Origin of the sequence: Poseidonibacter antarcticus (assembly GCF_003667345.1) — a bacterium.
GTDB lineage: Bacteria > Campylobacterota > Campylobacteria > Campylobacterales > Arcobacteraceae > Poseidonibacter > Poseidonibacter antarcticus.
In genome coordinates, this window is the sequence record NZ_RCWF01000002.1 from 346,029 (window position 1) to 403,699 (window position 57,671).

60 protein-coding genes, 1 tRNA gene and 1 riboswitch (2 of these 62 cut by a window edge) are annotated in these 57,671 nt (G+C 25.6%); of the genes, 25 read left to right on the top strand and 36 right to left on the bottom strand.

The genetic code is table 11. The features are described 5' to 3' along the window. The 3 genes in view from D9T19_RS04415 to D9T19_RS04425 are tightly spaced (each overlapping or abutting the next) and all read right to left on the bottom strand, a layout consistent with a single transcriptional unit that may run on beyond the window. A protein-coding gene (locus D9T19_RS04415; protein ID WP_121626994.1) for an MlaD family protein crosses the window boundary here: on the bottom strand, nt 1-232 show its beginning. Its footprint begins 2,426 nt before the window's first position; the window shows 232 of its 2,658 coding nt (coding positions 1-232); its start codon is at nt 230-232; its stop codon lies off the left edge, out of view. After that, nucleotides 225-806, bottom strand: a complete 582-nt coding sequence (locus D9T19_RS04420; protein ID WP_121626995.1) for a paraquat-inducible protein A — start codon at nt 804-806, stop codon at nt 225-227. The genes D9T19_RS04415 and D9T19_RS04420 overlap by 8 nt, the downstream gene beginning before the upstream one ends. Next, the gene (locus D9T19_RS04425) at nt 807-1,406 is read right to left on the bottom strand and encodes a paraquat-inducible protein A (RefSeq protein WP_121626996.1); all 600 of its coding nucleotides are present in this window, start codon (nt 1,404-1,406) and stop codon (nt 807-809) included. 145 nt (nt 1,407-1,551) lie between these two features. Here D9T19_RS04425 and D9T19_RS04430 point away from each other — a divergent pair, with 145 nt between their 5' ends. Beyond that, nucleotides 1,552-1,989, top strand: a complete 438-nt coding sequence (locus D9T19_RS04430) for a globin domain-containing protein (RefSeq protein ID WP_121626997.1) — start codon at nt 1,552-1,554, stop codon at nt 1,987-1,989. A gap of 9 nt (nt 1,990-1,998) precedes the next feature. On the opposite strand, the gene D9T19_RS04435 is transcribed toward D9T19_RS04430, so the two are convergent. From D9T19_RS04435 to D9T19_RS04510, 16 genes are all read right to left on the bottom strand, one after another. Next, a complete protein-coding gene (locus tag D9T19_RS04435) occupies nt 1,999-2,904 on the bottom strand; it encodes a GGDEF domain-containing protein (RefSeq protein ID WP_121626998.1) in 906 nt (301 codons plus the stop codon). A gap of 76 nt (nt 2,905-2,980) precedes the next feature. After that, nucleotides 2,981-3,190: a hypothetical protein gene (locus D9T19_RS04440; protein WP_121626999.1), complete on the bottom strand. Its 210-nt coding sequence runs from the start codon at nt 3,188-3,190 to the stop codon at nt 2,981-2,983. A 63-nt stretch (nt 3,191-3,253) separates the two neighbouring features. Further along, nucleotides 3,254-6,439 carry an NAD-glutamate dehydrogenase domain-containing protein gene (locus D9T19_RS04445; RefSeq protein WP_121627000.1) on the bottom strand — a complete coding sequence of 1,062 codons (3,186 nt, stop codon included), beginning with the start codon at nt 6,437-6,439 and terminating at the stop codon, nt 3,254-3,256. A 54-nt stretch (nt 6,440-6,493) separates the two neighbouring features. Then, a complete protein-coding gene (gene ybaK, locus D9T19_RS04450) occupies nt 6,494-6,964 on the bottom strand; it encodes a Cys-tRNA(Pro) deacylase (RefSeq protein WP_121627001.1) in 471 nt (156 codons plus the stop codon). Then, nucleotides 6,948-8,033: a DNA alkylation repair protein gene (locus D9T19_RS04455; protein ID WP_121627002.1), complete on the bottom strand. Its 1,086-nt coding sequence runs from the start codon at nt 8,031-8,033 to the stop codon at nt 6,948-6,950. The genes ybaK and D9T19_RS04455 overlap by 17 nt, the downstream gene beginning before the upstream one ends. Before the next feature lie 197 nt (nt 8,034-8,230). Continuing rightward, on the bottom strand, nt 8,231-8,806 hold the full coding sequence (locus tag D9T19_RS04460) for a superoxide dismutase (protein WP_121627003.1): 576 nt from the start codon (nt 8,804-8,806) through the stop codon (nt 8,231-8,233). A gap of 57 nt (nt 8,807-8,863) precedes the next feature. Beyond that, nucleotides 8,864-9,169: a DUF2149 domain-containing protein gene (locus tag D9T19_RS04465; RefSeq protein ID WP_121627004.1), complete on the bottom strand. Its 306-nt coding sequence runs from the start codon at nt 9,167-9,169 to the stop codon at nt 8,864-8,866. Further along, on the bottom strand, nt 9,159-9,620 hold the full coding sequence (locus D9T19_RS04470) for a MotA/TolQ/ExbB proton channel family protein (RefSeq protein ID WP_121627005.1): 462 nt from the start codon (nt 9,618-9,620) through the stop codon (nt 9,159-9,161). The genes D9T19_RS04465 and D9T19_RS04470 overlap by 11 nt, the downstream gene beginning before the upstream one ends. A gap of 2 nt (nt 9,621-9,622) precedes the next feature. Beyond that, entirely contained in the window at nt 9,623-14,020 is a 4,398-nt protein-coding gene (locus tag D9T19_RS04475) for a cobaltochelatase subunit CobN (RefSeq protein ID WP_121627006.1), read from the bottom strand. Between the two features lie 102 nt (nt 14,021-14,122). After that, nucleotides 14,123-14,258: riboswitch (cobalamin riboswitch) on the bottom strand. A 151-nt stretch (nt 14,259-14,409) separates the two neighbouring features. Further along, nucleotides 14,410-15,330, bottom strand: coding sequence for a manganese-dependent inorganic pyrophosphatase (locus D9T19_RS04480; RefSeq protein ID WP_121627007.1), 921 nt, complete (start codon nt 15,328-15,330; stop codon nt 14,410-14,412). Nucleotides 15,331-15,401: 71 nt separating this feature from the next. Next, nucleotides 15,402-15,896 carry an asparaginase domain-containing protein gene (locus D9T19_RS04485; RefSeq protein ID WP_121627008.1) on the bottom strand — a complete coding sequence of 165 codons (495 nt, stop codon included), beginning with the start codon at nt 15,894-15,896 and terminating at the stop codon, nt 15,402-15,404. Further along, nucleotides 15,893-17,302 carry an aspartate ammonia-lyase gene (gene aspA, locus D9T19_RS04490; protein ID WP_121627009.1) on the bottom strand — a complete coding sequence of 470 codons (1,410 nt, stop codon included), beginning with the start codon at nt 17,300-17,302 and terminating at the stop codon, nt 15,893-15,895. The genes D9T19_RS04485 and aspA overlap by 4 nt, the downstream gene beginning before the upstream one ends. 61 nt (nt 17,303-17,363) lie before the next feature. After that, the gene (locus D9T19_RS04495; RefSeq protein WP_121627010.1) at nt 17,364-18,050 is read right to left on the bottom strand and encodes a response regulator transcription factor; all 687 of its coding nucleotides are present in this window, start codon (nt 18,048-18,050) and stop codon (nt 17,364-17,366) included. Nucleotides 18,051-18,054: 4 nt separating this feature from the next. Beyond that, nucleotides 18,055-19,176 carry a sensor histidine kinase gene (locus tag D9T19_RS04500; RefSeq protein WP_121627011.1) on the bottom strand — a complete coding sequence of 374 codons (1,122 nt, stop codon included), beginning with the start codon at nt 19,174-19,176 and terminating at the stop codon, nt 18,055-18,057. Nucleotides 19,177-19,284: 108 nt separating this feature from the next. After that, on the bottom strand, nt 19,285-20,727 hold the full coding sequence (locus D9T19_RS04505) for an alanine/glycine:cation symporter family protein (protein ID WP_121627012.1): 1,443 nt from the start codon (nt 20,725-20,727) through the stop codon (nt 19,285-19,287). Between the two features lie 80 nt (nt 20,728-20,807). Then, nucleotides 20,808-22,739, bottom strand: a complete 1,932-nt coding sequence (locus tag D9T19_RS04510; RefSeq protein WP_121627013.1) for a sensor histidine kinase — start codon at nt 22,737-22,739, stop codon at nt 20,808-20,810. A gap of 128 nt (nt 22,740-22,867) precedes the next feature. Here D9T19_RS04510 and D9T19_RS14720 point away from each other — a divergent pair, with 128 nt between their 5' ends. Together D9T19_RS14720 and D9T19_RS04520 are read left to right on the top strand one after the other, a co-directional pair. Beyond that, a complete protein-coding gene (locus D9T19_RS14720; protein ID WP_265936260.1) occupies nt 22,868-22,996 on the top strand; it encodes a hypothetical protein in 129 nt (42 codons plus the stop codon). A gap of 74 nt (nt 22,997-23,070) precedes the next feature. Next, nucleotides 23,071-23,985 carry an AEC family transporter gene (locus D9T19_RS04520; protein WP_121627015.1) on the top strand — a complete coding sequence of 305 codons (915 nt, stop codon included), beginning with the start codon at nt 23,071-23,073 and terminating at the stop codon, nt 23,983-23,985. Nucleotides 23,986-23,987: 2 nt separating this feature from the next. Here D9T19_RS04520 and D9T19_RS04525 read toward each other — a convergent pair whose 3' ends face one another. Continuing rightward, on the bottom strand, nt 23,988-25,181 hold the full coding sequence (locus D9T19_RS04525; RefSeq protein ID WP_205588682.1) for an MFS transporter: 1,194 nt from the start codon (nt 25,179-25,181) through the stop codon (nt 23,988-23,990). Further along, nucleotides 25,178-25,891, bottom strand: coding sequence for a sulfite exporter TauE/SafE family protein (locus D9T19_RS04530; RefSeq protein WP_121627016.1), 714 nt, complete (start codon nt 25,889-25,891; stop codon nt 25,178-25,180). The genes D9T19_RS04525 and D9T19_RS04530 overlap by 4 nt, the downstream gene beginning before the upstream one ends. Before the next feature lie 93 nt (nt 25,892-25,984). On the opposite strand from D9T19_RS04530, the gene D9T19_RS04535 reads away from it, so the two are divergent. From D9T19_RS04535 to D9T19_RS04570, 8 genes are all read left to right on the top strand, one after another. Continuing rightward, nucleotides 25,985-26,236 carry a CBU_0592 family membrane protein gene (locus tag D9T19_RS04535; RefSeq protein WP_121627017.1) on the top strand — a complete coding sequence of 84 codons (252 nt, stop codon included), beginning with the start codon at nt 25,985-25,987 and terminating at the stop codon, nt 26,234-26,236. 21 nt (nt 26,237-26,257) lie between these two features. Further along, the gene (locus D9T19_RS04540) at nt 26,258-27,547 is read left to right on the top strand and encodes an APC family permease (RefSeq protein ID WP_121627018.1); all 1,290 of its coding nucleotides are present in this window, start codon (nt 26,258-26,260) and stop codon (nt 27,545-27,547) included. Beyond that, nucleotides 27,547-28,152, top strand: coding sequence for a hypothetical protein (locus tag D9T19_RS04545; RefSeq protein ID WP_121627019.1), 606 nt, complete (start codon nt 27,547-27,549; stop codon nt 28,150-28,152). The genes D9T19_RS04540 and D9T19_RS04545 overlap by 1 nt, the downstream gene beginning before the upstream one ends. A 29-nt stretch (nt 28,153-28,181) precedes the next feature. Then, nucleotides 28,182-28,451, top strand: coding sequence for a hypothetical protein (locus D9T19_RS04550; RefSeq protein WP_121627020.1), 270 nt, complete (start codon nt 28,182-28,184; stop codon nt 28,449-28,451). A gap of 135 nt (nt 28,452-28,586) precedes the next feature. Beyond that, entirely contained in the window at nt 28,587-29,240 is a 654-nt protein-coding gene (locus D9T19_RS04555) for a peroxiredoxin-like family protein (protein WP_121627021.1), read from the top strand. A 24-nt stretch (nt 29,241-29,264) separates the two neighbouring features. After that, nucleotides 29,265-29,936: a haloacid dehalogenase type II gene (locus tag D9T19_RS04560; RefSeq protein WP_121627022.1), complete on the top strand. Its 672-nt coding sequence runs from the start codon at nt 29,265-29,267 to the stop codon at nt 29,934-29,936. Nucleotides 29,937-29,981: 45 nt separating this feature from the next. Then, nucleotides 29,982-30,551 carry a TetR/AcrR family transcriptional regulator gene (locus tag D9T19_RS04565; protein ID WP_121627023.1) on the top strand — a complete coding sequence of 190 codons (570 nt, stop codon included), beginning with the start codon at nt 29,982-29,984 and terminating at the stop codon, nt 30,549-30,551. A gap of 73 nt (nt 30,552-30,624) precedes the next feature. Continuing rightward, nucleotides 30,625-32,385: a sensor domain-containing diguanylate cyclase gene (locus D9T19_RS04570; RefSeq protein WP_121627024.1), complete on the top strand. Its 1,761-nt coding sequence runs from the start codon at nt 30,625-30,627 to the stop codon at nt 32,383-32,385. Here D9T19_RS04570 and D9T19_RS04575 read toward each other — a convergent pair. Then, entirely contained in the window at nt 32,382-33,263 is an 882-nt protein-coding gene (locus tag D9T19_RS04575; protein WP_121627025.1) for a helix-turn-helix domain-containing protein, read from the bottom strand. The genes D9T19_RS04570 and D9T19_RS04575 overlap by 4 nt on opposite strands. Before the next feature lie 139 nt (nt 33,264-33,402). On the opposite strand from D9T19_RS04575, the gene D9T19_RS04580 reads away from it, so the two are divergent. After that, nucleotides 33,403-34,275, top strand: a complete 873-nt coding sequence (locus tag D9T19_RS04580) for an EamA family transporter (protein WP_121627026.1) — start codon at nt 33,403-33,405, stop codon at nt 34,273-34,275. Nucleotides 34,276-34,278: 3 nt separating this feature from the next. Here the strand turns inward: D9T19_RS04580 and D9T19_RS04585 are convergent, their stop codons facing one another. Both D9T19_RS04585 and D9T19_RS04590 read right to left on the bottom strand, forming a co-directional pair. Then, complete coding sequence (locus D9T19_RS04585) at nt 34,279-34,899, bottom strand: Crp/Fnr family transcriptional regulator (protein WP_121627027.1); 621 nt, start codon at nt 34,897-34,899, stop codon at nt 34,279-34,281. Between the two features lie 29 nt (nt 34,900-34,928). Next, nucleotides 34,929-35,351, bottom strand: a complete 423-nt coding sequence (locus D9T19_RS04590) for a globin domain-containing protein (RefSeq protein WP_121627028.1) — start codon at nt 35,349-35,351, stop codon at nt 34,929-34,931. A 152-nt stretch (nt 35,352-35,503) separates the two neighbouring features. On the opposite strand from D9T19_RS04590, the gene D9T19_RS04595 reads away from it, so the two are divergent. Both D9T19_RS04595 and D9T19_RS04600 read left to right on the top strand, forming a co-directional pair. Then, nucleotides 35,504-36,289 carry an exodeoxyribonuclease III gene (locus D9T19_RS04595; RefSeq protein ID WP_121627029.1) on the top strand — a complete coding sequence of 262 codons (786 nt, stop codon included), beginning with the start codon at nt 35,504-35,506 and terminating at the stop codon, nt 36,287-36,289. A 504-nt stretch (nt 36,290-36,793) separates the two neighbouring features. After that, the gene (locus D9T19_RS04600; protein ID WP_121627030.1) at nt 36,794-37,930 is read left to right on the top strand and encodes an MFS transporter; all 1,137 of its coding nucleotides are present in this window, start codon (nt 36,794-36,796) and stop codon (nt 37,928-37,930) included. Between the two features lie 40 nt (nt 37,931-37,970). On the opposite strand, the gene D9T19_RS04605 is transcribed toward D9T19_RS04600, so the two are convergent. Further along, a complete protein-coding gene (locus D9T19_RS04605; protein ID WP_121627031.1) occupies nt 37,971-39,065 on the bottom strand; it encodes a glycoside hydrolase family 3 protein in 1,095 nt (364 codons plus the stop codon). Between the two features lie 165 nt (nt 39,066-39,230). Between D9T19_RS04605 and D9T19_RS04610 the strand changes: the two genes are divergently transcribed. Further along, nucleotides 39,231-39,380: a histone H1 gene (locus tag D9T19_RS04610; protein WP_121627032.1), complete on the top strand. Its 150-nt coding sequence runs from the start codon at nt 39,231-39,233 to the stop codon at nt 39,378-39,380. Between the two features lie 147 nt (nt 39,381-39,527). After that, nucleotides 39,528-39,782, top strand: coding sequence for a hypothetical protein (locus D9T19_RS04615; protein WP_121627033.1), 255 nt, complete (start codon nt 39,528-39,530; stop codon nt 39,780-39,782). Nucleotides 39,783-39,847: 65 nt separating this feature from the next. On the opposite strand, the gene D9T19_RS04620 is transcribed toward D9T19_RS04615, so the two are convergent. From D9T19_RS04620 to D9T19_RS04635, 4 genes are read right to left on the bottom strand one after another with little or no spacing between them, the layout of a single operon-like run. Beyond that, entirely contained in the window at nt 39,848-40,276 is a 429-nt protein-coding gene (locus D9T19_RS04620) for a phosphate-starvation-inducible PsiE family protein (protein WP_121627034.1), read from the bottom strand. A gap of 13 nt (nt 40,277-40,289) precedes the next feature. After that, nucleotides 40,290-41,147: an ADP-ribosylglycohydrolase family protein gene (locus tag D9T19_RS04625; protein WP_121627035.1), complete on the bottom strand. Its 858-nt coding sequence runs from the start codon at nt 41,145-41,147 to the stop codon at nt 40,290-40,292. Nucleotides 41,148-41,160: 13 nt separating this feature from the next. Continuing rightward, nucleotides 41,161-42,624 (bottom strand): DUF4139 domain-containing protein, encoded by a 1,464-nt coding sequence (locus tag D9T19_RS04630; protein ID WP_121627036.1) that lies wholly within the window; start codon nt 42,622-42,624, stop codon nt 41,161-41,163. Nucleotides 42,625-42,629: 5 nt separating this feature from the next. Next, nucleotides 42,630-42,896 (bottom strand): DnaJ domain-containing protein, encoded by a 267-nt coding sequence (locus tag D9T19_RS04635; protein WP_121627037.1) that lies wholly within the window; start codon nt 42,894-42,896, stop codon nt 42,630-42,632. A gap of 122 nt (nt 42,897-43,018) precedes the next feature. On the opposite strand from D9T19_RS04635, the gene D9T19_RS04640 reads away from it, so the two are divergent. The 3 genes from D9T19_RS04640 (at nt 43,019) to D9T19_RS04650 (ending at nt 44,741) form a co-directional block, all read left to right on the top strand. Further along, nucleotides 43,019-43,642, top strand: coding sequence for a DsbA family protein (locus D9T19_RS04640; protein ID WP_121627038.1), 624 nt, complete (start codon nt 43,019-43,021; stop codon nt 43,640-43,642). A gap of 134 nt (nt 43,643-43,776) precedes the next feature. Continuing rightward, complete coding sequence (locus D9T19_RS04645) at nt 43,777-44,232, top strand: DnaJ domain-containing protein (RefSeq protein WP_121627039.1); 456 nt, start codon at nt 43,777-43,779, stop codon at nt 44,230-44,232. A gap of 8 nt (nt 44,233-44,240) precedes the next feature. Then, nucleotides 44,241-44,741, top strand: a complete 501-nt coding sequence (locus D9T19_RS04650; RefSeq protein ID WP_121627040.1) for a SprT-like domain-containing protein — start codon at nt 44,241-44,243, stop codon at nt 44,739-44,741. A gap of 35 nt (nt 44,742-44,776) precedes the next feature. On the opposite strand, the gene D9T19_RS04655 is transcribed toward D9T19_RS04650, so the two are convergent. Beyond that, complete coding sequence (locus D9T19_RS04655) at nt 44,777-46,789, bottom strand: TonB-dependent receptor domain-containing protein (RefSeq protein ID WP_121627041.1); 2,013 nt, start codon at nt 46,787-46,789, stop codon at nt 44,777-44,779. 265 nt (nt 46,790-47,054) lie between these two features. On the opposite strand from D9T19_RS04655, the gene D9T19_RS04660 reads away from it, so the two are divergent. From D9T19_RS04660 to D9T19_RS04675, 4 genes are all read left to right on the top strand, one after another. Further along, nucleotides 47,055-47,525: a hypothetical protein gene (locus tag D9T19_RS04660; RefSeq protein ID WP_121627042.1), complete on the top strand. Its 471-nt coding sequence runs from the start codon at nt 47,055-47,057 to the stop codon at nt 47,523-47,525. 70 nt (nt 47,526-47,595) lie between these two features. Beyond that, nucleotides 47,596-47,672: transfer RNA gene (locus tag D9T19_RS04665), tRNA-Pro, on the top strand. 181 nt (nt 47,673-47,853) lie between these two features. Next, a complete protein-coding gene (locus tag D9T19_RS04670; RefSeq protein ID WP_121627123.1) occupies nt 47,854-48,330 on the top strand; it encodes a glutathione peroxidase in 477 nt (158 codons plus the stop codon). 15 nt (nt 48,331-48,345) lie between these two features. Next, on the top strand, nt 48,346-49,107 hold the full coding sequence (locus D9T19_RS04675) for a phosphotransferase (protein ID WP_121627043.1): 762 nt from the start codon (nt 48,346-48,348) through the stop codon (nt 49,105-49,107). Here the strand turns inward: D9T19_RS04675 and D9T19_RS04680 are convergent. The 3 genes from D9T19_RS04680 to D9T19_RS04690 are packed head-to-tail and all read right to left on the bottom strand — an operon-like array spanning nt 49,104 to nt 50,365. After that, entirely contained in the window at nt 49,104-49,814 is a 711-nt protein-coding gene (locus D9T19_RS04680; protein WP_121627044.1) for an SOS response-associated peptidase, read from the bottom strand. The two genes, D9T19_RS04675 and D9T19_RS04680, sit on opposite strands and share 4 nt — an antisense overlap. 3 nt (nt 49,815-49,817) lie before the next feature. After that, nucleotides 49,818-50,123 (bottom strand): CcdB family protein, encoded by a 306-nt coding sequence (locus D9T19_RS04685; protein ID WP_121627045.1) that lies wholly within the window; start codon nt 50,121-50,123, stop codon nt 49,818-49,820. Beyond that, nucleotides 50,123-50,365, bottom strand: coding sequence for a type II toxin-antitoxin system CcdA family antitoxin (locus tag D9T19_RS04690; protein WP_162984542.1), 243 nt, complete (start codon nt 50,363-50,365; stop codon nt 50,123-50,125). The genes D9T19_RS04685 and D9T19_RS04690 overlap by 1 nt, the downstream gene beginning before the upstream one ends. Before the next feature lie 100 nt (nt 50,366-50,465). Here D9T19_RS04690 and uvrC point away from each other — a divergent pair, with 100 nt between their 5' ends. Together uvrC and D9T19_RS04700 are read left to right on the top strand one after the other, a co-directional pair. Further along, a complete protein-coding gene (gene uvrC, locus D9T19_RS04695; protein ID WP_121627047.1) occupies nt 50,466-52,316 on the top strand; it encodes an excinuclease ABC subunit UvrC in 1,851 nt (616 codons plus the stop codon). Nucleotides 52,317-52,746: 430 nt separating this feature from the next. Then, complete coding sequence (locus D9T19_RS04700; protein ID WP_121627048.1) at nt 52,747-53,256, top strand: tetratricopeptide repeat protein; 510 nt, start codon at nt 52,747-52,749, stop codon at nt 53,254-53,256. Between the two features lie 6 nt (nt 53,257-53,262). Here D9T19_RS04700 and D9T19_RS04705 read toward each other — a convergent pair whose 3' ends face one another. The 3 genes from D9T19_RS04705 to D9T19_RS04715 all read right to left on the bottom strand — a co-directional run. Further along, nucleotides 53,263-56,226, bottom strand: coding sequence for a methyl-accepting chemotaxis protein (locus D9T19_RS04705; RefSeq protein WP_121627049.1), 2,964 nt, complete (start codon nt 56,224-56,226; stop codon nt 53,263-53,265). Between the two features lie 122 nt (nt 56,227-56,348). After that, a complete protein-coding gene (locus D9T19_RS04710) occupies nt 56,349-57,110 on the bottom strand; it encodes a competence/damage-inducible protein A (protein ID WP_121627050.1) in 762 nt (253 codons plus the stop codon). Nucleotides 57,111-57,140: 30 nt separating this feature from the next. Then, nucleotides 57,141-57,671, bottom strand: the 3' portion of a protein-coding gene (locus D9T19_RS04715) for an adenylate kinase (RefSeq protein ID WP_121627051.1). Its footprint extends 54 nt past the window's final position; the window shows 531 of its 585 coding nt (coding positions 55-585); its start codon lies beyond the right edge, outside the window; its stop codon occupies nt 57,141-57,143.

Here is a 57,671-nt window from a genome sequence, read left to right on the forward strand (position 1 = left end):
CTAATTGAAGACCTTTATATTCAAGTGGAGTGATACCCTCTTTTAAACCTTCTGCACTTTTAAATACAACTGTAATATTTGTACCTTTTTTCATATAAGATTCGTATGCAATCCAAGACAAGATACCTAATATTATAATTGGTAAAACCCATATAAATGAAACCGATTTCTTATCTTCTATTTTTGGTTTATAAACTACATCTTCAATAGCTTCTAAATTTTCACTACTCATCCCAAATAATCCTTGTATCAAATCTATGTGCTGCTATCATTGTTAATATTACCATTAAAGCAAAAGATGTGGCAGCTATTCCACCTTTTATATTAAATATTTCATTAAGTTGTACAATAGAAGATAAAAGTGCTACGACATATATGTCTATCATAGACCATTTTCCAATAGCTTCTATAAATTTAAAAATAATCACTCTTATGCTATTACTCATTTTTACATTTACTTTTATTGAAACAAAAATAAATATCAATCCAGCTAATTTGATTATAGGTATAGCAATACTTGCTGTAAATATTACAAAAGCAATAAAATAGTTTTCATATTCTAAAAAACTAATTACTCCTTCAAAAATTGTACTCTCAGTTGTAATACCAAACTTTGTAACTTCCATAATAGGATAAAGCATTGCAGGAATATATAGTAATATTGCACAAATAGTAAGAGCTAGTGATACTTGAAGAGAATCTTTGATTCTATGTCTTACTTTATGATTACATCTAGTACATGTAAAATCACTATAATCTTCTCTTTCAAATACCTTATGACAATTTCTACAAGATACTAAAACCATTTATTCTCCAAAAACACTTTTCCCCTCAAATTTAATATTTGACATATAAAAACAAAATAAATATGCTAATAAACAATAAAAACCAATATCAAACTTTGTTGAACTTACCATTCCTATTAGTTTTATATATGTAACAATTATACTTATAATAAAGACTTCTATAAAGCCCCAATGCTTAAAAAAATGAAATCCATCATGAAGTAAGGTATCTGTAAAAAACCTAATTTTTGTATGGGCTTGAATAAATGCAAAAATTATAATTAATGAGTTTAAAATAGGTGCTAAAACAATTGTAAAAAAAACGATTAATCCAACTACAAAAAAGTTTTGTTTTAATAAAATCAAAACTGTATCAATCAAAGTTGCTTCTAATTCTATACCACCAATGGATAATGATATTAAAGGATAAATACTAAGAACTACAAAAAGTAAGAGTGAAGAAATAGCATAATAAAGAGAATCAAAGCTCTGCTCTTTTTCAATATGTAACTTGCTATTACATCTAGGGCATCTATGTTTTAAAGAACCTTTTAAATTTTCTTTCTTTAAAAATAATCCACAGCTATAACATTCTATAATTTCATTTGTATCAACTGCCATTTATATCCAAGTTATTAATATATATTATTCTAACATAATTTTAATAAATAAGATTTTTATTAGAATTTAGAATATATATAGTATTATTACTTTGCAATTTTTTTGCGCTTAGAATACAAATAATTTATATAAAAAGGTTAATAATATGGAATTTAATATAACTCAAGGTCAAGTAGGAACAAGACCACCTGTGGTAAAACCAGATCCAAAAGTATTAGAATACTTAGGAGAAGAAGGAATGAGAAAACTAATTTCAGATCACTATGATTTATTAAAAGAAAGTAATATTAGAGGATTATTCCCACCATCAGAAGAAGGATTTGCATTAGCAAAAAAACATTCAGCTGATTTCTTTATACAAATTTGTGGAGGGCATCCTTATTTTAATGAAAATAGAGGTAAACCTATGATGGCAGGACGTCATGCTCCTTTTGCTATTACACAAGAAGCTAGAAGAGTTTGGTTGGAATCTTATATTATGATTTTAAAACCCTTAGATATGCCAGAAGATTTAAAAAAATCATTCTGGAACTATTTAGATATATTCTCAATTTGGATGATGAATACTACTTCTGAATCTTAATAAGTACTTTTATGTAGGAGATGTTTCTCCTACTTTAGTAGAAGAAACTTCTATCATATCTTTACCTTTTGATTTTGCTAAATATAACAATCTGCTAGCTTCATTTATTATTTCTTCAACATTTTTTTCTAATGTTGCAATAGAAATACCAAAAGAACAAGTTAAATTTATTTGATTTGACTCGTAAATAAAATTTTTTTGATTTATAATATCTTTTATCTTGTTTATTATTTCTATAGATTCACTCAAAGAAGCATCAGGAAGTAAAATTATAAATTCTGCCCCTGCCCATCGAGATATTGAATCATATTCTCTTAAACAGTTTTTTATTAATTTGATTAAATCTTTTAAAATAAAATCACCTACATCATGATTATACTCTTCATTAATATTTTCAAATTGATCAATACCAAAATAAGCTAAACAAAAAGATTCTTTACCTCTTTTCATTTCTAAGTACTCACGATCAATAAATTTTATAAATATATTTCTATTCCAAGTATCTGTTAATTTATCCATTTGATTTTTTGTAGAATCAAACTTTTCAATTATCTCATATAATAAATTTAGTAATGTAACATGAGAGAAATATAAATTATTAAATAATGTTTCACTAATAGGCTTAGACATTAAATATCTAGATAATAATTCAGAAATAAGTTTATGAAAATCATCATGAACTGATATTAACTCAATATATTCATGCTTTTTATCAAGTTTTGATATTAATGCAATATATTCATTAAATGTACAATTTTTCAAATTCCGAAAATTATCAATAGTTTCTTTTTTAATAGTACTTTTACATATAATTCTTTTGATTGCTTTATTATAGTTTAAAGTATGTTCATTAATAAAATGATTAGTTTTAACAATAATATATTCTATTTCTTCTTCACTATAAATATGTTCCATATAATAATCCTTACGGCTAATTATAAGTACATATAACTTAAGAAATAATAATTTTTATATTATTGTAAATAGTATATTATTTTATTTTTGTAGTATTAATTCCTGGATTACTTTCTGTACCAATATAATCATCTACAGTTGAATTATATTTTAAATATGCAAAAATTGCTCCCACTATTAAACAACCTATTACCACTAATCTAACAATATTTCTTTTTTCTTTTGACTCATTTCCATTATAATCTTCAATGTCTTCATTTTCTGGTTCTTTATTTAAATTATTCATTTTTAATCCTTTCTTTTTATAAGTATATATAACATATACTTAAGTTATTATTATAATTACATCTTATATGAATGATACCATTAGTTGATTGACTGTAACAGTAATTTCTTTAATATCTTTCTGTTCTTTTGTCATAAATGTATCTAGATTCTCTCGTATTTTATAAAACTTTTCTTTTTCATTTGATATAAAATTATTAAATGCAATTTCTGGTTCTTCATTTAATCTTTGGAACTCTAAAACCTTTTTCGTATAATGAACTATAATAAACTCAATAAACTGTAGAACTTGATTTCTAAGAATCATATCACTTGCACTTGTAATTTTTACTTTATTTAATTCTAGAATTATTTCTAAAATATTAAATTCATGTATAAAAGAATAAAATAGCACTATTACATCTTTAAATGAATGATGAGTATCTTCTTTAATTACTATTGCAGGGACTGCAAATCTCAGATAATCAATTACTGTAAAGAATTGATTAAATTGTTCATCACCTTTTATTAAAATATTAGTATTTTGCTTATGTATTTGAGATAAAAGAGTAAATAATTCATCTTTGTGATCTAGAATATGAGATGAATCTAATTTATTTTTTTTAAGATATTTAACCATCCATCTAGTACTTGAATACAATGTAAATTCTAATTCATTTACAAGATTATACTGTTTTTCAATATTCATAATAGAGTCTTGTGAGTATATTTTCTTTCTTATATCTTCAGCACCAAACAATTGTTTTGCAACCAAATAAGATTCTATTTTTAATAAATATCTTTGTCTTCCTAATTTTTCATAATCAGAAATAAAAGTAACACCTTGATGATTGATTAAAATATCAGCAATCATTGTTGCAATTATTTCTCTTTTTAATGGATGATTCAATATCTCATGTTCATAAACTCCTACAAAAGATTTAGGGAAATATCTATATAAATATTGTAAAGAACAAGTTTCATCTACAAAATTTGATTCTAAAAGTATTTTTTTTACAAAAATCTTACTATAAGAGAGTAATGAACCTAATACTGGTCGAACTATTGAGCCATTTATATCTATGATTTCATTTATATTTTCATTTTTTGGAATATAAAAATCTCTTCTATTAAAAGCTTCAACATTATTTTCTAATACTTCAATAGAATTAATATAATCATCTAAATACTTTCTTGAGAATCTTTCATCAATAGAAATTACAAAAGCTTGATCATAATTATTTTGTAAGACCATTTGAACAACTTGTTCTTTTAATAAGTTTAGTGTTTCATTAGATTGTTTTTCTGTTAAATTTCCCTGTGCTTGTATACTTTTAAGTAGTATTTTTAAGTTTACTTCATGGTCTGATGTATTAACTCCAGCAGAATTATCAATTGCATCTAAATGAATTCTTCCTCCATTTAAAGCATATTCGATTCTAGATTTTTGAGTAAAACCTAGGTTTCCACCTTCACAAACTATTTTTGCTTTTAATTCATTTCCATCAACTCTTACTGCTTCATTTTGTTTATCACCAATTTCAAGATTATTTTCATCACTTGCTTTTACATATGTTCCAACGCCACCATTAAATAACATATCAACTTTTAATGTAAGTAATTTTTTACATAACTCTTCACCTGATATTATATTTATATCTGTATCTAAAAGTTTTTTGATTTCTGGGCTTAAAACTATTTCTTTATCACTTCTAGCAAATATTCCTCCACCTTTAGAGATAATACTTTTATCATAATTTATCCATCCACCATTTTTAGATTCAAATAATCTTTTTCTCTCAATAAATGATTTTTTGATATCTGGATTTGGGTCAATAAATATATCTTTATGTGAAATTGCTCCTAAAAGTTTGAATGTTTTTGATTCTATCATTCCATTACCAAATACATCTCCACTCATTGAACCAATTCCAATTACTGATATTTCATCTTTATAAATATCAATTCCCTCTTCTATAAAGAATCTTTTTGAAGACATAATTGCACCACGTGCAGTAATTCCTAAATCTTTATGACCAAAACCATTAGAACCTCCACTTGCAAATGCGTCACCTAACCAATACTTACGTTTTATTGCAATTGAGTTTGCAACATCACTCATAGCAGCAGTTCCCTTATCAGCAGCAACTACAAAGTAAGCATCATCTTCATCATAACAAACAATTTTATCATTTTTGACAATTTTCCCATCAATCATATTATCTACTAAATCTAAATTAGCATTAATAAATAATGAATAAACCTTTTTGAAATACTCTTTTGTTATTTCAGAAGTATTTTTGTTAATTACAAAACCACCTTTTGAACCATCGGGAATAATAATAGAGTTTTTACCCTCTTGAGTAATCATTAAAGATTTAATTTCTTGTCTATAATCATCATGTCTATCAGACCATCTAAGACCTCCACGTGAGACTTTTGACATTCTTAAATGCACTCCATAAAAATCTCTATGATAGATAAAGTTTTCAATATTTGGTTGTAAACCTTTTAAGTCTTTTCCAAATTTTCTAGTATCAATCTTAAATGATATTGTTTCTTCATTTAAAAAGTAGTTTGTTCTTAAAAGTGATTTAACAAGTAATAATGAGATATTCAATATTTTATCATCAATAATTTGAGGGATTTTTTTGATTTCATCTTTTATTTTATTTTCTATTGATTCTAATTTACTATGTCTATTTTCAATATTAGGTTCAAATTTTATTGTAAAATACTTTACAAACATACATGTTAAGCTATGATTTATAATAAGCGTATTTAATATTGTTGCTGAATTAATAGTTAAAACAGCTTGTGAAATATACTCAATAAAAGCGCTAATCAACATAATTTTACGTAAATTGAGATTTTCTTTATATACCAAACTATATGCTTGTGAATACTTTACGGTAGTATCTTTTAAAGAATAATTTATTATAAATTCTAAGTTATCTTTTGCTTGTTCAATTTTATTAAAATCATTAATATTTAAATTAAACCTTGAAATATAGACAAGTTCTTTATTGTTAGTTACATTATATGTAACTTCATCAATTATTTCAAAACCAATATCATGTAATAATGGTGTGATATGAGATAAAAAAAGTTGTTCTGTTGAGAATATCTTTATATATTTTGATTTTTTATTATCTATAATTTTAGTAACAATCTTTTCTTTTACAACTTCTTGAAAAAGTTTATCATCAATTGCTAAATCATCAGGTGTTAAAAGTTGTGAGCATATTGCTTGAATATCTGATGTTGACATAGTAAATCCTTCTATTTTATACCTAAATCTTACTCTTTATATCTTAAGGATTTGTTAAATAACTATCAGTTTATAATATTTTGCATTCAATAATTTACTTATATCTTCTGGTTTAACTTCAATATCAAGTCCTCTTTTTCCACCACTTAAATAAATTGTTTTAAACTCTTTTGCACTAGAATCAATAATAGTTTTTAGTCTTTTTTTCTGTCCTAAAGGAGAAATTCCTCCTAATAAATATCCTGTAACTTTTTGGGCTTCATCTTTATTTGCCATTATTGCTTTTTTAACACCAAAAGCTGATGCTACTTCTTTTAAACTAAGTTGATTTGCAACAGGTAAAACACAAACTGCTAACTCTTTTGGTGTTAATTCTACTAATAGCGTTTTATAAACTTGTTTTGCATTTAAACCTAACTTTTCTACTGCTTCATTTCCAAAATCTGTACAGTTTGCATCATGCTCATATTTGTGTATTTTAAAATCACATTTGTTTTTTTTAAGTAAATTAATTGCTGGTGTCATCTAATAAAAACTCCTTTTTTATAATCTCATCACCATTTATTAAAATTGATATAAAATGTTTTCCTAAATAGTGTTTTCTTGTTGACATATCTCTAAAACTTTGTTTTTTAACAAACTTTTTGGAAAAAGATTTTATCTCATTTTGACTTATCATAAAGACTTTTTTATTGTGTGTTTTATTTGATTTTAGATAATCAATAGCGTACTCAACTCGTACATTTCCAATATTTTCTTTAGAAATCAACTCAAAAGAAAAATTCAAACTTTCATTTACTTTTACAATAGAATTATATTGGAAGTCTTTTAGTTTTATATGAGAAGATTTATTAAAATTAAACAATTCTAGTATTTGTTTATCACCTTTTTTAAGTAATGTTCTACTTGCGTGTTTACATATCCAATCAAGTTCTTTTGTCTTTCCTAAATTATTTTTTACAAACTGTTTAACAATATATGGATTATCTTTTGAAATATCATTTAAGTTATTTGCTACAGATTTTCTTACATAAAAACTTTCATCATTTTTAAGACTTTCTATTATTCCTAAAACTTTAATAGGATTTTCTTTAAAACGAGGTAGTGAAATAGCCCAAGGGAGTCTTGGACGACAGCCTTCTGATGAAAGTCGTCTTAAGTCTTCACTTTCACTTTTTGTCCAATCTTGCATTTGATCCATAGTCTTATTTTCATATTTTAAAATAAACTGCCTAATAGCAAATTCGCTACTAGAATCAATAGTAAATATTTTCAAAGCCTTCATAGAGTTTTCAAAATCATCAAGACCAAAAACTTCAACAAAATCTTGAAAAAACATCGCGTCAAATGATGAAAAATCTCTTGATACAGGTTCTAAAATTTCAAGTTGCTTTTCATATGAAAAGGGAAGATATTTATTTAAATTTATTGCAATGTGTCTCATTCTTTGTTTTAATTCTAACTCTTCCCACGAATTATCAAAAATAGAATTTATGAAAGATTTTTTATTAAATTTTTTATAATATTTTTTTATCTTTAATGCAAGTTTATTTATATAACTTTTTGTATATACATTTTTTAGTTGTTTAGCCATTTGTTTCTTCCAAAATTTTTATTGTATTTTATAGTAAGTTATCGATTAATTAGATAAATATATAGCTTTTATATTATATATTTATTGTTAATTTTAGTTAAAAGTTCGTATTTAAATTTTTAGTTTTAATAATATAAAAAAATTTTGTATAAAACTAAAAAAAGAGTATAAGAATTTTATACTCTTTTTTCTTTTATTTAAGATAAATTTTCTTCTACAAAATCCCAATTTACAAGTTTCCAGAAATTTTCTAAATATGCAGGTCTTGCATTTCTAACATCAATATAATACGCGTGTTCCCAAACATCACAAACTAAAAGTGGTTTTAAATTATCACCAAGTGGTGTTTGTGCATTTACTGTTGTTATGATTTTTAGTTCTTTATTTTCATCTTGAACTAACCAAGCCCAACCTGAACCAAAGTGTCCAACTGCTTTTGCTGTAAACTCTTTTTTAAACTCTTCAATTGAACCAAAAGTTTTACTAAGAGCACCTTCAAGTGTACTTGGAAGTTCTTTTTGATTTGGTGTTAAACCATTCCAGAAAAAGTTATGATTATAAACTTGAGCAGCATTATTAAAAATACCACCTTCTGCACTGGCAATAATTTCAAGTAATGATAAATCTTGATATTTAGTATTTTCGATTAGTTCATTTAATTTATTAACATAAGTTTGATGATGTTTTCCATAGTGAAATTGTAAAGTTTCCTCAGACATCATTGGTTCAAGTGCATTTAAAGCATAAGGTAAAGTCATTAATACGTGTTTCATTTTTTATCCTTTTTTATTAAATTAAATTTTATTTATTTTACTACAATAAAGTAAATATTACTCACTAATTAAAATTAATTTTCCAGTTTTTGGGTCTTTATATACTTGTCCCAAAGATTTAAACCCTTCTTTTGAATCTAAACTATCTTTTATATTTTTTGGTACATTTGTTAACTCTTTACCTTGAGTGATTTTTAAAGAATCTTCTACATTAAAATGCTCTTGTAAATTTGGACTAATTGCTACAAGTGCAGCTATTAATCCACAAGCAAAAACTAAAATAATATCAACAAGATTTGCCAAAGGTCCTAATGGCTCATCATCTTCTTTTATAAAATGATCACTTGAAAATCTATTTTTCATTTTTCTTTTCCACTTGCTCTTCCATAATTGTTAAAGCCTTGTCATACCATCTTTTTCTTAGCCTTGAAATTATAAAACCAGTCATTCCAGCTAATAAACCTAAAACAGTTGTATCAAATGCAACAGACATTGCAGTACTTAAGATTTTAACATCACCATCACCAAGAGCTGCTAGTCCAGGACCTAAAGGAATTAATGTTCCCATAAGTCCAAGCATTGGAGCTAATCTTGTAATAAAATCTGCTCGCTCGATTCTTTTTTTTGCAATTGATAAAACATAAGGGACATCATTTGTTTTGATAAGTTTATTTATCTCAACAGTTCGCTCACCTATACTTATACCAACTTCATATAAACCCCAAACAACAAAAAATATTAAAGCCCATGAAACAGGCTCTAATAAAATTGCTGTTATTTGATGCATTAATCCTACAGATATTGATGAAAACATAATTATCCTTTTACTCTTGAAAAGAAGATTGATTTAATTAATCCTGCTAATAAAATTAAAATAGTAGCAAAAATAAAATACATCATAAATGATTCATTTTGCTTATCTTCTGTTTCTTCTTTTGATTCTTTATTTTTTTGTTCAGTTTTTTCGTCTTTTTTGTTTTGTTCTTGTGTTATTTTTTGTGTTTTTTCTTCTATTTTAATCTCTTGAATAGTATTAGGTGTAGTTTTTTTAGCTACTTTATCAAGTCTAGATTGGCTTAAAACTTTTTCTAGTTTTGAAGCTGTTTCTTTATCAATCTTAGTTTTTACAAAATCATAAATAGGATGATTTGCATGAGTGTGTCCACTTCCTGGAATTCCATATTTTATAATATTTTGTGCAAATGCTTTTGCTAATTGCTCTTGTGTTTGTTCATCTGCTTTCCAAAAATCTTTTTGTATTGCAACAAGCATTACAGCTAAAATATTTGTTTGCACTTGAACTTGATGATTTGAAGATAAAAACTCATCTAAACCTAAATCTAATTTATCATCAATATAAACAGCTTTTACATCTTCCCAAACCCAATTAGTTATAATTTCAGGACTAGTAACTTGCCATCCCCAAAGATACTCTATAAATTCACTTCCCATAGTCCTAGCACCACTATAACCTTCATTCATCAAAGGTTTAATCCATTGAGGATTTAAAAATCTTCCTCTTAACTCACCTAAAAGTGCAGTTTGTAGTGATTGGATTTTTACATCTTTTGCATTTGAATTATCTATTACAAAAGAGTTTGGTTGTTTTCCTGTAACTGTTTCAATGGCTAAATTTAAACCGCCTAAATAGTCAAAAGTATCATTGTTATCAATTAAACCATATAAATTACTAGCTCGTCCTAAATATGTATTTTCAACATTTTTTAATTGTCTTTTATAACTATCTGTTGCAATATGACCTTCTAAATCTTGTGTATAAGCATATCCAACTCTTTTGATAAATACATCACCTAACTCTTTTCTATCATTCCAAGAAGAAGAGCGTTCAACTAATCTATTTATTCCAGCACCGTAAGAGCCAGGAGCAGTCGCAAAAACTCTATAAGATGCTCTTTTACCCAACTCTTCTAAGTTTATATGTGGATTGTTTTTTAATATTTCTCTTGCTTCTTTAACCCAGTTTGATGCAACTGCATTAACTTCTAAACTCTCACTTCCCCCAACTTTTAACTCTCCTAAACTTGATAAAGCACTTTCAATTGATAAAGTTAAGGCAGGATATTTATTGATTATCACATTGTATGAAGAATCAATTGCCATTAATACAGCTTTGTTTAATAGTGCCAATTGAGCGCCATATAAATCTCTAAATAATCCAGAAGATGTAAAAACTACATCAATTCTTCTTGTTCTTTTTTCATCTAAAGGAAGTTTTTCTAAACCTTTTAAAATTCCTCTACTATTCCAAATGGGTTTTACTCCTAATAAATCAAGACCAAAAGCAACCATAGCACCTTCATCTCTTACAGTATCAGAAGCCCAAAGGATTACAGCTTCTTTTTTATGTGAGTTTTTTTCTTTCTTTTCTCTAATATTCTGAGCTAATTTTACACCCATTTCATAACCAATTGTAGAAGGAATTAAACTACCATCTAAAGCATAAAAATTTCGTCCAGTTGGAAGTGCTGAAGCTGTTCTAATTGGGTCATTTCCTTTTCCTGCATTTACATATCCGCCATTTAAAGCATTTACTAGCGATTCTAATTCTTTTTTAGGTGAAATAATTAAGTTTTGTTTTGTTTCTTGCGAAACTACAGAATCTTTGCTCATTGATTCAATCATCGTATCAACAGCTTCACTAGTCCAGTTTTGTCCAAAAGTATGAAGTCCTAAAGGCATAAACTCTTCTTGTAAATGTGTTAAATAATGCCCTACTTCATGAAGTAAAAACTCATCATCAACCTCATCAAAACCAATACCACGTACTTTTAATTCTTCATCCATACTTGCAATTAATTCATCTCTTAAGTTCATTTCATCAATTGAGATTTTGATTTTATTAATTGCATTTTTTCTAATATTATCATCGCTTGCTGCTTCTGCACTTTCGATTAATTGTCTTAATTCTAATAAGTTATCATAAAGTTTAGTTGTAGCCAAAGGTGGCGTTAAATGGTCAATTATGATAGCCTGACCTCTTCTTTTTGCTTGAATTCCCTCACCTACTCCATCTACAATATATGGATAAATACTAGGTATTCCTTCAATAATAATTGATGGATAATCACTAGCACTTAAACCAACACTTTTTCTAGGTAAAAATTCATAAGTTGAGTGTCTTCCTACATGAATAATACCATCAGCTTTAAACTTATCTTTCATATAATAATAAAATGCCAAGTATTGATGTGTTGGTGGAAAAGATAAGTTTGCATGAAGAAGTTCTTCATTTAATTCCCAACCTCGTGGTGGTTGTGGTGCTAAAATCACATTTCCAAAAGTTACTGAAGGAATAAGAAGTTCATTATCCCAAACCATAACAACACCAGGAGCTTCACCCCAACCTCTTAAACCTTCTATTTCCATTTTGATTATTGCATTTTTTAATGCACTTGAATTTTTATAATTAAACTCTTTTTCATCTTGACTTAATTTTAAAATTTTTTCATATTCATCTTCTAGTTGTTTTAATAAATTAATTGATCTTTGTCTACTTTTACTTCTAACACCATCTAAAGCGTGATGTAAATTTGCAATAGTTTTATGCATATAATCTTTTATAGCTTTGTATGATGAAACTTTGTTTGAAGCTTTAACGCCTTTTATCTCTTCATCTAAAAAATTAACAATTTTAGAATCTAATGCTGCTAATGGTCCAAATTTCATTTCAGCTTGAATATCTAAAGGAAGTGTTTTTAAATATGCTTCATAATCTTCAAGTTTTACTGTTGGAACTTTTTTGCTTAACTGCTTTAAAGCTTTTTTATCATTTGGTAAATTTACACCTTTTTCTTGCAAAAGGTCTAATAACTCTTCACTAGAATTTGGTAGTTCACCTACGTTATAACCTTTTGAACTTAATTCATTTAAAATTTTAAATAAAGATGCAGGTACGTTTAAATTATCGGCACCAATATTATGTCTTCCTGGAGGGTGATTATAATAAATTATTGCAATTTTTTTATCTTTGTTTTCTTTTGTTTTTAAATTCATCCACGCTTTTGACTTCTTGATAATATTTTTGATTTCATCTTTCATTAATTTTGTATCAATGATTAATGCACCTGTTTTTAAATCATGTGAAGAATCATTATTCATAGCCAAAATATAAACTTGCCCAATACCTTGAAGTTCAGGCATTGAAATACGATAATGAACAGAATTTACAGGTAATCCTTGCGATGATAAAGAATAAGCTAAAGCATTTGTATCAAGAACTCTTAAGGCTTTTAAAACTGGAACATTTAAGTTCTCTAAACTCTTAGTAACATCTTGTCTTGACTCTCCACCACCTATTACAAAATCTTGCAAAGAAATAATTGAAAAAGCTTGTTTTGAAGAAAAACTTTTTGTTAATACTTCTAAACTATGAACTGCTTGAAAACTAGGCTTTCCCCATGAACTTAATATTGATACTACTTGTAATTTTGATTGTTTATAAATTTCTTCATGAATTTTCCAATCACTTGAATTATCTGCTCTATCATTATCTAAAATAAATATTACATTTGTATCATCTTTTAAATCTTTTTTTAGCTCATCAATACTTTCATAAGTCTTAGAAGCATTTGCATTTAAGAAATATCGTACAGGTTTTAGTTCTAATACTTTTGACCATTTACTTTTATCCAGCGTACTATTTGATAGAAAAGAAAAAAGATTTGAAATATTTTGACTACCTCTGTTATCCCAATAAGCTCTTGCTTGTAAATAGTATGAATAGTTTTTAAACTCTTTTTGTTTTAAGTTTAATAACTCTTGGTAAGAAGATATTTCTTTATCTTTTTCTAATAGTTTTGAAGGAAGTGAAGTATAGTTTGCTTTTGATATATCTTTGTTTAAAGCTATTAATCTTCTATCACCTTGAATAGAAACTACAGTTTTAACATCATCATAATTTTTTGATAATAATTTTTCAACCACATCTCCAAAAACCGCTGTATATAAAACAATATCCGCTTTATTAATCTCTTCTTGAATTTCACTATTACTCATATTTAAAATCTGAGAAACAGAACGAATAGAGATTTTATCCTTTGAATCTTTCAAATAATAATTTGCACCAGCATTTAAACTAGCAGCTGACCTATTGGAAACAACACTAAAAATAGATTTGCTATTTTCTTGGGCGAATATATTTATTGTAAAAATAAACATAATATAAAACATCAAAAAATGCTTGAGCGATAACATAAAACTTCCTATTAATGAAAATTAATACAAAAGTCAATTAGGGTAAAATAATGTAAGTAAAGAATAAACCATCTCTTACTTTCAGAACACCCCGCCTGATTTGTATCGAAAATTAAAAAGGTCGGTCTCCGGACTTATTGTGTTTTACACAAATTACCGTTGCGGGGGCAGTATTGGATTTTCACCTATTTCCCATGAATTTACTAAAAAGTTATTCACCTATTTAATTATATTAATTGGATTTTATCTATTTTGGGCTTATTTGTAGATTTTAGAGCTTAGATTAAATAAATATTTAGTCTTTATAAAGATTTTAATATTTATTAAGATAAAAATGAGGTTTTCATAAGTACAAAGCCTAAAATAGGCTTTGCATTATTTATAAGTATTTATGCGAATGCAGGTTCTAAGAAAGGTATAATTTGTTTTTTTCTTGAAAGACATCCGTCTAACCAAACTTTTCCATCTACTAATTTAATATCAAAAGCTTTTTCAAAAACTGTTGCATCTTGAGAAGATACTAAAATTTCTGAACCTTCTTTCATAATATCTGTTAAAATTAAGCATGCAGTATGAAGATTTTTTTCTACTCTTAATTTTTCTAAATCTGCTTGTAATTCATCTTTGATACTATCAAAAATACTTAAATCAATTACTTCTAATTGTCCAATTCCAACTGCATTTCCGTGCATATCAAATGGTTTATAATCTCTTAAAATTAAATCTCTAACAGGTACACCAACTACTGCTGATTTAACTTTGAACATTTCCATTCCTAATGCTCCAAAATCTTCAACACCACAAATTTGTGATAATTCTCTAACTGCTTTAATATCAATTTCAGTACAAGTTGGTGATTTGAAAATAACTGTATCAGATAAAATTGCACACATCATAATTCCTGCAATATTAGCTGGAATTTCAACACCGTGATGATCATACATCTCTTTTACAATTGTATTTGTACAACCAACTGGTCTAATCCAACATTCTAATGGTGTTGAAGTTGTAAGGTCACCTAATTTATGATGATCAACAATTCCAACAATAGTTGCTTTATCAACATCAGCAGGAGCTAAATCTTTATCTGAATAATCAGTTATGAATAATTCTTCACCTGCAAATTCAGTTTTTAATAATGGTGCTTCAAATCCAAATCTATCTAAAATAAATTGTGTTTCTGGAGAAACAGGACCTTGTCTCGCAGGAATTGCTTCACGTCCTATTTTATTTAATAAATATCCTAATGAAATCGCTGAACAGATAGAATCTGAATCAGGAGTTGTATGTCCACATGTATAAATTGCCATTTTATATTTCCTATTTATATTTTTTCGCCATTTTATCTAAACTTTTGTTAGGAGTATTTTAAAGAAGAATATTAATCTTTAATTACAAACTTACCTTCTTTTCTATTTTTCACTAATTTTGAAGCATCAACAACAACACCGTGCATTGCAAGATATATTCCGTTTTTAATATCTGCACTTAAAAATCCTAAAGCTTGTGAAAAATTCATTGTAGCTTCTGCTTCATCAATACTCATAGGAACCATTGCACCTGTAAATACTATCTTTTTATTTGTAACTTCTTTTCTTAAAAATGCTGATGTTAAATCAACAGTATCTGTTCCATGAATTATAATAATTTTATCATTCGATGTTTGATTTACTACATCTGTAATAATTTGTCTATCATTATCATCCATATCCAAGCTATCTTTTGAAACTATATTTTTTATTTCAAAATCTACATTATGACAAGATGCAATTATCTTGTCTAATGCGATATTATCGATAGGAACTTCTAGTTGTCCTTTTATTGGATTATATCTTTTGTTAAATGTTCCACCTGTATTGATAATTGTTACATTCATAGTGTTCCTTTGTAATTATGTACCATATTTTTTGGAAGAAGAAGCTGATCTAGTTCATCTTTTGGAATTAATTCTTGCTCTAAAACTATGTCATATACTCTTCTATTTGTTGCTAATGCTTCTTTTGCAATTGCTGAACATTTTTCATATCCTAAGATTGGATTTAATGAAGTTACAATAGTAACAGAGTTTAAAATATTTTCCATACAAACATCTTCATTTGCAGTGATTCCTTTTATACATTTTTCACCAAGTGTATAAAATGATCTTCTCATCATATTAATTGATGTAAATAGTTTATAAGCAACTAAAGGTTCAAATACATTTAATTGTAATTGCCCTCCTTCACAAGCCATAGAAATAGTAACATCAGCACCAATTACTTCAAAAGCTACTTGATTTACAACTTCTGGAATAACTGGGTTTACTTTTCCTGGCATTATTGAAGAACCTGGTTGCATTTTTGGTAAATTTATTTCATTAAATCCTGCACGTGGTCCAGAACTTAAAAGTCTTAAATCATTACAAATTTTTGATATTTTAATTGCAACTCTTTTTAAAATTCCTGAAATATGTACAAAAGCCCCTGTATCTTGTGTAGCTTCTATTAAATCTCCTGAACTTATATAATCAACTCCTGTTACAGCTCTTAGATTACTAATTACTTTTCTTTGATAAGTATCTTTTGTATTGATTCCCGTTCCAATTGCTGTTGCACCTAGGTTTACTTCTTTTAAAAGTGCTTGAGTATCTCTTAATCTAAAAATATCTTCATCAATCATAACTGCGTAAGTTTTAAACTCTTGACCCAAAGTCATAGGAACAGCATCTTGAAGTTGTGTTCTTCCCATTTTTAAAACATCTTTAAACTCAATTGCTTTATCATCAAAGGTATCTCTTAAACATCTAAGAGAATCTTTTAGTTTATAGATTAATTCATGAAGAGTTAGTTTAATAGCAGTTGGATAAACATCATTTGTAGATTGGCTCATATTTATATGATTATTTGGATGGATAATATCGTATGAGCTTCTGCTTTCACCTAGAATTTCTAAAGCACGGTTTGCTATTACTTCATTTGCATTCATATTTGTAGAAGTTCCAGCTCCACCTTGAATAGGATCAATTATAAATTGGTCATGAAATTTTCCATCAATTATTTCATTACAAGCTTGAATAATTGCATCTCTTTGTTTATCTGTTAAATCACCTAGTTCATAGTTTGTTAAAGCACAAGCTTTTTTGACTTTTGCTAATGATTTAATAAAATTAGGAAAAAGACATATACTCGTATGAGTAATATCAAAGTTCTCTAATGCTCTTAATGTTTGAATTCCATAATACGCGTCTTTTTGTATTTTTTTTTCACCTAAAAAATCTTTTTCTATTCTGTATTCTTCTTCCATTATTTAGCCTTTATTTTTTGTACTAAAATCTTATTAAATCAAAGTATATAAAAAGTGTGCTTTAATCTTTTGATAATAGAGTATATCCTTCTTGTGGAACATTTTTTATGATATTTATTGGCAATTTATATCGTAAATCTTTTATAAATGATTTTAAAGCGTGAGAAGTCATCTCTTTATCAATCCAAAGTTCTTCTTCTATTTGAGAATAAGTTAGTATTCCACTTTTTCGCTCAAATAAAAGTTCTAAAAAATCTTTCTCTCTTTTTCTTAAAAATATTACCTCATCATTTTTATAAATAAGTTCTCTTTTTTCTAAATCTAATAGTAAATCTTCATATAAAACAATTGTTTTTATTGGCTTATCTAGATATTTTAGTAAAGCTTCATTTAGTTTTTTTAAGTTTAATGGTTTTAGAATAAAATGATTAATATTTAGATTTATCAATTCCATTAAATACTCTTCATTTGAATATGCTGTAATCATAATAATTGTAGTTTTATTATCATTTTCTCTAATTTTTTTAACAAATGAAATACCATCACAATTTTTCATTTGTATATCTGAAAGAATAATCTTAGGTTTATATTCCAAATACATTTCATAAGCTTCATTTCCATCTTTTGCTTCATAAACATTATCAAAATAGTATTTTAAAGTTTCAACTATAACTTCTCTTATTCCATCTTCATCTTCTACACAAAGAATAGGTATTTGTTTTAATTCTTCCATTTGGTTTTTTGTCATTATGTCATCCTAATATCACAATTTGAAATACTGCACCGTCTTTATCATTATAAACGCTTAATTCTCCGCCCATATTTCGCTCAATTATTAGTTTTGAGATATAAAGCCCAAGACCTGTGCCTTTTGTTGAGTCTTTTGTACTAAAGTATGGATCAAAGATTAAATCTAGGTTTTCTTCTTTTATTCCACCTGCATTATCTTTTACTTTGATGATGCTTAGCATTCCTTTTGAGGAAATTGATAGTTCTATTTTTGGGTTTTTAATACTTTTTTCTTCTAATATATCTTTTGCATTTGAAATTAGATTTAGTATTACTTGTGAAAATTCTCTTGGGTATCCATAAATATTTTTATCTTTTTTTACATTTATACTAAGTTCGACTAAACTATCAGCTAATGATGCGTTGATTAGGTTTACTGCTTTTTGGCAAGACTGTAAAATATTAAAATTTTCTTTCTTCTTATCAGGTTTATAAAAATTTCTAAAATCATCAATAGTATTTGACATAAATTCGATTGTTTTATCACTTTTTTCTATTGAATTTAATATATGTTCATCATTTACTTTTTTGAATCTTGTTGCAGTTTCTAACTCCATTAAAATACCTGAAAGCTCGGTTAATGGTTGTCGCCATTGGTGTGCAATCATTGAAATCATAACACCCATTCTAGCTAGTTTTGATTGTTCTAATATTGCTTTATCTTTTTTCTTTGCTTCTTTTATTCCTATTTCTACTTTAGAAGCTAGGGTTTTATTTAGTGTTTGTAGTTTTATTTCTTCATTTTTTACTTGTAGTTTGTATTTTTTAATTACATCGTTAATAATTGAAGTCATTAAATATGAGAAAAGTGCTATAAATATTATGATTGAACTAGTCAAGACTATCATAAAATCTTTATATTTATTTTGTCGTAAGATATGTTCTTTCTTTTTTTCTTCTATTATTTTATTAAGTGAGATATCATTTCTTTTTAAAACATAATTTATTTTATACTCTTTTAAATCAACTTCAAAATTTTCGTTAGATAATTTTAAATAATATGAAGTTGCAAAAAAAGTAACAAAAATTATACTTAAAAAAGGAATCATTATAGTAAAAAAAGGTATTCCTTCTTTATTAAACATATTTAGACCTATATTAAATTTGGGAAAGATATATTCTCCTATTTTACTTGAAAACTAGCTGATAATAAACTTTTATAGCTAGTTTTCATAATAATTTTATCTTAGGTATTAAACTTTGGCTTTTTTATCATTGATATTATTTACAATTTCTTTCCATGTATCTTTATCAATTTTGAATTCTGTATAATCTTTATATCTTAAAACAGGTTTTTTACCCTCTTTTAATTGTCTATCATAACCTTTGATTAATCGTAATACAGGTTTATATAAAATTGCAATTACAACTAAGTTAATAACAGCTAATAATCCCATTGTTAAATCAGCAAATGAGAAAATTGATGCTAAATCTTGAAATGATCCCCAAACAATTAAGGCAATACATAAGATTTTAAAAGCTGTAAAGAAAGTTTTATTTCCCTTACTTACAAAGTTAAGACTATTTTCTGCAAGATAATAGTTGTATAACATTGAAGAAAAACCAAATAAGAATAATGCAATTGTTACAAAATATCCACCATAAGGTCCAACTTGTGCAACTAATGCATTTTGAGTTAATAATACACCCTCAACACCTTGTACACCTGGAGTATAAACACCTGATAAAAGAATGATAAAAGCTGTACAAGAACATAAAATAATAGTATCAATAAATACTGAAAAAGATTGAACAATACCTTGTTGAACAGGATGAGCTACATAAGCAACAGCTGCAACGTTTGGTGCTGAACCTAATCCTGCTTCATTTGAGAACATACCTCTTTTTGCACCTTGTAAAATAACAGCACCAATACCACCACCAATAGCAGAGCTTGGATTAAATGCTTCTGTTACAATCATTGTAATTAAATCAGGAATTTTTTCTATATTTAAAGCAATAACAACAATTGCAATTAATAAATAACCAACAGCCATAACAGGTACAATAACTTCAGAGAACTTAGAAATTCGTTTAATTCCACCGAAAATAGCAAATCCAAATATTACTGTGATTACTAAACCTGTAATCCATACAGGAATATCAAATGATGATTCAAATGAAGTAGAAATAATAAAAGATTGAGTTGCATTAAATGCGAAACCAAAAGTAATCATTAAAAGAATAGAAATAACAATCCCTAACCATCTTTGTCCTAAAGCTTTAGTAACATAATAAGCAGGTCCTCCTCTATATACACCTGAGTCTAGACCATCTTTTTCTTTATATAATTGGGCTAAAGAACACTCAAAGAAACTTGTACTCATACCAATTAAACCAATAATCCACATCCAAAAAACAGCACCTGGACCACCAAGAGTAATAGCAACAGCAACACCTGCGATATTTCCACCACCAACTCTTCCAGCAACGCTTAACATCAATGCTTGGAAAGAACTAATATGACCCTCTTTTTCATGAGAAGTATCTCTTAAAATATTAAACATTTTAAAAAAATATCTAAATTGAACAAACCTTGAAGTTATTGTAAAAAATATTCCTAATGCAGGAAGTAAATATATTAAAATATTTCCCCAAATAAGATTATTTAGAAATGTATTTATTTCAGCTAACATTTTTCTCCTTTTATTTAGAAAAATTTTAGCATTCAAAAGAGTATTAAAAGTGTGTTTTATAAAAAAATATAATTTTTAATTCAATTTTTTTCTGGAAGTGGCAAAATAATCTTGAATAAAGCACCTGTATATTGTTTATTTTTATAAGTGAATTTATTATTTTGTACTTCAATTATTCCATTCATATGTCTTGAAATTATCTCTTGTGAAATATAAAGTCCAAGTCCAGTACCTTGTGATTTATGTTTAGTTGTAAAATAAGGTTCAAAGATTCTTTTTATTAAATCATCTTTAATCCCTCCTGCATTATCTTTTATTTTAATAATAACATTTCCATTTTCTCTATAAACATTTATAAATACATATTTATACGTGCTATCCTCACAAAAAGCATCAAGTGAATTATTTATAATATTTAATAAAACTTGAATTAATTCTCTTTCATATCCTTCAACTTTTAAAGTTTCAATATCTTTTATAAAAATAACATCATTAGTATTTAATTGGGCAGCTAAAAGTTTAAATGTTTTTTCAATTGGTTTATCAAGCATAAATATTGTTTTTTCCTTGTCAGGTTTAAAAAAATCTTTAAAATCATCAATTGTATTAGATAAATGTTCTGCAGTGGTACTAATAGTATCCATAGAATCAAAAAGAGTTTTATCTGTAAGGCAGTTCATTTCTTTTTGTATTTTTACCCCAGATGAAGCAGTAGTTATTATAGATAGTGGTTGTCTCCATTGATGCGCAATATTTCCAATCATTTCACCCATTGCTGCTAATTTTGACTTTTGAGAAAGCAACTCATATTGTTTCTCATTTTTTTTAATATGTTGATCTATACTTATTTTATATTCATTAAATCTTTTTTCAATGAGTTTAGAAATTAAAAAAGATATTAATAATAAAGATACCGTAACAATAAAAGAAATTAAATATAAGATTTTTAAATCATTATCATATTTTATACTTAATTTTTCTTTTTCATTATCAATTAAAACTTGAATATCATTCATATAAAAACCTGTAGAAATTATCCAATCCCATTTGGGTATTAATTTTGTATAAATTATCTTTTCTTTTGGTATTGATGTATTTATTTTAGGAAACTTTATATTTATATAACCTCCATTTTTTGAAATAGTTCTTATATCTTTTATATTTATATTTGCATTATATTTCTTAATAATTTCAAATACACTCTTTCCTATAAAATTACTGTTTTTATGTTTGATATATTTATTGTTCTCATCAACTATTATAAAATATTTATTTATATTTTTAAATTTTCTTATATTAAGTTCTTCTAAAATATTCTTTTTAACCGTTGCTGTAAAATCATCTACATACTCTCCTGTGCCAATATACCACCCAAGTTCATAAATATTTTTTCTTAAACCTATTTTTTTATATTCTTTAGGACTATTTTTATATTTTTGCCAATACCAAGTATCATACACTTCATCATTATTTTCTAATAATTTTAATGCTTTTTTAATAGAATACTCGCCCTTACTATTCTTATAATTTAAAAAATTTATCCCTTCAGAACTAGGAATTAAAGTATGAATAATATTAACACCTTGTTTATCTGAAATAAAGAAATAACCTCTACTATCATTAAATCGAAATCCTTTAAGTACTGTTCTTAGAATATTTGTTATTTCATCTTTTGTATATATATCTTTGTATTCATTATAGATACTTAATGTTATTGAATGAGCTTCATAGACTTTTTCTGAAAGAAATTTTTTTAAATTTTTTTCTGTAGTTGTTTGTTTTGTAACAATTTGGGAGTAAATATTTTCAACTTGTTCTTTAATAATTAATTTTTTATTATAGATAAATTTTTCTTCAATATCATTTTTAATTTTCTCAAAATCTGACTTATTTTGAGTATATAAAAATATTGTAGCAAATATTGAGATTATTAAAATAAATATAGGAAGAGCATACCTAATAATAAAAAGTAATTTATTCTCATTTCTTAAATCAATATTATAATTTATCATTTAATTAGAAAAACTCCTTTATTTTATAAAGTTTATCATAAAGAGATGAAATATATATGATTTTTAGAAATTACTTTACATTTTGGATAAAATTAATTATAATTGTCAAAAAAAGAAAAGGACTTATTATGGCTACTTTATCAAATTCAAATATACAAAAAAATATGATAGAAGAAATAAACTCTATATTTATAGATTTTTTCCAAATAGTAAAAACTTTTGTATATAAACATCATAAGATAATAGGATATTTTTAATATCCTATTATCTTTTTAATCAATAACAAAATTTCCAAAAATTTTAAAATCCAAAAAAATTACAAAGTATTCAAATGATCCATATATTTACAGCACTTATTCCTATTTTTTCTTTAATAATGATTGGTTATTTCTTTAAAAGAATAAAATTTCCATCTTATGAGTTTTGGCCAAATGCCGATAAACTAACATATTATATTTTAATGCCTTCATTATTAATATATAAGTTATCAACTGCATCATTGGATTCATTAAATAGTATTGATTATATATTAACTGCTTTGATTGCAATATTTATTGTTTTACTTATATTAGTTGTGTTTAATAATCTTTTTAACTCTGAAGAATCTTCTTTTACTTCAATTGTTCAAGGTGGAATAAGATTTAATACTTATGTTTTTTTAGCTCTTGCAGATGCTGTTTTAGGTGATAATGGTATTGTTTTAGCTGCTATTTTACTTACTTTTGTAATACCTTTTATAAATATTTTATGTATTAGTGTTTTTGCCTTGTATATTAGTGAAAATAAATTAACTTTTATTTATCTTCTTAAATCAATAGTTAAAAACCCTTTAATTATTGGATGTGTTATTGGAGGAAGTATTAATTTTATAGGATTTGAATTTCCTATAATTATTCAAAATACTATTCAAATACTAGGACAAGCAGCACTTCCTTTGGGACTTTTATCAATTGGTTTTGGATTAGTTTTAAGAGAGATTAAATCTTCTAAAAAAGATATAGTTATATCTTCATTTGCAAAGTTTTTATTAATGCCTATTGTTATGTATGCAGTTGCTAAATATTTTGATTTGGATTCTCAAACGATTATAGTTTTACTTATTTTTGCAGTTATGCCAACAGCTCCTAGTGCTTTTATTTTAGCTCGTCAATTAGGTGGAAATATTGGATTAATGTCTTCTATTATAACAGTGCAAACACTTATGTCTTCACTGTTTATAATAGTTGTTTTACACTATTTTATGTAAGTTTATTCGCTAAGTTTTTTAATTAAAGTAGTTTCATATCCTCTTACAGGATTTCGTGGAATTAAAAAAGATAAAACTATAGAAATAATTGCAATTAATCCACCAATTATAAATACAAGCGAGTTAGAATACATCCAAACTAAACCTAATAATACAGGTAAAAATACTGCTGCTATATGATTTATTGTAAATGAAACTGCACTAGCACTTGCAATATCTTTTGGATCTGCTATTTTTTGGAAATATGTTTTAAGAGCAATTGCCATTGCAAATAAAAGATGATCGACAATATAAAGAGCAAATGCAATATATAGATTTTGGACAAAAGCATAAGATATAAAAACAATAACTAAACCAATATATTCATATCTTAAGCTAACTCTTTCACCAAAAACTGAAATAAATTTACCGATTTTAGGAGCTAAATACATATTTAAAATTGAGTTTATAAAAAGCAAGATAATCATATTATGAATATCAACACCAAACTTTTCTACAAGTAAGAATCCTGCAAATACAACAAAGATTTGTCTTCTTGCACCTGCAAAAAAAGTTAAAACATAAAATAACCAATACTCTTTTTTCAATCTTATTTTTCTATCTTGAATAACTGCTTCTTTAAAATGAGTAAAAGCAAACCACGAAACAATGGCTAAAAATGCACTAATTCCACCAAAGATTAAATATACATATTTATATTCTACTGCTAAATAATTCATTAGAATATATATCAAAATAAATACACTAAGCCCTGTAAATGATTTAATAGCTGATATTTTTCCTAAAATTATAGGAGCTTTTTTCTTCTCTAACCATTGTAAACTCAAAGATTGATTTAATGTTTCTAAATAATGAAAACCCAAAGACATAATAATAGTTGTCATATATAAGCCAAAAGCCGTAGGGAAAAATCCTGTTAAAGCTGTACCAAGTCCTAGTAATAACATAGAAATATAAACCAATCGTTGTTGAGCAATAAGAGCTAAAACTAAAATAACTGTAAAAGCTAAAAATCCAGGTATTTCTCTTAGACTTTGTAATATTCCTATTTGACTTCCAGTAAATGAAGCTACTTCAATAGTAAAGTTATTTAGTAAACTCATCCAAGCTGAAAATGAAATCACCATTGAAATAGACATCACATAAAGTAGTGATTCTTTTGATGTAGTTATTCTAGTAAAAAAAGTTTTTTTCAAAGAAATACGCCAATAATTACTTTAATAGCAAGTGCTGAAAGTAACACTTTTAAAAGCATTAAAAACTTTTTACCATCTATTTTATCTCTTAGTTTTGTTCCAGTATAAGATCCAGCAACTGCTCCAATAATCATAGCAACAATAATTCCAATATAATCAAAAAATACAAAACCAAAATACATAAAAACAAATACTTTTAAAATATGAGTAATACTCATTAAAGCAGCACCAGTTGCAACTACTTTGTCTTTATCTTTATAATCTTTTAAAAGTAAAGTCATAGTAAGTGGACCCGTAGCTCCTACAACAATTGATAAACCTGTTTGTAAGAAACCAACTAAATAGTAGTTTTCATATTTTTTAATCTTATCATTGAATTTTGCAGACCATAATGATAATAAAATATAAAATCCAATAAATAAAGGCACATATTCCAAAGAAATCATAGATAAAATTGATGCAAAAAGTGCAATTCCAAAAATAGAACCTATTAAAAACTTTGGTATAGTTTCATATTGAACATCTTTATATCCAAAAACTGCACGTGAGAAGTTGCTTGACATTTGTGTTAGTCCATGCACAGGTATAAGTGCATTTAGAGGTAAAAAAGCTGGAAGAATTGCAATTAACATCATTCCTCCACCAATTCCAACAACTCCTGCAATTGTTGAAGTAAAAAAGGTAAGTAAACCTAAAAATAACTCGTTCATAAAAGTCCCTAATTTTAATATATTGTAAAATACCAAATAATGGCTTATTTATCAAAATAAATATATACTTCCGTTTAACAAAAAAGGAAGAATATGGATATTTACCACTGGATCGGCTTTGTAGGAATGGCATTTGTAGTTATTGCATATTTATTTTTACAAATAAATAAATATACAATTAAATCAATACAATATCAATTATTAAACTTAGTAGGTGCAATTTTGCTTTTAATTTCACTTTGTGTACATTTTAATTTTGGTTCATTTGTTATTGAAATATTTTGGATAATAATTACAATATATGGAATTAGTAAAAATATAAAAGAGAAGAAAATAAATACATAATTTTTATAAAGGATTATTATAATGCAAAGAAAAAAATCTTTTGGACTATGGAGTGCAGTATTTTTAGGTATTGGTTCTATGGTAGGAGCTGGTATTTTTGTTCTTCTTGGAGAAGCTGGTGCAATTGCTGGAAATCTTGTTTGGGTGTCATTTATAATAGGTGGAATAATCGCACTTTTAAGTGGCTATTCATTGGCTAAACTTTCTTCATCATATCCAAGTCGTGGTGGAATTGTTGAGTATTTAGTTCAGTGTTATGGTGAAGGTGTATTTTCAGGCTCAATTTCTGTACTTTTTTACCTCTCGGCTATGGTTGCTGTTGCAATGGTTGCAAAAACTTTTGGAACATACTTAGCTGTACTTATTGGTTTTGATTTAAGTCCTTGGGGGAATATTTTTGCTATTGGAATTTTATTGTTTTTTATGTTTATTAATCTTGCAGGAAGCTCAATAATTGCTAAAAGTGAGAATATAATTGTACTTATAAAACTTACAATTATCATAATATTTACTGTAATTGTTTTTTTCAATATCCAACCTCAATTACTTGTAGTTGATAAATCAATACCAATTTTAAATATTTTTTCTTCTATTGCCTTAACATTTTTTGCTTATGAAGGTTTTAGAGTTATTACTAATACTGCTGAAGATTTAGAAAACCCTCAAAAAAATATGCTAAAAGCAATGGTTATTTCTATATCTTTAGTTATGTTGCTTTATATCGTAGTAACATTTGCTGTTTTTGGAAACTTGTCACTTCCTGAGATAATAAAAGCACAAGATTATGCTTTAGCACAAGCTGCAAAACCATCTTTGGGAGAAATTGGCTTTACTATTATGGCAATAGCAGCACTTATTTCAACTGCATCATCTATAAATGCAAATCTTTATGCTGTTACAAACTTTACTTATCAAATGGCAATAAATGGAGAACTTCCAGAAGTTTATAGAAGAAATATTTGGCATAGTAGCGAAGGACTTGTAATAAGTATAGCAATATTGATAGTATTTATTCTATTTTTTAAATTAAGTGAAATTGCAGCAGTAGGTTCTATTTCTATTCTTTTTATTCATCTTTTAGTTCATATTGGGCATCTTTTAAAAATCAAAAGAACACATGCTTCTAAGATTCTTGTTTGTTTTGCTATAATTACTATTAGTATCGCAATAATTTTAGCTTTAAATTATACTTCTAAACATATTCCAAATGTTGGGTATTTTATTGCAGGAGGATTTGCTTTATCATTTATATTAGAGATTTCATTAAGATTATTAACAAAACGTATAATTAGCAAACAAAGTGGGAAATAATGCAAAAAATAAAATATGTGGGACCAAAACTAGACATTACACAAAATGGTGTTTTTTTTAAAGATGGAAAAGAAGATAAATATATCTATTTAAAAACTGCTGCTCAAATCTTATTATCAATTGATAAAACATATAAAGATAATGAGAATTTTCAAGTGATGATAACAAATCATGATAATTTAAGTGATGAAGATATTACTCAAATAATTAAAAAACATGAACTACATTTAGAAGAGCATATAAAATTAGAAGAACAAAGATATGAACTTCATATAGAAGATGAAATAGAAGAGATTAAAAATAATAAAATACTTAATGATGAAGAAAAAAAAGTCTGGATAAATAATATCAATATAATGAAAGATTATATGATTCAAAGAGAGATAAATAAGCTTTATTATATTCATCTTATAAAAACTATAAAAAAGATAATCAAAGAAAATAATATTAAAGAAATCGATATAGATTTTTCTTTAGAACATTGGCATGTTCTTTCAACTATATCTGGAAATCTAGGATATGGTATGAACTCTGTTTCAACATCAATAAAAACAGAAAAAAATGAAAATAATGAATTTTATATGAGAATGCTTATAAATAATTAACACATAACAATTAAAACAAAAGGATTAAAATGAAACAAATTTTACTAATTGCAACAGTTTTAGCTACATCACTTTTTGCAAATTATTCATATACTGGAGAGAATTCTGGGAAAATAGATATGCATGGAGGGAAAAGTAATAGTCTTTTAACAAATAAAAGTAAATTCTCAAATACTGGAATTAACTCTCTTGGTAGTATTGGAATAAAAAAGCCTTTAATACCGATGAAACCAAATGAACTTATAAAAGAACAGAAGAAAACAACAGAAAAAAAAACTGATATAAACACTACTAAATAAACCAAAAAACAGTAAAACTACCCTAAAAAAATACAAGAATCAAAAAAAGCCTTGACAAAAGTTTCGATTCTTGTTACTATTTCAACAGACCAACCAGTTGGTTTTAAATATTCAAACAAATTTTAAGGAAATAAAATGTCAAGATTAATAGATGAAATAAGTAAATACCAAGAAGCTTTTAAAACAAAAGCACCACAAGAAATACAAGATATTATGTTAAATGCTACAAAAAAATTAGCGGATCAATCAATTAGTAAAAATGCTCTAAAAGTTGGAGATATTGCTCCTGATATGAAATTGCCAAATGCAGTAGGAAAAGAAGTCTCTTTATATGAAACATTAGAAGAAAATGACTTTGCAGTTGTAAGTTTTTATAGAGGTGTTTGGTGTTCATATTGTAACTTTGAGTTAAAAGCTTTACAAGAAAAAAATGATGAATTTATTAGCTTAGGTGCAAAACTATTAGCAGTTTCTCCACAATCACCAGATGCTAGTTTAACTACAAAAGAAAAAAATGAATTAGAATATGAAGTATTAAGTGATAATGAAAATATCATTGCAAAAGAGTATGGATTAGTATTTTCATTAGATGAAGAATTAAGACCTATTTACTTAAGTTTTGGTATTGATATTCCTTCTAGTAATGGTGAAGATTCTTATGAAATCCCAATGCCTGCAACTTATGTAATAAATAAAAACAAAGAAGTTATATTTTCATTCGTTGATGAAGATTATACAAAAAGATGTGAACCACAAGATGTAGTTGATGCAATAAAAGCAGCAAAATAATTAAATAAAATACAGGAGTTTATAATGAATACTACTTTAGCTTTTGATGTATATGGAACATTAATAGATACAAATGGCGTACAAGTTTTACTTGAAAAGTTCATTCCAAATAAAGCAAACATTTTTTCTCAAACTTGGAGAGATAAACAACTTGAGTACTCTTTTAGAAGAGGACATATGCAAAATTATGTAGGCTTTGAAGTATGTACATCTCAAGCTTTAGAGTATACTTGTAAATTCCACGATGTAGATTTAAGTGATGAACAAAAAAAAGAACTAATGGCAATATATGCTGTTCTACCTAGTTTTTCTGATGTAAAAATTGCACTAAAAAGATTAAAAGAAAAAGGTTTTAGAATCTTTGCCTTTTCAAATGGTAAAAAAGAAGCAGTTGAAAAATTATTAGTTCATGCAGGAATAAGAGATTTATTTCTAGATGTAGTAAGCGTTGATGATATAAAAACATTTAAGCCCTCACCTGGAGCATATGCTTACTTTTTAAGACAAGCAGAAGCTAAAAGTCATGAAGCTTGGCTAATTTCAAGTAATCCTTTTGATGTAACTGGTTCGATATCAGCAGGAATGAATTCTGCTTGGATACAAAGATCTCCTAAAGCGATATTTGATCCATGGGAAATTCAACCTACCTTTACGACTAATTCTTTACTTGACTTAGCAGAAAAATTAAATGATTAAATAAATTTATATTAGCTATAATACAAAAAATTATAAGAGGGATACATGAGTACAGTAAGAGAAAAATTAATAGAAGCAACATTCCAAGAAGTATTTACATCAGGATATTCTGCTGCTTCATTAGCAAATATTTTAAATCGAGCTGAAGTTAAAAAAGGTGCCATGTATCACTATTTCCCATCAAAAAAAAATATGGTTTTAGCCATGATTAATGAAAAACTAGAACAAAGAACAAAAAACAAATGGGAACCAATAATCAATGAAGATGGAAATCTTATTGATATTTTAATCTCAATATTACAAGATACAAAAGGCTTCAATCTAAATGAGGGATGTCCTTTAGGAAATCTTCTTCAAGAACAATTGGGTGAAGATGAAGATTTTAAAAATATATTAACTTCTATTTTAAAAAAATGGAAAGATATTTTTGTCTCTATTTTAGAAAAATCAAAAGAGAAAAATCAAATCAATAAAGATATAAACACACTACAATGTGCAACTTTTTTAATTGCTTCAATAGAAGGAGCGATTCTACTTTCAAAAAAATCAAATGACAAGCAAGATTTTGAAGACTGTATGATACAACTTATAAATTATATAAATTCTCTAAGATAAGTAAATACTATTTTTTAATTCTTTTATCAAAAATAAGGCATACTTATATATATGTTCTTAAGAAAGGTTTTTTATGATAACTGAGAAAAATATAAAAAAGATTATTGTAATTGCACCTCTTATTGGTATTCTTTTAACATCTATTATTCTTACAAATCTTTTTATTTCTGAAATTAAATCTCAATATGAAAAAGAAATTCAACAATTAATGATTGATGAAGAATTAAAAGTTATGAAAATCGTTAAAAATCGAATAGAAAATATTATAAATTTTTTAGAAAAAGATTATAATCAAAAAATACAAGCTGAAAAAGAAGAAATTAAAAATACTGTTGATATAGCTTATAATATAATTGAAAATACATATCGTGAAAATAAAAATGATGATAAAAATAACATAATATTAAAAATAAACAAACAATTAAGAAATCAAAGATTTTATAATAATGCTTCTGGATATTATTTTATCTATTCAAATAACGGCACTTCTATTTTACATCCCCATTTACCATACCTTGAAGGTACGAATTTTAGTACCTTTAAAGATGAGAGTACAAAAATTGCAATAAAAAAACTACTTATATTTTTAGAAAAGAACAGCGCTGGATTCACATCTTGGAAATGGTATAAACCAAATATAAATAAAGAGAAGAAAACAGAAGTAAAAGAAAAAATCGGTTATTTAAAAAAATTTGTTCCTTTAAATCTCTTTATAGGTAGTGCAAAATATAAAGAAGATATCGAATTAAGTGTAAAAAATAATTTACAAGAATTATTAAATATAATTAGATACGATAAAAATAATTATATTTTTGCTTATGATGAATTAGGAAATACTATTTCCCATATTAAAAAAGATTTGATTGGCAAAAACAGATGGGATATTTCCTCTAGTGGTAGATTATTAATACAAGAGATTATTAAAAAAGCTTTTACAACTAAAGGAAGTTACATAAAATACTCAGCAACAATTAATCCAAATACAAAAGAGTCTTCTAATAAAATTTCTTATGTTAAATTATTTGAAAGAACTAATTGGGTTATTGGTACAGGTATGTATAATAGTATTATATTTGAAAATATCAAAAATAAACAAAAACTAATGAAGAAGAATTTAGATAATACTATATACAAAGTAGTTATCTATTCATTTTTTATTACAAGTTTTAGTCTCTTGGTTATGATTTTTATTTCAAGAAGAGTTGGAAATATAATTAAGAAGTATAAAAATCATTTAACTGAAATAAATAATACATTAGAATTGAAAGTAAAAGATAGAACAAAAGAACTTGAAGATTCAAAAAATAAGTTAAAAGAAATGACTTTAAGAGATCCTCTAACTAACCTTTATAATAGACGTTATTTTGAAAGTGTTATAGATGAATTAATGTCTTTAACTATTAGAGCAAAAGAGTCTCTTTGTCTAATTATGTTAGATATAGATAAATTTAAAAATATTAATGATAATTATGGTCATGATATAGGAGATGAAGTTTTAAAGAAACTTGCAGATAATTTATTGTGCCTTTTAAGACAGAGTGATGTTATTACAAGAATAGGAGGAGAAGAATTTGCAATTGTTTTCCCAAATACATCAATAAATGGTGCATATAAGACTTCAGAAAAAATTAGAAAAGCAGTTGAAAATCTTCAAATTAAAATAAAAGAAAATATTTTGATTAATTTTACAGTTAGTATTGGAATTGCAGTATTTGATGAAAATATTGATAAAGATGTTCATAGTATATTAAAAAGAGCAGATATTGCACTATATAAAGCAAAGGATACTGGTCGAAATAAAGTAGTTATTTTTAATGAAAATGAAACTATTTAAGAAAATGCAATTGGTATATAAAAATCAGCTACAAACTCTCCACTATCATCAAAAAAATCATTCTTTTCAAATCTAATATATGATGGTATAGTTGTAGCTTCATATCCACTATTTGGTAACCAAAAGTGATATACCCATTGTATTAGTTTTAAAATATCTTCATATTTTCCATTAAATGGGAACTTTGCACATAAACCAGCATATAGATTAAAATATGGCAAATTTGTATTTGGTAACACATCCTCAACTTTTACAACAATAGCCGATACATAATGACAATCTTGTGGCTTTGTAATAATTGGATTATCATGGTAAATTCCGAGTTGAAAGTAGTTTTGAATATCATTTGTATAAACCCAAGCTTTTAATTTTTGCCAATTTTTTCGTGAATCATTTCCATGACCTTTTTCTCTAATATAATATGCAATTCTTTTTTCAATTTTGACAATTTGAGGTTCAATATTAATATAATATTTATCAATTAATGAAACACTTGAATAGATATTTAAAATATTGTTTGAGTATTCTTTATAACCACCCTGTCTCCATTGTTTAGGTGTTTGTTCGAAACGCTGCTTAAAAGCCCGTAAAAATGAAGTTTGAGAGCTATATCCACATAAAGAGGCAATTTTGCTAATTGTTGAAGATTGATTTGTTATTAATAAATTTGATGCTTTTTGTAATCTGATTGATTTAATACATTCATATATATTCTCACCCATTTGTTCTTTGAATATACGTTGAAAATGAAACTTACTGATGTTAAATTCTTCTGCCATTTGTGTGATATTTATATCTGTATCAATATATGTATTTATATAATTCATCATTTCATTTGCAATTTTACTATGATTTAAAGATGTGTCTTTTCTTTTCATTCTTATGCTTTATTAGTAGTTTTAGTTATTATAGCACTAATTGTGTTTTTAAATAGCACAAAATGATATTAAATTAAGCATTTTTTGTAAGGTAAAAACTTTCTCTACTTGATATTATTATCAAAAAAAAGGAAAACACATGACAAATAGAGATTTTATAATAGCAATTTTGATTACATTTATGTGGGGAGTAAACTTTTCTTTTATAAAATTAGGTTTAACTTCGCTTGATCCTTTTATGCTTGCAGGTTTAAGATTCTTTCTTTGTGCAATACCTCTTGTATTTTTTATAAAAAAACCTGATGTAAAGTTTATCTATATAGTTTCATATGGATTATTTTTTGGTGTTGGATTATGGGGAATACTCTATGTTGGAATGCATTTTGGAATATCAGCAGGTGTTGCATCAATTGTTTTACAATTAGGTGTATTTTTTACTGTGATTTTATCTTATATAATTTTGAAAGAGAAAATAGATATTTATAATAAAATTGGTTTTGTTTTAGCATTAAGTGGGATACTACTTGTTTTTTTAGTAACAGATGGAACAGTAACTATTTTAGGAATGATGTTTGTAATATTATCAGCAGTTTCTTGGGCAATATTAAACATTATAATTAAAAAAGCAAATACAAAAGATGTTTTTTCTTTTCTAATTTGGTCAACACTATTTCCACCTATTCCACTATTTCTTTTAGCATATTTTATGCAAGGAGATATTGTGTTTATTAATTTCTTTGATAATATTGATACTAATGCAATGATTTCTATAGTTTTTCAAGTCTATCCAACTACTATACTTGGTTATTGGGTGTGGAATTCATTGTTGACTAAATATCCTGTATCAGTGGTTTCACCTTTGAGTTTACTTATTCCAATTTTTGGACTTTTAGGTTCTTTTGTTTTATTTAATGAGGAAATAGGAATATACAAAATAATAGCTTCTTTGATAATTCTTTTGGGATTAGTGATTAATACTTTTGGGAATAGAATGTTTATAGCAAAAGTTTAATAATTATGAAGAAATTACTTCATAATTATTATTTTGTAATTTTTTTAGCTTTTTTTCTTTTACTAAAAGTTTTAAGTTTCTAGAAAAAGTTTCAGGAGCCATAGAAAGAATATTTGCAATTTCATATTGTTTTATATTTTTTTGTAGGTTAATATTCTTCAAATAAAAATTTATTATTTTATCTTTTGCTGTAAGGTGAATATTTAGATGAATATTTTGTTGTAATAATTGTATCTTTTTTAATAAAGAAATTACTATAAAATTTGAAATAGTAATATCACTCATAAAGTTTTCTTCAAAATCTATTGTTTTTATCTTCATAATTTTTCCATCACTTATAAAACTAGCAGTAGAAGGGAAAGGTATATGAAGTAAAGAAGCAGCCTCACCAACGAAATCATTTTCTTTAAAAATTCCAATGGTAATACTATTTGCATTGTCATCATGCTTGTGAATATTTACTTCTCCTTGAAGAATTAGATATAAATATTCACTATTTTCCCCCGCTAAGAAAACCACACTATCTTTTTTGTGGTTTTCAATAGAAGCAAGACTAATAAACTTATCAAATTGTTCTTTACTCAAAGATGAGAATAACCAATTATTTTTTAATTTTTTAAACATAGTCGAATCATATAAGTTTTTATATAAAATTATGCTTTTAAATATGCTTCTTTTTCTTTTGCTATTAATATATTTGCTAAAAATTCATAAGCAGTACTCCAAGCTTCTTCAACTTCACTTGTGCACGCATCGCCAAGTGTTTGTTTGATAGAAGTTAATAATGCATCTTGAACCATAGGATAGTGTTTTGCTTGAATATTTGTTTTAACATGAGTAGCAACCATTGTTTCTAAACCTTTTTGAAGATTTTGTAATTGATCAATATTACTTGCGTATGCATAAATTGCATTTGCTAATTTTTTTGGTTGGTCATCAGTAGCATCTTTAAATAAAACTTTTGTTTCTGGATATTTTTCAAATAAAATTTTATACATTGTTTCTGTAATTTCATCTTTTCTTTCTTTTAACACAGGTGCAGTAGCTTTTATAATATTTTTTGTATTTTCTGTCATTATTTGTCCTTTAAATTTTCAGAATTATAACAGAATAAAAATAGCTATTTATTGATATGCATCAAGATTTTATAATAAAGTTTAAATAAAAACATCTTAGATATAATACAAAAATTCAAATACTATAGAATTTAAATATTATAAGGTTTAAAATGAAAACATACAAATTTATATCATGGAATGTAAACGGAATTAGAGCAGTTGATAAAAAAGAAGCATTAAAATGGATTGATGAAGCAAACGTTGATTTACTTGGAGTTCAAGAAACAAAATCACAAGTAGAGCAAATTCCTGAAACGATTTTTGAAAAAGATTATAAAACTCTTTTTGGTTCACAATCAGCAATAAAAGGACGAAGTGGAACAGCACTTTTTACAGATATTGAGACAACTTGTACTTGTACTTGTCCAAGCGTTGATGTTCTAGATGAAGGAAGAATAAACGAAGTTCACTTTACTTTAGGAGATAAAGATATTGCATTTTTCAATGTATATTTTCCAAATGGACAAAGTAAAGAAGAAAGGCTGACTTATAAAATGGAATTTTACGATAGATTTTTAAATCATTGTGAAGAGCTAAAAAAACAAGGCAAATCAATCATTGTTTGTGGTGATGTAAATACAGCACATAAAGCAATAGATTTAGCACGACCAAAAGCAAATGAAAAAACATCGGGGTTCTTACCAATGGAGAGAGAATGGATGGATAAATTCTTAGCTCATGGATATATTGATACTTTAAGACACGTGATTGGCGATGAACCTGAGCATTATTCATGGTGGTCTTATAGAGCAAATGCAAGAGCAAACAATGTTGGCTGGAGAATTGACTACTTTTATGTAAGTGATGATTTAAAAGACAATATCAAAGATGCATATATTCTAAATGAAGTTATGGGAAGTGATCACTGCCCTATTGGTTTAGAAATAGAGTTGTAAAACTTTTTATATATAAGTATAATTTATAATAAATCATACTTATATATTATTTCGATTATTAATAATAGTTATTATAATAATAAAGATTATATTAACTATCCATCTGTAGAGAATGACTTCTAATAAATTTTTCTAAATATATAATTAAATTATCTACAGCTTGGAGAGCAACTTTTTTATCTTGAAGCAATATAGCCTCCAAAATCATTTTATGTAAGAATTTTACTTCTTCATGATTATCTTTATTTGCATTTTAATAACCTATGAATTGATAAACGTATTATAATCAGATTCCAATTAATAATAATCTAATAAATTATATTTATTAGATTAAGTTTATCAGAAATTAGAATAAAACATATCTTACATCTGTTGAATTATTATACAAATAAATAACTGATTTAAATATACTTCTTTATCTTTTTTTACTTTATAACTAAATCTCATCATCTACTATGCTTGTTTTATGTATAATAAAATTATAAAAATTTTAAAAAGAATAGAATGAAAAAATTTGATTTATTTATTTTAGTATACTGTATTATAATTGTTTTATCTGTAATGTATGCTACCCAGCCCTTACAGCCTTTACTTGCAAAAGAATTTGATATATCAATAACAAAAGCTTCACAATTTACAGCAGTTATCATGCTTTTTCTTGCATTATCTCCTATCATATATGGATATATTTTAGAAAAAATAAATGCAAAAAAAATGTTAATAAATTCTTCATTAATATTATTTGTAACTAATATCTTTTTAGGTCTTTCAACTACTTATGAGTTTTTTATATTTTTTAGAACTATAGAAGCTTTAGTAGTTCCTGCCATATTAACTTCATTAATGAGTATTTTGGCAAATATGGATAAAGAAAATATTAAGTTTAATATGTCTATTTATGTTGCAGCAACAGTATTTGGAGGACTTGTTGGAAGAGTATTCTCAGGTTTTATTGCAACAAATTTTTCATATCAATATGTTTTCTATTCACTTTCTTTTGCCATTTTGGTATCAATTTATTTTATAAATAAATTAACATATGAAGGAGAAGCTACTATTGTTAAAGCAAAACTTTATGATGTAATTGAAATTTTAAAAGATAAAAGATTTATTACGATATATCTTTTAATGTTTTGTGTATTCTTTGTATTTGCAGGAGTATTAAATGTATTACCATTTAGATTAAAAGAGATTTCAAATGATATTTCAGAATTCCAAATTTCACTTTTATATTTAGGTTATGGAATGGGAATTCTTGTTTCTTTGAATTCAAAAAGAATTATTAAATTTTTTAAGAATGAAATAAATACTATTTTATTTGGTCTTGGTCTTTTTCTATTTATAACAGTATTTTTATCGATTCCTAATGTAATGGTTATGTTTGGTTTAATATTTCTTTTTTGTTTAGGAATGTTTACCGTTCATACTATTAGTACAGGACTAGCAAATTCATTAAGAAACTCACAAAAGTCTTTAACATCGGGAATGTATTTAACATTCTATTATTTAGGTGGAGCAGTTGGATCTTTTATTCCTTCAATTATTTATGAAAAATTTGGTTGGAATATTGTGCTTTATCTTTTTTGTATCATATTATGTATGGTTTTAATATTAATTTTTTATAGAAGGAAAATTTTTTAGAAACTACAAAAGAATAAAAAGTACAATATTCTTACCCTTTCTAATAATTATCAAGCAAGCTATTGATTCTTCTATTTGCTTGAACTATTCTATCTATTGATATTTGCTTATTTTCTACTTGTTTATAAATTGTATTTATTATTTCTTCTAGCTGAACTGGTTTTGCTAATTGGTTTGCAAATAAAAGCATATCTACACCTGAATTTATAGCTAGGCTTACTGTTTGTTCTAATGTATAATGCTTTGAGATTGCTCTCATTTGTAAGTCATCTGTTACTAAAACGCCTTTAAATCCTAATTTATTTCGTAAAAGTTTTGTATTAATATTTTTTGATAAAGTTGCTGGATATATTGGGTCTAAAAACTTATTAAAAACATGTGCTGTCATTATCATATGGGCTTGATTGTTTTTGATTAAGTATTTATATGGTTCAAGTTCTACGCTATCCCAAGTATTTGAAATATCTACGAAACCTTTATGAGAATCACCTAAAGATGAACCATGACCTGGGAAATGTTTTAAAACAGATATTACATTTTGTTTTTTTAATTCATCTATAAATACAGAAGAATACTCTACTACTTTTTTAGGATCTTTTCCAAATGAACGCCCTAGTTTTACAATTACTGTATTGTCTGGATTGATATTTAGGTCAACTACTGGTGCAAAGTCTATATTTATTCCATTTGTATTTAGCATTTTTCCTAAGTTGCTATAAATACCTCTTGCAAATGATATATCTTTTGTAGAAACATCTTTTGCTTTTGGTATTGACATAAAACCATTTTTAGTATTTAATCTTTGAACAATTCCACCTTCTTGGTCTATTGCTATTAAAAGTTTAGTTTTATTTATACTTTGTAATTGTTTTGTTAGATTTTGAACTTGTTTTGGGTTTTTGATATTTTTTATTTTCTTTTTATTATTTGGGTCTTTATCAAAAAGAATAACTCCACCTAAATCATATTTTTTTATATCTTGATATATTTTAGAATTAGCATCAATACTTTCACCTTTAAAACCTAAAATAACCATTTTGGCAATCATCTTTTCGATTTGTTGTTTTGAATATGTGTCATTAGCAGAAAAAAGTAGAGTACTTAATAAACTTAATAACAGAAATTTCTTTATCATTTTTTCTTCTTTAAATTAAAATTTATGGGAGTATAACAAAATATTACTAACTATTCGTCTAATAAATAAACCTAAAATATATATAATTTAAAGAAAAAGACTATATTTTATTGACATTATAAATAAAAAATGATAGTATTTCACAAATAAACAAAAGGAGACAATATGTCTAAAAAAGAAAAAGAATTAAAAGCAAAGAAAAAATTAGCTAAAAAAACTGCCAAAAAAGTAAGTAAGAAAAAAGTAGCTAAAAAAGCTCCTAAGAAAACTGCTAAAAAAGCAAAAAGCAAAAAAGTTTCTAAAAAAAAGAAATAGTTAATTCACAAAAAGTATAAGGGTTTTCTCTTATACTTTTCCTACTAATTTATATAAATCCTAACTTAAACTCTAAAAAAATCATCTTTTATACCAATTATCACTAAAAAGAGATATAATCACACAATTATTATATGAGGAGACACAATGTCACACGAAGAAGAAATAGAAATAGAATTAGAAGAAATTCAAGAAGAAACTCAAGCTGAAATCATACCAACTCCAGCTGTTGAGAAAAAAAGCTATGAAGTTGTAAAAAAACAAAGAAAACCAAAGATTACAAAACTTAATAAAAAAAGAAAAGCGAAAAAAGAAGATAAAAAAGCTTTTGAAAAAAGAAAAGAAGCAAAAAAGAAAAAAGCTAAGAAAAAATCTAAATTAAAAAAGAATCATAATAAATAGTCTTTTTAACTTATACAAAAGAATTTTATATAATTCTTTTGTATTTTATAAGTTTAAAATTTAAGCTAGTCTTCTTCTATATGTTTTTCTTTTCTACCAAACATATATCTTTGAGAAGTTCTAACAGATAAAAATCTCACCCCTAATAAAAATATAATTACACCTGATAAAACAAATAAATTTAAATTTATAGGACTTGAAAAAAGATCCGCCATCGTTGCTAGATTTTCTTTATTTACTTTTACAACATTTACAATAAACTCTCTTAATGCAAGAATTATAAAAGCATCTACAAGTAAAGATAAAGCAACTCTTTCTTCTCTTATGTAGTTTACAACAGCTCTTACAATTTCTAAAAAAATTATAAAATAAAGCATATATATAATAAAATCCATTAACATATTAGTAGCAAGTGCAATCAAAAATAATACACTTGCAATTGATAATTCTATATATAATTTATCTTTAAAAAAATTCAATATTGTATATTTCATATTTTTCCTTATTTTAAATCTCTACTTTTATTGCCAACCAATTTTTTGGTATTTGTGTAATAGATTTATTACTCATAAAAATTACTGAAGCAATCATTGCTCTAGAACTAGAATCACCACCTGCTTTTGCATTGTTTATTAACATATCTTTTAAGTTTGTATATTTACTTAGAAGGTGAATTATTCCTGAGAATCCTTCATCAATATCACAAGCTGGACCAAATTCTCTTATTGTTTCAAATGTATCTTTATCTTTTGAGGCAATTCCTCTATTTACAAAATTTTTAATATCTTCACTACTTTGTTCTTTTAGACTTACTAGAGTTTCTTCAATATCTTTTCCATCTAAACATTCAAGTAAAACTTTTGCAAAGAAATTAGAAGCATTTATTGCTTTTGTAGAATTATGTGTAAGTTTTACAAATTTTTCTACATTTTCAAGAAACTCTTCTTTTGATTTTGAAACTAATAATAATGGTGTAATTCTTCCAATTATTGATAAATCAGTAGACTTTGAACCGCTTGGAACCACATCATTTTTGATATTTTCTAGTGTTTCTCTTGTAGCCCCATCAATATAACCATTATATGAAGCCATTTTTTCTTGCCAATACTTTAAATACTCATTTTCATCAAATGTTTCTTTGTCTTCTAAGAATTTATATAACCAATAAGTTTGGTCACCATAGTGAGTAAATTCTCCTGCAACTTTACCTTTATGCCAAACAGATAAAGGAGTGTTTAACTCATCCCAATTTATTGAAGGGTCTTTTAATTGTTTTTCATCATAAACCCAATGAGCACCTAGAGAGTATGCATCTGCTATTAAAGATGTTAAAATTAATTCTTTTATTTTTTTTCTATCAAACATATTTGTATTTCCTTTATTTTTTATAAGGTTTTTCTATAATATATCCAAATTCAAGTGTTGTTTTTGAACTTGGTTTTAAAGTAATATCATAGCTAAGTTTTCCATTATCTTCTTTTTTTGTGTAGTTAATGTTGGAAATTAATTTTACTTTAATATCTTCGTGTTTACTAAGAGGTATTCTTTCAATTAAAGTAATAGTTTTTTCTTCATTTGAATTATTTGTAATTGTATATTTCCATAGTTTTTCAGTTTTGATTTTTGACATAGAAAAGAATGGTTCTTCTTTCATATCTTTTATTAAATCTTTTTTTACATCAATAAAACTATCAATTCCTAAATAAAGTGAACTTTCTTCATCTTTTTTGATTTGATTTATATAAGATTGTCCCACATAAACCTCATCCAAATAAAACTTAGTATTTTGACTACTGTATAATTTATCACTTTTAAAATCTACTTTATAAAATGCATTTGAACTTGCATATCCATCTACTTCTATTTTATTTTTTGTTTTATACTTGTCTTTTGAAAAAGTTACAGCATTTTTAACGCCACTTTTTAGGCTAATATTCGAAGCTTTGAAAAAAGCTTTTGTAGTAGTTTCATTATATGAAAAACTTGGTGCTACTCTAAGATTAGTTTTCATCATTTTTATAGGAGCAGCTTCCATCGTTACCATATCTGCTTGTGCTTTTTTCATTAAAATAGGTTCTTGAATATCTAAGTATTCTGCTTTGAAAGTTTGTGGTTTAACTGCATTTGCATAATTGTAAGTATACATATTTATATCAATATTTTCAAAATCATTCCCAGAACTTTGTGTTATAAATGATTTGTTTTTGATTTCTAAGTTTTTTTCTTTTGAATCTAAATTTACTTCATAAAAACTATTTTTTGAAATATTAAAAGTAGGATAAGAAACTAGTAATTTAGAATCTCCTGAACAACTTGCATCATAATTTAATTTTGAGTAAACATTTGAATTTTTTTTATTTATTAATTGTGCTAATTCTTGGTTTAAACTTGTTAGTTCTTCTTGTAATTTATAGATTTTATTATAATTTGCTTCTATTTCTTTTTGTGTATATGTTGATACTTCTTTTATATTTTTCAAGTTTACTGCATCTTTTTCAAACTTTATAGAACTTAGATTTGTTATTACATTTTTTACACTTGTTATTTCATTTGTTTTAAAAGCGATTTTTTGTTTATACTCTTTGATTTTTGATGATAAACTATCATTTGAGTAATTTTCAGAGATTACTGATACATTTGATATTTTGCAATTTGAATTATTTACAAACCTAATATCTTCAAATCTAACTTTTCCGATTAAGTCCACGCTATTTAGACTTGTATTTAATTCCTGATTTATAAATGTTTTATTTTTATAAATATCTAGACTTTTTACATTTATATTTGCAAAGGCAACTGTACTTAAAATTATTGATGATATTGCTATATTTATTTTTTTCATTATTTTTACCTATTCCAATTTTTATAATTTGTAAATGATGGAAACTGTTTTAAAAACTCTTCTTTTTCAAAAGAGTAAGAATAAGAATCTATATATTCACATAATAAATCATATGATTCTTTTATTTCCAAAAACTTCTGTGTACTTCCCTCTTCCATATCTGGATGATATTTTTTTGAAAGTTTTAAGTACTTTTTCTTTAAATCTTTTTTCGATAATCGTGTTAATATACCTAATGTATTAACAGCTTTTTCAAATTCTTCATAATCCATAAAATATTCCTTTAATTATAAACAACATTCTACAATATTTTTTTTAAAGCAAAATAGTATGCTATGATTGTGCAATTATTGTAAAATAAAATTTAAAATTTAAATTAATAAAAAGGATTTTTATGGTTTATACACTTTATTATGTACATGACCCTATGTGTTCTTGGTGTTATGCTTTTAAACCAACACTTGATGAATTACAAAAACATTTAAAAGATGATATAAAATTAGTTAATGTCGTAGGAGGTTTAGCTCCACATTCAGATGAGCCAATGCCTCAAAATCAAAGAGAAATGATTCAAAATATTTGGTATGAAATAGAAGAAAAAACAGGTGCAAAGTTTAATCATGATTTTTGGAAAGAAAATACTCCAAAACGCTCAACTTATCTTTCATGCCAAGCTACAATGCTCGCACGCTATGTTGGAAAAGAAAATGAAATGATTGAAGCTATTCAAGAAGCTTATTATCTAAAAGCAAAAAATCCAAGTGATGCTTCTACTTTAATACAATTAGCAAAACAAATTGGAATGGATGAAAAGAAATTTGAGCAAGATTTAAACTCTTTAAAAATTGAAAAAGACTTAGAAGAAGAGTTAAACTTTAGACGTTCTTTATATGTTAGAAGTTTTCCATCATTGGTTTTAAAATATAAAAAAGATGTTTATCCTATAAATATACAATTTGGTGATTATAAAGCGATGTTAAAACAGATTGAAAATATGAGTGAAAATACATATTTTTAAAATGCATTAAATTGATTATCTTTGTAACATAGTAAAATTTATAGCTTAAGATTAAAATATATAAGTGTATTTAATTTAATTCTAGACTAAACAATACTATAATACTGACTATTTATACAAAGGATTTACTTTTTATGCTAAATAATACTGTTATATATATTTTTAATAGAATAGTTCGACTATCAATTTTATTTTTTATTTTATACTTAATTTTTACTAACTTTGGGACATTTTTGATGATTGTTGGAATTGTTGTTGTAATTGGGTTTATATTTATCTACAATTTAAAGAAAAAGATGAAAACAAGTGGTTTCGATTTTCAATTTAAACAAGGTGCAAATTTTAATTCAAATGATTTTAGAAATTATAATAATTCTAATTTCAATGGTTTTAATAATGCCCCAAGATTTGATGAAGTACAAAAAGCAAAAGATTTTTTTGGATTTACTCACTCACCTACAAAAGAAGAGATAAAAAAGAAATACAAAGAACTAGCACGAAAATATCATCCTGATATTAATGACAATGATGATTCAATGATGAAAGATTTAAATCATTATAAAGATGTCTTAATGAAAACTGTTGAATAAACAAATATATGTTTATTCAACAACTTAAAAAAATTTTCTTAATAGTTGTTATTCTTTCTTGTTTTTTACTTACATACCTTTGGTATGATAATTATTTATTCTCTACAAATCCCCTATCAAAAGAAATACAAAATAAAATATATCAAAAACATCAAACTTTAAAATACTTAACTTATAAATATTTCAAAATTAAAAAGATTTTTCCTATTATAGTTTCAGATGAATTAGATTCAAGTAAGTTTGGAATGGCAGTTTATTCAAAAGATTCTAAAATAACAATTTATTTAAATAAAAAAAGATTCAAAGAAAATGAAGATTATATGATAAATGATGTTATCCCTCATGAATATGCTCATGCAATTATGTTTCAAATGCGAGATTTTTCTGATGAAAATAGTGGTCATTCAAAAAAATGGCAAAATATTTGTAAAAAATTAGAAGGTTTAAGATGTGATAGATTTGTTAATCATCAAGATATTTTGATTGAAAAAACAAATCTATTTAAGTAATAAGTAATAAAAGATTTTAAAAGAGATTATCTCTTTTAAAATTCATATTTTATACTAAATTTAAAATCTCTACCCATATCTCTTCTATAATCTTCATCACTAGAACCTGATAAAGTTGTATGAGGAGCATAGTATTTATTTGTTAAGTTAGTTACAGCTACATAGTATGTCCAGTTTTTACCTACTTTATATTTTGTACTAATATCATGAGTTGTATATCCACCTCTTGTAACTTGATCAGCATTATCAATACCTGCAACAGCTGTTAAAGTATAGTCCATACTTAATCCATCTAAAAGTTCTGCTCCAACATTTAATACAACTTTTTTACTATCCCATCCACCAACTCTTCTTATTGCAAGTGGTTCACCAGATGTTCCAGCATCTACTTCATTAAAAACATTTGTATCAACTTGAGAATATGAAAGCGATCCAAAATAATTATCTATAAAATATGTTCCTTTAATTTCAAAACCTTTTAAAACATATTCATAGTCAGAATTTTTTATATCAGTTAATGCTAATCCAGCTTCACCAGAGTAACTGTATTTACCACTTGCATTTGTAAGTCCTGAATGTGATTCAATCAAATCATTAATTTCTGTTCTAAAAATATTTGCATTAAAGATAAAACCATCAGAATTAGTAAAAAGACTTTCACCTTTTAATTCATATCCAAGTTCATATTTAGTTGATTTTTCTGCTTCTAAATCTTTTGAATATGTAGCATTATCTCTAATATTCATAGCCCATGTAAAAGGAATTGTTCCACTCATTCTTGATGATTGTCCATAGTTCGCATATACATTTGAGTTATCATTTATTTTATAATCAAGTCCAAAATTTGGAGAAATTGTAGTATCACTAGCTTCTCCTAAACCTGATTCAAATTCATACTTATCTAATCGTGCTCCATAATTAATATCAAGATTATCTATAGTTGTTTTATTTTGAATAAATACTGCTTTATTATTTGAACTTGTTGGTTCATAATGAGAAGGAGTTGCTGCAATACTTGTAATAGGTGCATTTGAAGTTGATTCTACATCTTCTACTTGAACACCTACAGATACTTTATTTTTAAATGATTCTGTATCTAAATAAAAGTGGTTTTGTAGTTTAATTCCTACTGTATCATTATCATATTGATAATCGTATTTTTCTCTATCTACTTCTATATTTGTAAAGTATATATTTGTATCAAGATTAAGTAAATTTCCATTGCTATAGTTATGTTGTGCAGTATAACTTGTAGTTGTAGATACTACATCTTCTAATAATGCTGGATCTACGTTAACTCCTTTATCACTTCCTGTTTTCCCCCATTGCATATCGCCACTATTTGAGTTTTGATTAAAAGAGAGTTTTAAATCATGATTATTAAGGTCATCAAGTGTAAATTTTAAAAAATAATTTCTATCTTTATATGCAGTTGCTAACATTTCATCGTTATTTCCATCTTCATAATTATCATTATTTACGCCAGAAACAGATGCTAAAACTCCATAATGCTTATCATAAACACCATAAGCTGTTAAACTTCCACTTTTTGAATCAGTATTTGTACTATAGCCAGCTTTTATAATACCACCTGTATTTTTTCCATTTTTTACAAAGTCTTGTGCATCTTTAGTTGTCATTTCAACAGAACCACCAAGTGCACCACCTTTTGAAGCATCAGGAGCTGTTTTAACATTAAGAACTTTTAAAATATCAGGATTTATTCCTAATTCATTTCCTCTATGTTGAAAAATATTTGTTCCTTGTGTAGCTCCATCAAGACTAATATTTAAAGTTGAACTTTCAACTCCTCGTACGTAAACTCTTTTTGCATTTGAAGAACCACCTCCACCAAGTTCTACTGATGCTTCTTTTTTTAAAAGATCAAAAACTGAGTTTGCTTGATGTTGTTCTTCTTTTTCTAAATCAATTGTAATAGAATTTGTTTGTCTTTGACTCTGTCCTTCAACTTTTATTTCGTCTAATACTATTGCACTTTGTGCTATTAAATAGTATGGTAATATTATTGATAAACCTATATATTTCATTTATTTCCTTTTTTTGCAATTTCAACGCAACCTAGTCGCAAAAATTTGTGGAATAATATAGTTTTATTTATTAAATGCGACTTAGTTGTATATAAGTTTTTCTAATATCAAATAATTCTAAAATTTATAATCGTATCTTGTATATTTTTTCTTTATAAGAATATAAAGAATACCTCATCGCAATAAGTTTTAAAGTAGGGGTTATTTAAATTTTCACAATGATTCTACTTTTTAGTTATAATATCGTCTTTAATAAAGGATAAATATGAAATTACTATTAATGATATTACTTATAAGTAACTTTGCCTTTGCAAGTTATACAATCAAATATCATGGTTTAGAACTAGGTACAATAAATAACTTTGACACATTAAAAGATAATTATTTAGAAGCAAATGTAACAAATACTCTTGCAAAATTTCTCTTGAGAAGAGATAAATTTGTATTTTATAATGAAGATTATAAAGGTAAAAAAGATGATGAAAATACAAAATATAAAAAAGATAAATATGCAATAGTTTATATATTAAAAAAAGCTGCAACAAATGATATAAAAGATGAACGAATTGAAATTAAAAAAAATAAATTTATAGATGTTAAATTTGATAAAAACTATAAATTTATATATAACTCAAAGAATAGAATCAAAAGTGATGGTTATTTTGTAATGAAAAATGGCAAATTAGAAAAATTAATTGAAACTGTTAACTCAATTGAAATAACTAAAATTAAATAAATTTATAAAAAAAGTGCAAATACTCTTGACAAATACAGAAAATAATACTACAATTCCGACCTAGCAAAAACGGAGTGTAGCGCAGCCTGGTAGCGCACCTGGTTTGGGACCAGGGGGTCGAAGGTTCGAGTCCTTTCACTCCGACCACTTGCTATATTCAAAATCAATTTTAATCTTCTTACAATATCAATTTTCATTAATCTTATCTATGCTATATTATCACTTATTAAAATAAATAACATAGGAAATAAATATGAATATATTAAATATAAAAACTTTAGTAATATTTCTACTTACAATACAACTTGCAGTATCAAAGGAAAACAAAATGTCAATTTATGATTTTAGTGTAAAAGATATAAACTCAAAAGAAGTTTCAATGTCAAAATACAAAAACAAAGTTTTACTAATTGTAAATGTAGCTAGTAAATGTGGATTTACAAGTCAATATGAAGGTTTGGAAAACTTATATAAAAAATATAAAAATGAAGACTTTATGATTTTAGGATTTCCTTCAAATCAATTCTCAAATCAAGAACCAGGAACTAATAAAGAAATACAAGAATTTTGTAGCTTAACTTATGGTGTTGATTTTGATATGTTCTCAAAAGTTGATGTAAATGGTGAAAATGAAATTCCTTTATACACTTATCTTAAAAAAGAAGCTTCAGGAGTTTTAGGAACAAAAAGTATTAAATGGAACTTTACAAAATTTTTAGTTGATAAAAATGGAAAAGTAGTAGATAGATTTGGTTCAACTACAAAACCAGAAGATATTGAAGATGATATTAAAAAGCTTCTTTAATATATTAAGGAAAATATGAAAATCACAGATTTAGAAAAATATAATATATTTGATAATGAAAAACTAGAAAAGTTAGAGAAACTCGAAAATCAAGGTGTTTGTAACATTATTTATAAATTAGATACTTCAAAAAAGCAGTATCTAATTAGAGTATTTAAAATTACTCATCAAGATAAAAAAAGTAGACATCACGAGTTTGAAATTCAAAAAAAAGCATATAAAATTGGAATTGCTGCAAAACCATATATTTTAGATGAAGAAAACTCTTTAATGATATGTGATTTTTTAGAAGGCAAACATAAAAGTAAATTAAAGAAAAATAAACTAAATGCCCTAGTAGATTCTATGAAAAAACTTCATAAAATAAAAGTAAATAAAAAAACTTATAAACTAAAAAAAGATTTTGAAAATTTTAAAAAGATTTTGAAAGATAAAAAATCTCAAAAATTAATTAGAAATTCATTTAAAGAGTTGAAAAAATTAGAAAAGTACAAGTTTGAAGCTGTAAATACTCACCATGATTTAAATATTAACAATGTTTTATTTTATAAAAATAAAGCTAGATTTATTGATTGGGAATTTGCACGTGTAAATGATAGATTTTTTGATATTGCTAATATTTGTTTTGAATTTAAATTAAGTAAAAAACAAGAAAAACAAGTTTTAAAAAGATATTTTAAAAAGCTTAAAAATAAAGATATTAAAAAACTAGCTTCTTATAAAAAAGTTTATGAAAACCTATGGATTTTATGGTTTGCAAGTCAAAATATAAACTAAAAAAGAGATAACTGCCCTACTTCTTTTATCTCTTCATCTTTTTTATCTATTTTAATCACCTCATCAATACATGAAGGTTCATTAAATAATACTTTATTTACTTCACTTGTAACTTCATACATTTTTATTTTTTCATTTGGATATACAGAAAAGAGCTTTATTACTTCTCTTAAATCTGAAGAATTTAACCAAGTGCTAAAATCTTTTTTTTCTAAGACTACAGGCATTCGATGATGTATTTTCCCAAGTTTTTCATTTGCATCACAAGTAATCAAAGCAACTGTAACTATTTTCATATTAAGTTCAGTATCAAAATACTCATCCCAAATACCTGCTAAGGCTAAATATTCATTTTTTATATCACTTACTAAATATGGAGTTTTTTCTTTATCCTCTTTTGCCCACTCATAAAAACCATTTATTGGAATAATACATCTTCTGTATTTAAAAGAATCTCTAAAAGTTTTCTTTTCATAAATACTTTCACTACGTGCATTTATATTCATAGAAGCCTTTGAAAACGCCCAAGAAGGCAAGTATCCAAAATGTGTATATAAATAGTTCCCATTGTTTAAAAGCGCAGGAATAGGAATAGTTGGAGGAATATTATATCTAGGATTTAACTCCCCTACCATATCATTTTTGATTAACTCTTTTGCATCAATTTTAAAGGCTTTGTCATTGTATATACTTAATCTTCCTGGCATTTGTTAAAATCCATAAATTAAAAAATCAATCGAGTTTTTAATCTCATCGCCTTGCTCTTTTATAGAACATATTTTTTCATTTAATAATGAAAGTCCAATAGTAGCCATTTGATCAGTATATAAATAAACTATTTCATCTTTTATTTTTAACTCTTTTGTAAGTTTATCAACTTTTGCTAAAGAAAAAACCAAAGGAATAACAACACGTGTATCTAAAGAAGATAAAATATCGTTTTGTATATCTAATAAATATGGAACTTCTTTATTAGTTCTTTCATTTTCATTTTTATAAACATCAAATTGAGCCATTAAAATATCCTATGTTCTTCTAAAATAATTCCATGTTCTTTTAATCTTTTATTATGATTTTTAATTGCATCTTTATTCTCTTCTTGCCATTTTTTTATTTTCTCTTCTTTTGAATTTAAGTTTAAATAAGAGTTTAAAGCTTCTCTAACAATTTGACTCTTTTTTTTACCCAAAGAAATAGCCATAGAATCCAACTCATCAAGTAAAGTATCCTCTAAAGTAATCGTCATTTTTCTAGTCATAAAAATCCTTTGCCATATTTTACCATACTTTTTATTTAACATAATAAAACAGTTTAAATCATCTTTACAAGTAAAAGCTTAATTTCGCTAAAATGCCCCAATGCAATTAGAAGAAAAACTCAAACAATTACCAAATGATGCTGGTGTATATCAATACTTTGATAAAGATGGCAAATTACTATATATTGGAAAAGCTAAGGTACTGAAAAATAGGGTTAAATCTTATTTTAAATTTACTCCAAAATTATTACCAGCTGATAAATTAGGTCCTAGAATTTACAAGATGATAAGTGAAGCATTTAGTATTGAGTGGATTGTCGTACCAAATGAACATGATGCTTTGATTTTAGAAAATTCTCTTATAAAACAACTAAAACCAAAATACAATATTTTACTTCGAGATGATAAAACATATCCATATATTTATATTGATTACTCTGAACTTTATCCACGACTTGAGATTACACGAAAAGTATATAAAAATAAAAATATCAAATACTTTGGTCCCTACTCTACTGGTTCAAGAGATATGCTTGATAGTATTTATGAAATAGTTCCTCTAGTTCAAAAAAAATCTTGTATCAAAGGCAAGCAAGCTTGTCTTTTCCATCAAATAAAAAGATGTCATGCACCTTGTGAGGGTAAAATATCAACAGGTGATTACGCAAAGATAGTTGAAACTGCTATTGATTATATCTATAATAAATCAAAGCTAATATCAAAACTTCAAGAAAAAATGATGGAGTATTCAGAAGACTTTAGATTTGAAGAGGCTATGAAATTAAGAGATAGAATAAAAACTATAGAAAAATCTCAAATAAAATCTGGAATGGATTTAGCTACAAATGAAAACCTAGATGTATTTGCAATAAAAGCTGCAAAACAAAAAGCGGTAATCGTTCGTATGTTTATACGAGATGGAAAATTAACATCATCTTCTTATGATTTTATAAAAGTAAATTTTTTAGAAGATGAAACAAATATTGATTTGGATGAAGCATATAAAAGAGCAATTGTAAACTACTATGACAATGAAATTCCTGTACTTCCAAAAGAAGTTTTAACAGCTATTGAAATAGAAGACAAAGAGAGTATTGAAGAGTTTTTATATACAAAATTTGAGAAAAAAATCAAACTTGTAAATCCAAAAATAGACAAGAAAAAGAATTTAGTTCAAGTTGCACTTAATAACTGTGATGAACTTCTTAGAATTGATTCTTCAAGAAATCAAAATACTATTTATAAAGAGCTTCAAAAGCTATTTAATCTTCAAATACTACCTTTAAGAGTAGAATCGTTTGATAACTCACATATGATGGGACAAGCAACTGTAGGTGCTATGGTTGTATGGAATGAAGAAATAAATGCTTTTGATAAAAAAGACTTTAGACATTATAATCTTGAATCAAAAGATGAATACTCACAAATGAGAGAAATGCTTATGAGAAGAGTTGATAGCTTTGAGAAAAATCCAGCACCTGATCTTTGGATTTTAGATGGTGGGTCAACTCTTTTAAAATTAGCCTACGATATTATTAATTCAACTGGTGTAAATCTTGATATTATTGCAATTGCAAAAGAAAAAGTAGATGCTAAAGCACATAGAGCAAAAGGTGCAGCAAAAGATATTGTTCACTATAAAGATGAAAAAGGTGAATATAGAGCTTTAAAGCTTGAAACTAGTGATCAAAGATTACAGTTTGTTCAAAGACAAAGAGATGAAGCTCATAGATTTGTAATAAATTTTCATAAAAAACAAAAAAGAAAAGAAGATAAGCAAATTTCATTATTACAAATCAAAGGAATTGGGGAAGCGAAGGTTAAAAAACTTCTTTTATATTTTGGAGAATTTGAAAAAATTAGAAATGCAAGTTTTGAAGATTTAAAAGACGTACTAAATGAAAAAGATGCGACTTTAATATCTGATTATTTTAAAGAAAATTTACATTAAAGTTTATATACTTATTCACATACTATTCACATTAATTTAAATTTTTAAATAATAAATATAACTTATCATATATTTTTAAGTTATATAAGAAAGTGAATACAAAATATTTCATATAAATAATTATCTATTTTTTATTAGAAAGCCCTAATAATGGTCTTTTTAAACATAAATAAATTAAAATGATATCTTAATAAATTATAAACATACATATAATTTATTAATTGATTAATTCTATTAAAGTTCCATTTTATGGGCTTTGAAAAAAGATGTGAAAAAAAGATGTGAAAAACTTTCAAAAGATCTATTTTTCTTTAATTTTATAATTTTACACTATGATTTATAAGTAAAATTCTTAATAATAATTAAGATATAATCATCACTGATATTACTATGCAAAAATCTAAAATAAAGAGATTAAAATAATTATCATATGAAAAAATCAATTCTAACAATATTTATTTTCACAAACCTTTTAAATTCAACAAATTTAAGAAATTATAATCAATCAGATATTAATCAACTAGAAAAAACATATCAACTTGCAAAATTATACTCTTCAAAAAAGACAAAAAAATATAATATAAAAAAGGCATATAATCTTTTAGTAGATAATGTAAATAAAAATCATGCAAAATCACAATTATTAATTGGAAGATTTTTTTTAGTAGGTGCTGCTGTTGATGTGGACTATGAAAAAGCCTTATATTATTTTAAAGAAGCTTCAAAACAAAGAGAATATGATGCAAACTGTTATATAGCTTATATGTATGCAAGTGGAAAAGGTGTTTTCCCTAATTTTGGAAGAGCACATATTTTTGCACAAAAGGAGTATAAGAAAGGTAATAAACTTTGTAAAAAAGTTTGGAAAGATTATAATTTAGAGAAATATCCAAAAGATAAAGGTTGGAATATTGGAAATTATAATAAGCCTATAGAATAAGGCCTATTATTTATTTATTAACTTACAATTTTCAATAAGTACATTATCAAGGTTATTGAATACACCTCTTGTTGAAGATTCAATATTTATAGATAAGTTAGCTAAAATACTATTATCTTCTCTATTAGCATTTGCATCAATATAATTTTGTACACTTTTATGCACTTTTTCATGTTCTAACTTTAATTCATTCCAAGCTAAAGTATTTACAAATATTTTAGAATTATCTTCGCAAGAATCAATCCACTTACCTAAGTTACAAGAATGACAATCTTCAACATTCCAAGATTCAAAAGTATCTAATTTTTTAAAGTTATTATCTTTAAAATTAATATGATCATTTTTATACTTAGCAATATCATTAATTAATTCAACATCACAAACTTGTTTCAATATCTTATCATCGATATTAGCACTTTTAGTAATTTCTAATAACCTTTTTGATAAATCTTTTACTTTAAAAGATAAGCTATCAATAGAAGATGCAGTTTGTGCATTTTCTTGAGTTACATTATCTAAATCATTAATAGCTGCATTAATTTGTATTATTCCTGTTTCTTGTTCTTTACTTGATAAGGAAACATCATCTATTATTTTTTTAGTTTCAATAATTTTTTCACTTAATTTAGTATAACCATCTATCATTTTTGAAGATATTTCTTTACCTTGTTTAGATTTACTACTTGCATCTTCAACTAGTTTTTTAATATCTTTAGCAGCTTCTGCTGATCTATTTGCAAGATTTCTTACTTCTGCAGCAACAACAGAGAATCCTTTTCCTGCTTCACCTGCAGTTGCAGCTTCAACTGCTGCATTCAATGAAAGAATATTTGTTTGAAAAGCTATTTGATCAATTACTTCAATTGCATCATTAATAGCTGATACTTTATCATTAATCTCTTCCATAGAAGAAGATGTTAATGAAGCTAATTCTTTTCCTGTATTAGATGAATTATTTAACTCATCAGATAAGGAAGTCATTACAACAATATTCTCATTATTAGATTTAATTGTAGCTGTGATTTCTTCAAGCGAAGCTGCAGTTTCCTCTATTGAAGATGCTTGATTTGTTGAAGAATTTGATAGTTTTCTAGAACCATCTGATAAAATATTTGTAGATGTTGATAATTCATTACCAGAATTTGAAATCATAGCTACTAATTGTGAAATATTTGAACCTAAAAGTATAGTTGAAGTAACAAGTGATCCCATATCTCCACCCATTTCATTTACATCTTTTTCAACTAATGAATATTTATAATCACCACTAGCATAGGCATCAAGTAATTCATTTATCATATCAAATTTAGTTTTTACATCAATTAGCATATCATTAATATTATTTCTTAATACTTCTACTTCTTGTGTTGCTGCATGAGATTTTATAGTATAACAGAAAAAACCATTTCTAACTTTTTTAATAACATCATCAATTTCTGCAACAACAATTTTATCTTGTTCCATTAACTTAGAAGTTCTCTCAATTTGTTTATTAATATCCTCTGACATTTGTCCAAATTCATCTTTGGTTTTTATGTTCATTAAAGTAATAGTCTTTTTTTCTCTCAATGTATATTTAAAGAAATCAGATAAACCATTTTTGAAAGTATCTAATGAAGATGTTATATTTCTAGTAATATATGTTGCCATTGCAAATACAATTAATAATGCAATTATTGTAAAAACAAGTGTTGTTATAAAAGTTGTATATAATGATGATTCTAATTCACTTACATTATCTAATAATTCATTAGATAAATAATCATCAACTTTTTTTAATAAATTAATTTTTTTTGTAATTTGAGAGAACCAATACGTAGCATCATCACCAAATAAATTAATACTTAATCTATATAATGCAACCATTGCTGGTCTATCATTTACTTGTATTGTTTTATCTAAACTTCTAATATCCATATTTGAAGATAGACCTTTTTCAATAATAGCTAAATTATTATGATACGTAGTAAAAGTTTTTTCAATAATATCTACTAATCTTAATTCTTCTTCTTTTAAATCAGGTGTACTTTTATACTTATTTAATAGCTTAATTAATTCAACATATTGTTCTTTTACACTATTTTTATATATATCTTCACCTCTAATAAGAAAGTTTTTGAAATTATGAATTATTCCACCATAGCCAATATACTCAGCAATTGATGCAATTATTTTTTGTTTAAGAATAGCACCTTGTAAAGTTTTTCTAATTCGATTAACTTCATCAACTTCTTTTCCTTTTACAGTGTTTTCATAATATTTAATAGAATTAGCTGAAGCATAATACTTAAAAGAATCCATATATGAATTTTGTTCAGAAATTAATTTATCAAGTTTTTCTCTCATTCCTTTAGCAAAAGAATCTCTACTTAATGTATTTGTTCCAATTGCTCTTTCAATTCCTGCTCTTTCTTTTGAAAGTAAGAAATTTGAATAAGCAGTAATTTCTTGAGATAAGCGAGCATTATCAGTTAATTTTGAAATAAGTACAACATCTTCTAATAATAAAGAATTAATATTTGTATAATATAAAATTGCATTAGATACTTTTATCTTACTATTATCTACTTTTTTTCTAATAATATTAATATTTTCTAATTTTTTTTGTATAAGTTCAATATTTTGATTTAATGATTCTGAGGGAAAAAAATTCTTCATATTATTTTTTTCATTTAAAAATTGTTTTATTTTGGAATTAGTATCTTTTCTTTGAGTAAGTAAGTCATTTGTAAAATTTTTACCTCCACTACCAATAAAACCAGCAGTATAACCTCTTTCTTTTTGCGTTTCATGTAATAATTCTGAAATTGTTTTTATAAAACGAATCCCTATTTCTATCTTATCTGCTTCTTTTATCTCTTTATAAATAGAAATATTTTGAGTAATTGAAAAAATTAACAGTCCCAATAATGGTAAAGAAATAAGTAATAATAACTTCTTCTTAATTGCCAAATTATTAATAAAATTCATGTTTATCCTTATATTTAGAAAAGTATTCTATATACATTATATTTTAAAAATAATTCTTTCTTGATAAAACTATAAATAAATTCTAAACTTTTAAAAAACTTAAAAAAAGATATTGATAAATATTATTTATAACTTATATCATCTAATAAATATTCTATTTTATTATCAATTAAATATTTTGTAAAAAATTCAAAGTTACGATCAAGTTCATTTTTATCATAACTTGCAAGTGAAATTACAACATTTCTTTTATTATCAATAATTTTAGGTAATGATGATAAATCTATATTTTTAGGGATTTTCAACATTATATCAATCAAATCATTTTCACTACAAGAAGCAGTTAATGTAACTCTATATTTTGCTTTTGATTTTAAATAATATTTATCTAACGCTTCAATAACCATTGATTGACTCATAGAAGGAAATCCTGGTGTGAAGAAAAATCTATCTTCTAAATAAAATCCTGGTACATTATTTACAACATTTTTTAATAGCTTTGCATTTATTGGTAGATACGCCATATTAATTCTGTGAGGATATGCTTCTTCTTTAAATTCATTTATAATCAATTCTTTTGCAACTTCATTAAATTCCATTTGATTATTTGTAAAAGCTTTTGCAGCAGATACTCTTGTATAATCATCAGGGGTAGAACCAATACCACCAAAACAAAACATTACAGAGTTTTCATCAGCTTTAATAAGATTAAAAATATTATGCATAAGTGTAGTATCATCTTCTATAACAAAAGAGGCTTTATGTTCCCATCCACGTTTAAGAAGTTCATTGTTTAGAAAAGAAAAATGGGCATCATTACGACGCCCATTTAATAATTCAGTTCCAATAATAACACTGTAAAAATTTATTTTTTTATCATTCATTATTATCTTTCCTTTGTGGAGTTTAATTAATTAAATTTTAGATTGAATAAATGCATCCATTTCTGCAACAATTGCTTCAATTGTACCTTCACCAGAAATTTGTTTTAAAAGATTTTTTTCTGTATAAAATGCTTGAATATCAGCTAAAGGATCTGTAAATAATTTCATTCTATTTAAGAATACTTCTTCATTATCATCAGCTCTAACAACTTCCGCATCAGCTGCACGTCCTAATACTCTTTGGAATGCAGTTTCTCTTGATACTGCAACTTCAATAACACTTACTAAAGTAACTTCAGGTTCTGTTTCTAAGTATTTATCAAGTTCAGTCATTTGCTCACCTGATCTTGGGTATCCATCAATTACAACAACATCAGTAGGTGCATTTTTAATTGCTCCAACAATTGTTTCAATTACGATTTCAATTGGAACTAAGTTTCCTTTAGAAACATAAGAATCTATTAAAGCTCCTCTTTCACTTCCACTAGCAACTTCTGCTCTAAACATATCTCCTGTTGAATAGTGTGTAATTGTATTGTGATTAGCAGCAATTAATTCAGC

Bases quoted from the DNA above. Each gene is read 5' to 3' on its own strand.
- D9T19_RS04535 (WP_121627017.1), top strand. From the start codon at position 25,985: ATGGATATTTACCACTGGATCGGCTTTGTAGGAATGGCATTTGTAGTT.
- D9T19_RS04650 (WP_121627040.1), top strand. From the start codon at position 44,241: ATGTTTATTCAACAACTTAAAAAAATTTTCTTAATAGTTGTTATTCTT.
- D9T19_RS04475 (WP_121627006.1), bottom strand. From the start codon at position 14,020: ATGTTATCGCTCAAGCATTTTTTGATGTTTTATATTATGTTTATTTTT.
- D9T19_RS04505 (WP_121627012.1), bottom strand. From the start codon at position 20,727: ATGTTAGCTGAAATAAATACATTTCTAAATAATCTTATTTGGGGAAAT.
- D9T19_RS04570 (WP_121627024.1), top strand. From the start codon at position 30,625: ATGATAACTGAGAAAAATATAAAAAAGATTATTGTAATTGCACCTCTT.
- D9T19_RS04560 (WP_121627022.1), top strand. From the start codon at position 29,265: ATGAATACTACTTTAGCTTTTGATGTATATGGAACATTAATAGATACA.
- D9T19_RS04480 (WP_121627007.1), bottom strand. From the start codon at position 15,330: ATGGCAATTTATACATGTGGACATACAACTCCTGATTCAGATTCTATC.
- D9T19_RS04675 (WP_121627043.1), top strand. From the start codon at position 48,346: ATGAAAATCACAGATTTAGAAAAATATAATATATTTGATAATGAAAAA.
- D9T19_RS04445 (WP_121627000.1), bottom strand. From the start codon at position 6,439: ATGTCAACATCAGATATTCAAGCAATATGCTCACAACTTTTAACACCT.
- D9T19_RS04470 (WP_121627005.1), bottom strand. From the start codon at position 9,620: ATGTTTTCATCAATATCTGTAGGATTAATGCATCAAATAACAGCAATT.
- D9T19_RS04495 (WP_121627010.1), bottom strand. From the start codon at position 18,050: ATGACAAAAAACCAAATGGAAGAATTAAAACAAATACCTATTCTTTGT.
- uvrC (WP_121627047.1), top strand. From the start codon at position 50,466: ATGCAATTAGAAGAAAAACTCAAACAATTACCAAATGATGCTGGTGTA.
- D9T19_RS04545 (WP_121627019.1), top strand. From the start codon at position 27,547: ATGCAAAAAATAAAATATGTGGGACCAAAACTAGACATTACACAAAAT.
- D9T19_RS04705 (WP_121627049.1), bottom strand. From the start codon at position 56,226: ATGAATTTTATTAATAATTTGGCAATTAAGAAGAAGTTATTATTACTT.
- D9T19_RS04710 (WP_121627050.1), bottom strand. From the start codon at position 57,110: ATGAATGATAAAAAAATAAATTTTTACAGTGTTATTATTGGAACTGAA.
- D9T19_RS04540 (WP_121627018.1), top strand. From the start codon at position 26,258: ATGCAAAGAAAAAAATCTTTTGGACTATGGAGTGCAGTATTTTTAGGT.
- D9T19_RS04510 (WP_121627013.1), bottom strand. From the start codon at position 22,739: ATGATAAATTATAATATTGATTTAAGAAATGAGAATAAATTACTTTTT.
- D9T19_RS04655 (WP_121627041.1), bottom strand. From the start codon at position 46,789: ATGAAATATATAGGTTTATCAATAATATTACCATACTATTTAATAGCA.
- D9T19_RS04500 (WP_121627011.1), bottom strand. From the start codon at position 19,176: ATGTTTAATAAAGAAGGAATACCTTTTTTTACTATAATGATTCCTTTT.
- D9T19_RS04575 (WP_121627025.1), bottom strand. From the start codon at position 33,263: ATGAAAAGAAAAGACACATCTTTAAATCATAGTAAAATTGCAAATGAA.
- D9T19_RS04585 (WP_121627027.1), bottom strand. From the start codon at position 34,899: ATGTTTAAAAAATTAAAAAATAATTGGTTATTCTCATCTTTGAGTAAA.
- D9T19_RS04440 (WP_121626999.1), bottom strand. From the start codon at position 3,190: ATGAATAATTTAAATAAAGAACCAGAAAATGAAGACATTGAAGATTAT.
- D9T19_RS04550 (WP_121627020.1), top strand. From the start codon at position 28,182: ATGAAACAAATTTTACTAATTGCAACAGTTTTAGCTACATCACTTTTT.
- D9T19_RS04610 (WP_121627032.1), top strand. From the start codon at position 39,231: ATGTCTAAAAAAGAAAAAGAATTAAAAGCAAAGAAAAAATTAGCTAAA.
- D9T19_RS04590 (WP_121627028.1), bottom strand. From the start codon at position 35,351: ATGACAGAAAATACAAAAAATATTATAAAAGCTACTGCACCTGTGTTA.
- D9T19_RS04580 (WP_121627026.1), top strand. From the start codon at position 33,403: ATGACAAATAGAGATTTTATAATAGCAATTTTGATTACATTTATGTGG.
- D9T19_RS04670 (WP_121627123.1), top strand. From the start codon at position 47,854: ATGTCAATTTATGATTTTAGTGTAAAAGATATAAACTCAAAAGAAGTT.
- D9T19_RS04460 (WP_121627003.1), bottom strand. From the start codon at position 8,806: ATGAAACACGTATTAATGACTTTACCTTATGCTTTAAATGCACTTGAA.
- D9T19_RS04630 (WP_121627036.1), bottom strand. From the start codon at position 42,624: ATGAAAAAAATAAATATAGCAATATCATCAATAATTTTAAGTACAGTT.
- aspA (WP_121627009.1), bottom strand. From the start codon at position 17,302: ATGGAAGAAGAATACAGAATAGAAAAAGATTTTTTAGGTGAAAAAAAA.
- D9T19_RS04690 (WP_162984542.1), bottom strand. From the start codon at position 50,365: ATGACTAGAAAAATGACGATTACTTTAGAGGATACTTTACTTGATGAG.
- D9T19_RS04625 (WP_121627035.1), bottom strand. From the start codon at position 41,147: ATGTTTGATAGAAAAAAAATAAAAGAATTAATTTTAACATCTTTAATA.
- D9T19_RS04620 (WP_121627034.1), bottom strand. From the start codon at position 40,276: ATGAAATATACAATATTGAATTTTTTTAAAGATAAATTATATATAGAA.
- D9T19_RS04530 (WP_121627016.1), bottom strand. From the start codon at position 25,891: ATGAACGAGTTATTTTTAGGTTTACTTACCTTTTTTACTTCAACAATT.
- D9T19_RS04605 (WP_121627031.1), bottom strand. From the start codon at position 39,065: ATGATAAAGAAATTTCTGTTATTAAGTTTATTAAGTACTCTACTTTTT.
- D9T19_RS04565 (WP_121627023.1), top strand. From the start codon at position 29,982: ATGAGTACAGTAAGAGAAAAATTAATAGAAGCAACATTCCAAGAAGTA.
- D9T19_RS14720 (WP_265936260.1), top strand. From the start codon at position 22,868: ATGGCTACTTTATCAAATTCAAATATACAAAAAAATATGATAGAAGAA.
- D9T19_RS04465 (WP_121627004.1), bottom strand. From the start codon at position 9,169: ATGAAAAATAGATTTTCAAGTGATCATTTTATAAAAGAAGATGATGAG.
- D9T19_RS04615 (WP_121627033.1), top strand. From the start codon at position 39,528: ATGTCACACGAAGAAGAAATAGAAATAGAATTAGAAGAAATTCAAGAA.
- D9T19_RS04520 (WP_121627015.1), top strand. From the start codon at position 23,071: ATGATCCATATATTTACAGCACTTATTCCTATTTTTTCTTTAATAATG.
- D9T19_RS04455 (WP_121627002.1), bottom strand. From the start codon at position 8,033: ATGGCTAAACAACTAAAAAATGTATATACAAAAAGTTATATAAATAAA.
- D9T19_RS04595 (WP_121627029.1), top strand. From the start codon at position 35,504: ATGAAAACATACAAATTTATATCATGGAATGTAAACGGAATTAGAGCA.
- D9T19_RS04435 (WP_121626998.1), bottom strand. From the start codon at position 2,904: ATGGAACATATTTATAGTGAAGAAGAAATAGAATATATTATTGTTAAA.
- D9T19_RS04680 (WP_121627044.1), bottom strand. From the start codon at position 49,814: ATGCCAGGAAGATTAAGTATATACAATGACAAAGCCTTTAAAATTGAT.
- ybaK (WP_121627001.1), bottom strand. From the start codon at position 6,964: ATGACACCAGCAATTAATTTACTTAAAAAAAACAAATGTGATTTTAAA.
- D9T19_RS04555 (WP_121627021.1), top strand. From the start codon at position 28,587: ATGTCAAGATTAATAGATGAAATAAGTAAATACCAAGAAGCTTTTAAA.
- D9T19_RS04645 (WP_121627039.1), top strand. From the start codon at position 43,777: ATGCTAAATAATACTGTTATATATATTTTTAATAGAATAGTTCGACTA.
- D9T19_RS04420 (WP_121626995.1), bottom strand. From the start codon at position 806: ATGGTTTTAGTATCTTGTAGAAATTGTCATAAGGTATTTGAAAGAGAA.
- D9T19_RS04640 (WP_121627038.1), top strand. From the start codon at position 43,019: ATGGTTTATACACTTTATTATGTACATGACCCTATGTGTTCTTGGTGT.
- D9T19_RS04485 (WP_121627008.1), bottom strand. From the start codon at position 15,896: ATGAATGTAACAATTATCAATACAGGTGGAACATTTAACAAAAGATAT.
- D9T19_RS04635 (WP_121627037.1), bottom strand. From the start codon at position 42,896: ATGGATTATGAAGAATTTGAAAAAGCTGTTAATACATTAGGTATATTA.
- D9T19_RS04685 (WP_121627045.1), bottom strand. From the start codon at position 50,123: ATGGCTCAATTTGATGTTTATAAAAATGAAAATGAAAGAACTAATAAA.
- D9T19_RS04430 (WP_121626997.1), top strand. From the start codon at position 1,552: ATGGAATTTAATATAACTCAAGGTCAAGTAGGAACAAGACCACCTGTG.
- D9T19_RS04660 (WP_121627042.1), top strand. From the start codon at position 47,055: ATGAAATTACTATTAATGATATTACTTATAAGTAACTTTGCCTTTGCA.
- D9T19_RS04700 (WP_121627048.1), top strand. From the start codon at position 52,747: ATGAAAAAATCAATTCTAACAATATTTATTTTCACAAACCTTTTAAAT.
- D9T19_RS04600 (WP_121627030.1), top strand. From the start codon at position 36,794: ATGAAAAAATTTGATTTATTTATTTTAGTATACTGTATTATAATTGTT.
- D9T19_RS04425 (WP_121626996.1), bottom strand. From the start codon at position 1,406: ATGGCAGTTGATACAAATGAAATTATAGAATGTTATAGCTGTGGATTA.